53 protein-coding genes, 1 tRNA gene and 1 pseudogene (2 of these 55 running past the window's edge) are annotated in these 55,263 nt (G+C 65.2%); 32 read left to right on the top strand and 23 right to left on the bottom strand.

Features of this window, described 5'->3' with window-relative positions; translation table 11 throughout:
* The 8 genes from BRAGE_RS0115795 to BRAGE_RS0115760 form a co-directional block, all read left to right on the top strand.
* Positions 1–1,643: the 3' portion of a flotillin family protein gene (locus tag BRAGE_RS0115795; protein WP_027558023.1), read on the top strand. Its footprint begins 58 nt before the window's first position; only the last 1,643 of its 1,701 coding nucleotides appear in the window; its start codon lies beyond the left edge, outside the window; the stop codon is at positions 1,641–1,643.
* A gap of 207 nt (positions 1,644–1,850) precedes the next feature.
* Positions 1,851–2,219 (top strand): hypothetical protein, encoded by a 369-nt coding sequence (locus tag BRAGE_RS0115790; RefSeq protein ID WP_027558024.1) that lies wholly within the window; start codon positions 1,851–1,853, stop codon positions 2,217–2,219.
* A 133-nt stretch (positions 2,220–2,352) separates the two neighbouring features.
* Positions 2,353–2,427 (top strand) — tRNA-Asn (locus tag BRAGE_RS0115785).
* Between the two features lie 209 nt (positions 2,428–2,636).
* Positions 2,637–2,816 (top strand): hypothetical protein, encoded by a 180-nt coding sequence (locus BRAGE_RS0115780; protein WP_027558025.1) that lies wholly within the window; start codon positions 2,637–2,639, stop codon positions 2,814–2,816.
* A gap of 138 nt (positions 2,817–2,954) precedes the next feature.
* The gene (locus BRAGE_RS0115775; protein WP_027558026.1) at positions 2,955–3,611 is read left to right on the top strand and encodes a protein-L-isoaspartate O-methyltransferase family protein; all 657 of its coding nucleotides are present in this window, start codon (positions 2,955–2,957) and stop codon (positions 3,609–3,611) included.
* 205 nt (positions 3,612–3,816) lie between these two features.
* Positions 3,817–5,208 (top strand): TolC family outer membrane protein, encoded by a 1,392-nt coding sequence (locus BRAGE_RS0115770; protein ID WP_027558027.1) that lies wholly within the window; start codon positions 3,817–3,819, stop codon positions 5,206–5,208.
* A 303-nt stretch (positions 5,209–5,511) separates the two neighbouring features.
* Complete coding sequence (locus BRAGE_RS0115765; protein WP_027558028.1) at positions 5,512–6,282, top strand: PopZ family protein; 771 nt, start codon at positions 5,512–5,514, stop codon at positions 6,280–6,282.
* A gap of 172 nt (positions 6,283–6,454) precedes the next feature.
* A complete protein-coding gene (locus BRAGE_RS0115760; RefSeq protein WP_027558029.1) occupies positions 6,455–9,331 on the top strand; it encodes a valine--tRNA ligase in 2,877 nt (958 codons plus the stop codon).
* 57 nt (positions 9,332–9,388) lie between these two features.
* Here BRAGE_RS0115760 and BRAGE_RS0115755 read toward each other — a convergent pair whose 3' ends face one another.
* Positions 9,389–9,991: a DNA-3-methyladenine glycosylase gene (locus BRAGE_RS0115755; RefSeq protein ID WP_027558030.1), complete on the bottom strand. Its 603-nt coding sequence runs from the start codon at positions 9,989–9,991 to the stop codon at positions 9,389–9,391.
* A gap of 130 nt (positions 9,992–10,121) precedes the next feature.
* On the opposite strand from BRAGE_RS0115755, the gene lipA reads away from it, so the two are divergent.
* Both lipA and BRAGE_RS0115745 read left to right on the top strand, forming a co-directional pair.
* Positions 10,122–11,078 (top strand): lipoyl synthase, encoded by a 957-nt coding sequence (gene lipA, locus BRAGE_RS0115750; protein WP_027558031.1) that lies wholly within the window; start codon positions 10,122–10,124, stop codon positions 11,076–11,078.
* Between the two features lie 6 nt (positions 11,079–11,084).
* Complete coding sequence (locus BRAGE_RS0115745) at positions 11,085–11,567, top strand: type II toxin-antitoxin system RatA family toxin (RefSeq protein WP_027558032.1); 483 nt, start codon at positions 11,085–11,087, stop codon at positions 11,565–11,567.
* Here BRAGE_RS0115745 and BRAGE_RS0115740 read toward each other — a convergent pair whose 3' ends face one another.
* From BRAGE_RS0115740 to BRAGE_RS0115715, 6 genes are read right to left on the bottom strand one after another with little or no spacing between them, the layout of a single operon-like run.
* Positions 11,568–12,383, bottom strand: coding sequence for a c-type cytochrome (locus tag BRAGE_RS0115740; RefSeq protein ID WP_027558033.1), 816 nt, complete (start codon positions 12,381–12,383; stop codon positions 11,568–11,570).
* Positions 12,383–14,005 carry a b(o/a)3-type cytochrome-c oxidase subunit 1 gene (locus BRAGE_RS0115735; RefSeq protein WP_027558034.1) on the bottom strand — a complete coding sequence of 541 codons (1,623 nt, stop codon included), beginning with the start codon at positions 14,003–14,005 and terminating at the stop codon, positions 12,383–12,385. The genes BRAGE_RS0115740 and BRAGE_RS0115735 overlap by 1 nt, the downstream gene beginning before the upstream one ends.
* Positions 13,992–14,567 (bottom strand): cytochrome c oxidase subunit II, encoded by a 576-nt coding sequence (locus BRAGE_RS0115730; RefSeq protein WP_027558035.1) that lies wholly within the window; start codon positions 14,565–14,567, stop codon positions 13,992–13,994. Before BRAGE_RS0115730 ends, BRAGE_RS0115735 begins: the two co-directional genes overlap by 14 nt.
* Positions 14,564–14,740: a hypothetical protein gene (locus BRAGE_RS55860; protein ID WP_018641890.1), complete on the bottom strand. Its 177-nt coding sequence runs from the start codon at positions 14,738–14,740 to the stop codon at positions 14,564–14,566. Before BRAGE_RS55860 ends, BRAGE_RS0115730 begins: the two co-directional genes overlap by 4 nt.
* Positions 14,741–14,759: 19 nt before the next feature.
* A complete protein-coding gene (locus BRAGE_RS0115720) occupies positions 14,760–15,998 on the bottom strand; it encodes a cytochrome c (RefSeq protein WP_084334183.1) in 1,239 nt (412 codons plus the stop codon).
* An 11-nt stretch (positions 15,999–16,009) separates the two neighbouring features.
* Positions 16,010–16,717 carry a c-type cytochrome gene (locus tag BRAGE_RS0115715; RefSeq protein WP_027558037.1) on the bottom strand — a complete coding sequence of 236 codons (708 nt, stop codon included), beginning with the start codon at positions 16,715–16,717 and terminating at the stop codon, positions 16,010–16,012.
* A 527-nt stretch (positions 16,718–17,244) separates the two neighbouring features.
* Between BRAGE_RS0115715 and BRAGE_RS0115710 the strand changes: the two genes are divergently transcribed.
* Together BRAGE_RS0115710 and BRAGE_RS48695 are read left to right on the top strand one after the other, a co-directional pair.
* Positions 17,245–17,433, top strand: coding sequence for a hypothetical protein (locus BRAGE_RS0115710; protein WP_027558038.1), 189 nt, complete (start codon positions 17,245–17,247; stop codon positions 17,431–17,433).
* A 136-nt stretch (positions 17,434–17,569) separates the two neighbouring features.
* Positions 17,570–18,346 carry a mechanosensitive ion channel family protein gene (locus BRAGE_RS48695; RefSeq protein ID WP_027558039.1) on the top strand — a complete coding sequence of 259 codons (777 nt, stop codon included), beginning with the start codon at positions 17,570–17,572 and terminating at the stop codon, positions 18,344–18,346.
* Between the two features lie 6 nt (positions 18,347–18,352).
* Here the strand turns inward: BRAGE_RS48695 and BRAGE_RS0115700 are convergent, their stop codons facing one another.
* Positions 18,353–18,961: a CinA family protein gene (locus tag BRAGE_RS0115700; RefSeq protein ID WP_027558040.1), complete on the bottom strand. Its 609-nt coding sequence runs from the start codon at positions 18,959–18,961 to the stop codon at positions 18,353–18,355.
* A 3-nt stretch (positions 18,962–18,964) separates the two neighbouring features.
* Positions 18,965–20,146, bottom strand: coding sequence for a bifunctional 2-C-methyl-D-erythritol 4-phosphate cytidylyltransferase/2-C-methyl-D-erythritol 2,4-cyclodiphosphate synthase (locus tag BRAGE_RS0115695; protein WP_027558041.1), 1,182 nt, complete (start codon positions 20,144–20,146; stop codon positions 18,965–18,967).
* 280 nt (positions 20,147–20,426) lie between these two features.
* On the opposite strand from BRAGE_RS0115695, the gene dusB reads away from it, so the two are divergent.
* Genes dusB through ntrC form a run of 3 tightly spaced genes read left to right on the top strand, consistent with a single transcriptional unit; the run spans position 20,427 to position 24,049 of the window.
* A complete protein-coding gene (dusB, locus tag BRAGE_RS0115690) occupies positions 20,427–21,428 on the top strand; it encodes a tRNA dihydrouridine synthase DusB (RefSeq protein ID WP_181411719.1) in 1,002 nt (333 codons plus the stop codon).
* Positions 21,425–22,597 carry a two-component system sensor histidine kinase NtrB gene (locus BRAGE_RS0115685; RefSeq protein WP_027558043.1) on the top strand — a complete coding sequence of 391 codons (1,173 nt, stop codon included), beginning with the start codon at positions 21,425–21,427 and terminating at the stop codon, positions 22,595–22,597. Before dusB ends, BRAGE_RS0115685 begins: the two co-directional genes overlap by 4 nt.
* Positions 22,598–22,606: 9 nt before the next feature.
* Positions 22,607–24,049, top strand: coding sequence for a nitrogen regulation protein NR(I) (gene ntrC, locus BRAGE_RS0115680; protein ID WP_027558044.1), 1,443 nt, complete (start codon positions 22,607–22,609; stop codon positions 24,047–24,049).
* A gap of 186 nt (positions 24,050–24,235) precedes the next feature.
* Here ntrC and BRAGE_RS54565 read toward each other — a convergent pair whose 3' ends face one another.
* The gene (locus BRAGE_RS54565) at positions 24,236–24,382 is read right to left on the bottom strand and encodes a hypothetical protein (protein WP_167336466.1); all 147 of its coding nucleotides are present in this window, start codon (positions 24,380–24,382) and stop codon (positions 24,236–24,238) included.
* A 174-nt stretch (positions 24,383–24,556) separates the two neighbouring features.
* Between BRAGE_RS54565 and BRAGE_RS0115670 the strand changes: the two genes are divergently transcribed.
* From BRAGE_RS0115670 to hflX, 4 genes are all read left to right on the top strand, one after another.
* Positions 24,557–26,947 (top strand): sensor histidine kinase, encoded by a 2,391-nt coding sequence (locus BRAGE_RS0115670; protein ID WP_027558045.1) that lies wholly within the window; start codon positions 24,557–24,559, stop codon positions 26,945–26,947.
* Between the two features lie 17 nt (positions 26,948–26,964).
* On the top strand, positions 26,965–28,335 hold the full coding sequence (locus BRAGE_RS0115665) for a sigma-54-dependent transcriptional regulator (protein WP_027558046.1): 1,371 nt from the start codon (positions 26,965–26,967) through the stop codon (positions 28,333–28,335).
* 337 nt (positions 28,336–28,672) lie between these two features.
* The gene (gene hfq / locus BRAGE_RS0115660) at positions 28,673–28,921 is read left to right on the top strand and encodes an RNA chaperone Hfq (protein WP_007591126.1); all 249 of its coding nucleotides are present in this window, start codon (positions 28,673–28,675) and stop codon (positions 28,919–28,921) included.
* A gap of 11 nt (positions 28,922–28,932) precedes the next feature.
* The gene (gene hflX, locus BRAGE_RS0115655; RefSeq protein ID WP_027558047.1) at positions 28,933–30,315 is read left to right on the top strand and encodes a GTPase HflX; all 1,383 of its coding nucleotides are present in this window, start codon (positions 28,933–28,935) and stop codon (positions 30,313–30,315) included.
* A gap of 128 nt (positions 30,316–30,443) precedes the next feature.
* Here hflX and BRAGE_RS0115650 read toward each other — a convergent pair whose 3' ends face one another.
* Together BRAGE_RS0115650 and mazG are read right to left on the bottom strand one after the other, a co-directional pair.
* Positions 30,444–31,472: a DUF2278 family protein gene (locus BRAGE_RS0115650; RefSeq protein WP_027558048.1), complete on the bottom strand. Its 1,029-nt coding sequence runs from the start codon at positions 31,470–31,472 to the stop codon at positions 30,444–30,446.
* Positions 31,473–31,637: 165 nt separating this feature from the next.
* A complete protein-coding gene (gene mazG, locus BRAGE_RS0115645) occupies positions 31,638–32,486 on the bottom strand; it encodes a nucleoside triphosphate pyrophosphohydrolase (RefSeq protein WP_027558049.1) in 849 nt (282 codons plus the stop codon).
* 126 nt (positions 32,487–32,612) lie between these two features.
* Here mazG and queC point away from each other — a divergent pair, with 126 nt between their 5' ends.
* Positions 32,613–33,326 (top strand): 7-cyano-7-deazaguanine synthase QueC, encoded by a 714-nt coding sequence (queC, locus tag BRAGE_RS0115640; protein ID WP_027558050.1) that lies wholly within the window; start codon positions 32,613–32,615, stop codon positions 33,324–33,326.
* 159 nt (positions 33,327–33,485) lie between these two features.
* Here queC and BRAGE_RS0115635 read toward each other — a convergent pair whose 3' ends face one another.
* From BRAGE_RS0115635 to nthA, 3 genes are read right to left on the bottom strand one after another with little or no spacing between them, the layout of a single operon-like run.
* Positions 33,486–33,866, bottom strand: a complete 381-nt coding sequence (locus BRAGE_RS0115635) for a nitrile hydratase accessory protein (RefSeq protein ID WP_027558051.1) — start codon at positions 33,864–33,866, stop codon at positions 33,486–33,488.
* A complete protein-coding gene (gene nthB / locus BRAGE_RS0115630; protein WP_027558052.1) occupies positions 33,866–34,525 on the bottom strand; it encodes a nitrile hydratase subunit beta in 660 nt (219 codons plus the stop codon). Before nthB ends, BRAGE_RS0115635 begins: the two co-directional genes overlap by 1 nt.
* Positions 34,522–35,157: a nitrile hydratase subunit alpha gene (gene nthA, locus BRAGE_RS0115625; RefSeq protein ID WP_027558053.1), complete on the bottom strand. Its 636-nt coding sequence runs from the start codon at positions 35,155–35,157 to the stop codon at positions 34,522–34,524. Before nthA ends, nthB begins: the two co-directional genes overlap by 4 nt.
* 119 nt (positions 35,158–35,276) lie before the next feature.
* On the opposite strand from nthA, the gene BRAGE_RS0115620 reads away from it, so the two are divergent.
* The 4 genes from BRAGE_RS0115620 (at position 35,277) to BRAGE_RS0115605 (ending at position 39,700) form a co-directional block, all read left to right on the top strand.
* On the top strand, positions 35,277–36,083 hold the full coding sequence (locus tag BRAGE_RS0115620) for an enoyl-CoA hydratase/isomerase family protein (RefSeq protein WP_027558054.1): 807 nt from the start codon (positions 35,277–35,279) through the stop codon (positions 36,081–36,083).
* Between the two features lie 112 nt (positions 36,084–36,195).
* Positions 36,196–37,665, top strand: a complete 1,470-nt coding sequence (locus tag BRAGE_RS0115615; RefSeq protein WP_027558055.1) for a DASS family sodium-coupled anion symporter — start codon at positions 36,196–36,198, stop codon at positions 37,663–37,665.
* A 243-nt stretch (positions 37,666–37,908) separates the two neighbouring features.
* Complete coding sequence (locus BRAGE_RS0115610; protein ID WP_027558056.1) at positions 37,909–39,045, top strand: methionine ABC transporter ATP-binding protein; 1,137 nt, start codon at positions 37,909–37,911, stop codon at positions 39,043–39,045.
* Positions 39,035–39,700, top strand: coding sequence for a methionine ABC transporter permease (locus tag BRAGE_RS0115605; protein WP_027558057.1), 666 nt, complete (start codon positions 39,035–39,037; stop codon positions 39,698–39,700). The genes BRAGE_RS0115610 and BRAGE_RS0115605 overlap by 11 nt, the downstream gene beginning before the upstream one ends.
* 24 nt (positions 39,701–39,724) lie before the next feature.
* Here BRAGE_RS0115605 and BRAGE_RS0115600 read toward each other — a convergent pair whose 3' ends face one another.
* The 6 genes and pseudogenes from BRAGE_RS0115600 to BRAGE_RS0115580 form a co-directional block, all read right to left on the bottom strand.
* On the bottom strand, positions 39,725–40,117 hold the full coding sequence (locus BRAGE_RS0115600) for a cupin domain-containing protein (protein ID WP_027558058.1): 393 nt from the start codon (positions 40,115–40,117) through the stop codon (positions 39,725–39,727).
* Positions 40,118–40,299: 182 nt separating this feature from the next.
* Entirely contained in the window at positions 40,300–41,751 is a 1,452-nt protein-coding gene (locus BRAGE_RS0115595; protein WP_027558059.1) for an aldehyde dehydrogenase, read from the bottom strand.
* A 282-nt stretch (positions 41,752–42,033) separates the two neighbouring features.
* A pseudogene (locus BRAGE_RS56830) lies at positions 42,034–42,510 on the bottom strand (ABC transporter ATP-binding protein); the annotation flags it as partial.
* Entirely contained in the window at positions 42,503–44,179 is a 1,677-nt protein-coding gene (locus BRAGE_RS0115590) for a branched-chain amino acid ABC transporter ATP-binding protein/permease (RefSeq protein ID WP_027558060.1), read from the bottom strand. The gene BRAGE_RS0115590 and the pseudogene BRAGE_RS56830, both read right to left, overlap by 8 nt.
* The gene (locus BRAGE_RS0115585; RefSeq protein WP_027558061.1) at positions 44,176–45,051 is read right to left on the bottom strand and encodes a branched-chain amino acid ABC transporter permease; all 876 of its coding nucleotides are present in this window, start codon (positions 45,049–45,051) and stop codon (positions 44,176–44,178) included. The genes BRAGE_RS0115590 and BRAGE_RS0115585 overlap by 4 nt, the downstream gene beginning before the upstream one ends.
* A 63-nt stretch (positions 45,052–45,114) precedes the next feature.
* Positions 45,115–46,335 carry an amino acid ABC transporter substrate-binding protein gene (locus BRAGE_RS0115580; protein ID WP_027558062.1) on the bottom strand — a complete coding sequence of 407 codons (1,221 nt, stop codon included), beginning with the start codon at positions 46,333–46,335 and terminating at the stop codon, positions 45,115–45,117.
* A gap of 239 nt (positions 46,336–46,574) precedes the next feature.
* On the opposite strand from BRAGE_RS0115580, the gene BRAGE_RS0115575 reads away from it, so the two are divergent.
* Positions 46,575–47,468, top strand: coding sequence for a helix-turn-helix domain-containing protein (locus BRAGE_RS0115575; protein ID WP_231164022.1), 894 nt, complete (start codon positions 46,575–46,577; stop codon positions 47,466–47,468).
* Positions 47,469–47,627: 159 nt separating this feature from the next.
* Positions 47,628–48,920 carry a siderophore utilization protein FsrB gene (fsrB, locus tag BRAGE_RS0115570; RefSeq protein WP_027558064.1) on the top strand — a complete coding sequence of 431 codons (1,293 nt, stop codon included), beginning with the start codon at positions 47,628–47,630 and terminating at the stop codon, positions 48,918–48,920.
* 8 nt (positions 48,921–48,928) lie between these two features.
* Here the strand turns inward: fsrB and BRAGE_RS0115565 are convergent, their stop codons facing one another.
* Together BRAGE_RS0115565 and BRAGE_RS0115560 are read right to left on the bottom strand one after the other, a co-directional pair.
* Positions 48,929–49,813 (bottom strand): SMP-30/gluconolactonase/LRE family protein, encoded by an 885-nt coding sequence (locus tag BRAGE_RS0115565; protein ID WP_027558065.1) that lies wholly within the window; start codon positions 49,811–49,813, stop codon positions 48,929–48,931.
* 13 nt (positions 49,814–49,826) lie between these two features.
* Positions 49,827–50,486, bottom strand: coding sequence for a GntR family transcriptional regulator (locus tag BRAGE_RS0115560; RefSeq protein WP_027558066.1), 660 nt, complete (start codon positions 50,484–50,486; stop codon positions 49,827–49,829).
* Positions 50,487–50,714: 228 nt separating this feature from the next.
* Between BRAGE_RS0115560 and BRAGE_RS0115555 the strand changes: the two genes are divergently transcribed.
* The 6 genes from BRAGE_RS0115555 to BRAGE_RS0115530 form a co-directional block, all read left to right on the top strand.
* Positions 50,715–51,734, top strand: a complete 1,020-nt coding sequence (locus BRAGE_RS0115555; protein WP_027558067.1) for a TRAP transporter substrate-binding protein — start codon at positions 50,715–50,717, stop codon at positions 51,732–51,734.
* Between the two features lie 76 nt (positions 51,735–51,810).
* Positions 51,811–52,320 (top strand): TRAP transporter small permease, encoded by a 510-nt coding sequence (locus BRAGE_RS0115550; RefSeq protein ID WP_027558068.1) that lies wholly within the window; start codon positions 51,811–51,813, stop codon positions 52,318–52,320.
* A gap of 55 nt (positions 52,321–52,375) precedes the next feature.
* Positions 52,376–53,656, top strand: coding sequence for a TRAP transporter large permease (locus BRAGE_RS0115545; protein WP_027558069.1), 1,281 nt, complete (start codon positions 52,376–52,378; stop codon positions 53,654–53,656).
* Between the two features lie 31 nt (positions 53,657–53,687).
* Positions 53,688–54,182, top strand: coding sequence for a type II 3-dehydroquinate dehydratase (locus tag BRAGE_RS0115540; protein WP_027558070.1), 495 nt, complete (start codon positions 53,688–53,690; stop codon positions 54,180–54,182).
* 14 nt (positions 54,183–54,196) lie between these two features.
* A complete protein-coding gene (locus tag BRAGE_RS0115535) occupies positions 54,197–54,853 on the top strand; it encodes a hypothetical protein (RefSeq protein WP_027558071.1) in 657 nt (218 codons plus the stop codon).
* Positions 54,853–55,263, top strand: the 5' portion of a protein-coding gene (locus BRAGE_RS0115530; protein ID WP_028146292.1) for a sugar phosphate isomerase/epimerase family protein. Its footprint extends 408 nt past the window's final position; only the first 411 of its 819 coding nucleotides appear in the window; the start codon lies at positions 54,853–54,855; its stop codon lies beyond the right edge, outside the window. The genes BRAGE_RS0115535 and BRAGE_RS0115530 overlap by 1 nt, the downstream gene beginning before the upstream one ends.

Below are 55,263 nucleotides of genomic sequence, written 5' to 3'. Positions count from 1 at the left end.
TCGTCTTCACCATCCTCTACAAACGCGCCACCCGCGACGAGGCGTTCGTGCGCACCGGCCTCGGCGGCAAGAAGGTCGTGCTCGACGGCGGCGCCATGATCCTGCCGATCTTCCACTCCTATGCCAGCGTCAACCTCAAGACGCTGCGGCTCACCGTCGAACGCAAGGAGCGGGAGTCCCTGATCACCAAGGACCGCCTGCGCGTCGACATCGTCGCCGAATTCTACGTCCGCGTCCGTCCCGACGACGAGAGCATTGCGCTCGCGAGCCAGACGTTGGGCGCACTGACCAACGACGCCGAGGCGCTGCGCAACCAGGTCGAGGCAAAATTCGTCGACGGTCTGAGGTCGGTGGCAGCGACCATGACCATCCTTGAGCTCCAGGAAAAGCGCTCGGATTTCGTCAAGCACGTGCAGGCGACCGTGGAGTCCGACGTGAAATCGAACGGCCTCGAGTTGGAGTCGGTCTCACTCACCAAGCTCGACCAGACCGACGTCAAGTTCTTCAACCCGGAAAACTTCTTCGACGCCGAAGGCCTGACCCAGCTCAAGACCATCACCGAGACCCGCCGCCGCGACCGTAACGCCATCGTCCGCGACAACGAGGTGGCGATCGCACAGAAGGATCTCGAGGCGCGGCAGCAGACGCTCGGCATCGAGCGGACCAAGAAGGAGGCCGAGCTGTCGCAGGAGCGCGACATCGCCAACAAGACCGCGAGCACCCGCGCCGAGGTCGCGACCGCAACTCAGACCGCGCGCCTGACCGAGGAGAATGCCCGCATCGATACCGACCGGGCGGTTGCCGAGAAGGAGGCGGGCGCCAAGCAGGTCAAGGAAACCGCCGTGATCGAGTCCGATCTCGCCATCAACAAGCGCAAAACCGATGCCCAGCGCGAGATCCAGATCGCAACGCAGGAGAACGAGATCCAGATCGCGTCCAAGAGCAAGCAGACCTCGGAAGCCGTGGCAGAAGCCAAGGCGGCCGAAGCGTTGGCCGTCTCGGCTGAGGAAAAAGTCGTGACCGCGCGCGCCGTCGAGGTCGCCGATCGCGCCCGTCTGACGCAGGTGCTGGCCGCCCGCACCGAGGCCGAGCGCAAGTCGACCGAACTGATCGTCGCGGCTGAAGCCGAGAAGAAGGCCTCGCTCGACCGTGCCGAGGCCGTCAAGACGCTGGCGACGGCGGAAGCCGAGTCCAACAAGATCAAGGCGGTCGGCGTCCGCAACATCGGCGAGGCCGAGGCCGCCGTCATCACCATGAAGAACGAGGCGCAGAACAAGCTCGGCAGCAATGTCATCGATTTCGAGATCGCCAAGAAGCGGATCGAGACCATGCCGTCGGCGCTGGCCGAGATGGTGAAGCCGATCGCCAACCTCAAGGACGTCCGCATCCTGCATACCGGCGGTGCCTTCGGCGGCAATGGCAGCGGCGTAGGCGGCGGCAGCGTCGGCTTCGGCGAGGGGCTTGCCGGCGAGCTGCTCAAGGTGCACGCGCTGCGTCCGATGATCGACGAGATCCTGCGCCAGAGCGGCTTTGCGCCGGGCGACGATCCCGTGAAAGCGCTGGTCGGCGCGGTCACCGGAAAGAGCAACGGCGCCGCGGTGCCGGCGCCTGCACCGGAGCAAACAAACAACGCCGATCTATGAATGCCCATTCATTGCTGCGGAGAATTCCAAAAGATATGAACCCCCTTGCGCGTCTCGCGTCGCGCAACGTGCCGGAGTGCGGATCGATCGCGTGTTGAACCTTTCGATCGCACTCCGGACGATTTCTTGAGGCAACGCCATTGGTTGCCGTGGCGCCTGCGCCGATCGACGTAGGCACTGGAGCCTTTTTCGATCGGGGGATTTCATATGAAGTATTTTCTGTCTGGACTGATCGCCGCCGGCCTTATGCTTGCCACCACGACGGCCTTCGCGGCCGACGCCCGCAACGTCACTGTCGTCAACGAGACCGGCTATGCCATCAAATTCCTGGGCTTCAATGCGCCGGACGATGGCCTCGACGAATGGGACAACGAGCTCGACAAGGTTTTGCAGAACCAGGCGAGCACCTATGTCGAGTTCGACGACGATGATGAGGGATGTGTCTGGAACATCCGCGTCGACTGGCAGAATTATGACGAGTCGGTGCTGTGGAAGAACGTCAACCTCTGCAAGTTCACCGCGCTGCGGCTGCGCTACGACCCCGGCACCAAGACGACCTCGTTCGTCGCCGAGTAACCTGACATGCCGCGGAGGAGGGGCCGCCCGGCGGCCCTTCCTCAGGCGCGTTGCGGATGATGACGAATTCGTCCTTTGCAAGCGCAAGCGGCTTTGTTATACGCACCCCGCGCGAACGACTGGTTCGCCCTTTTCCTCGGTAGCTCAGCGGTAGAGCATCCGACTGTTAATCGGATGGTCGCTGGTTCGAATCCAGCCCGGGGAGCCAAATTTCATCGCATTTGCAATGATTTACATCCGCATCCTGATGCGGTGAGCAACATTGCTCAAGTGCTGTCCAGCAGCGATCGCCTCGATCCAGCGTAGAATCGCTCAAGCTTTTGTGTGAGCGCTCGCCGTCGCGCCACGGGGGCGGCGCCAAATCGACTTAATTCGAATCGAGTTTCCGTGGGCCGGACTCTTACGGAGCTGATTCCCATGCCCGACATCCAGATCGACCGTGCCCACATGGCCCCCTCGATTCTGCCGGCCGACCTTCCAGAGCTCAGCGACGATGAATGCCTCGCCCGCCTGGCGCGTGCAGTCGAGACGCCCGATTCGACCCGGCTCGACGAGGTCGCAGCCCTTATCGGCCGGCTCGCGGTCACGATCGAATAGTCCAGCGTCTGCTCAAGCCGTGACCGGCGCAGCTCCGGCTTTGCCCGGGCGCACGGACGTGTTGCGTTTTCGCGGAGCCTGTTCCAAAGATGCCGCCAACTTCCGTCCGCGGCATCGTCCGCATTGCAGGGTCCGCAAATGTCCGGTTTCTCGACCGCGCGCCTCAAAATGGTCGATGGCCAGGTGCGCACCAATGACGTCACCGATCGCCGCGTCCTCGACGCCATGCTCACGGTTCCGCGCGAGGCGTTCGTGCCGGCGGTGCGGCAGGCGTTGGCCTATCTCGACCTCGATCTCGACGTGAGCGAGGGTGGCGCCAAGCGCTTCCTGATCAAGCCGGCGCTGACCGGCAAGCTGCTCCAGGCCGCCGAGATCGGCGAGGACGACAACGTGCTGGTCGTCGGCTGCGCCACGGGATACCTCGCCGCGCTGGCCGCAAAGCTTGCCCGCCAGGTCACTGCGACGGAATGCGATTCGGCCCTGGCCGCGAAGGCCAAGGACGCCCTGGCCGGCATGGCCAATGTCACCTGCAAGGCTGCGGCCTGCACCGAAGGTGATGCGTCTGCCGCTCCCTATGACGTCATCATCCTCAATGGCGCCACCGAAGTGATCCCGGAAGGGCTGCTCGGGCAGCTGAAGGAGGGCGGGCGTCTACTCGGCGTTTCGGCCCAGTCCAGGCCGCCGCGGGCCATGATCGTGACCCATACCCACGGCGAATTCGGCCATCGGGCGCTGTTCGATGCCGCAGCCCCGGTGCTTCCCGGGCTGGAACGGGCCGCCAGCTTCGTCTTCTGACCGCCCAAAGCCCGTTAAAATACCATTCTGAATCAGAAGTGTGGCCGGGATGCTGCACGTGAAGAGTTTCCACCGGGAACTGCCTTCAGGTAGTTCCGTTGCGCAAATCCGCGTCCTATGTTGCGACGGGGCAACGACTCCACTCGGTAGACGTCACCCAGCTCGCGGGCACGAGTCGGGCGTTAAGATGAACGGAATTTTTGGGATGCATGGGGTGAAGCTCTTCACCGGAGCTGCGGTTTCGGTCCTGCTGCTGGCGCTTGCAGGGCCGGCGCCTGCCTTGGCGGACACGATCGAGGCCGCCTTGGTGCGCGCCTATCAGAACAATCCGCAGCTCAACGCACAACGCGCCCAGGTGCGCTCGACCGACGAAAACGTGCCGCAGGCCTTGTCGGGTTATCGCCCCAGGGTCGGGGTCAGCCTCAGCACCGGTTATCAGTATCAGGATATCCAACAAGTGCAGAGGGGCCCGGGGATCCACAGCGATCCGCCCCTTCAACCGAACAGCGCCAGCCTGACCGTCAACCAGACGCTCTACAACGGCAATCAGACCGCCAACAGGACGCGCGCGGCGGAGAGCCAGGTCTCGGGATCGCGCGAGGCATTGCGCGTGCTCGAGCAGTCGGTCCTGCTGCAGGCCGCCACGACCTACATGGACTATCTGCGTGATGCGGCAACGCTCGAGGTTCAGCGCAGCAACGTGCGCGTGCTCGAACAGACGCTCAAGCAAACGCGCGATCGCTTCAACGTCGGCGAGGTCACGCGCACCGACGTCGCGCAATCCGAAGCGCAGCTGGCAGCCGGCAGGACCCAGGCCCTGACCGCCGAATCGAATCTCACGACGACGCGCGCGAACTTCCGCCGCATCATCGGAAACGAACCGACGAACCTTGCCCCGGGCTCCCCGGTCGATCGTTTCCTGCCGTCGACGATCGCCTCGGCGGTCAATCTCAGCCTGGTGGAGAACCCCAACGTCACGGCCGCGATGTACGGCATCGACGTCAACTATCTCCAGGTCAAGATCAACGAAGGCGCGCTGCTGCCCACGGTCACGCTCCAGGCCGCCGTCAGCACGGCCTACCAGCAGAGCCTGACCGTCTTCCGGACCAATACGGCTTCCGCCATCGCGACCGCCTCCGTGCCGATCTACCAGGGCGGCGCGGAATATTCGCTGATCCGCCAGTCGAAAGAAAATCTGGCGCAGCAGCGCCTGAATCTCGAGACCACCCGCGATCAGACCCGCGCCAACGTCGTGCAGGCCTGGGGCCAGCTGGAAGCCGGCAAGGCGCAGGTGAAGTCCGCGCAGGCGCAGGTCACGGCCTCCGAGATCGCGCTGAACGGTGTGCGCGAAGAAGCAAAGGCGGGACAGCGCACCACGCTCGACGTGCTGAACGCGCAACAAGCGCTGGTGAACGCGCGCGTTGCGCTCGTCACGGCTCAGCACGACCGCGTCGTGGCGTCCTATTCGGTGCTCAATTCCGTCGGCCGTCTGGCGCCGCAGGTTCTCGGCCTTTCGACCACGGTCTATGATGCGAGCGTTCACTACCAGCAGGTCCGCGACAGCTGGGCCGGGGTGCGCACGCCTGACGGACGCTAAGTCCCGTAAGCATCCGGTCGGCCTCGCAAACAGTTGAGGCCGACCGGCGCTTTGCTTGCAATCATCAAAATCCCTGACATAGCCTTGCCAAGAAGATGCGGGTCGATTCGCCCCGCACCGATGTCGTGTGCGTAAAGCTTGAGTGCCGAGGGCAGGGGCGCACCGTCGCACGTTGAGCCGTGAACTGGGGACAAGTCGGGCTCTCGCGACGAAAATGTCGGGGCGTCCGTCCGGAACCGGCCAATCCTGTCGTGCTTGGTGTAAAACAACGCATGCGAGGGCGTTGATGATGTGGAGTCGGAGATGACGCAGCCTGCAAAGGTCACAGAACCCTCGATGGAGGAGATTCTGGCCTCGATCCGGCGCATCATTGCCGACGATGAGGCGAAGCCGCCGCCCGCAGAAGCTGCAAAGCCCGAGAAGGCCGCAGCGCCCGCCGCGCCGCCGAAGCCGCAGGCGATGAACGACATTCCGCCATCGAAGGTCGCGCCTGCAAAACCTGCAGCCGAGAACCCCGCGCCGCCGCCGGTTGCGAAGCCGGCTCCGGCGCCGCCGCCACCCGCGCCCGCTGCGGATGCCGGACCGAACAGCCAGGACGATATCGACGCGCTGCTGGCGGGGCTCGATGCGGCGACGCCTGCGCCCGAGGTTCGTGCTCCGGAGCCCGAGCCTGAGCCCGACGTGCTCGAATTGACCGACGAGATGGCGGTTGAGCCGACGCCGCCTCCACCGCCGCCGAGCTTCCGCAAGGTCGAGCCACGCGACGATCTCGAATTCGCCGAATCGCCGCCACCGCGCCCGACGCCGGCGCCGTCCTATGCGGCGGTGGACTTCGACGCGCCGCCGCTGCCGCCGCAGCAGCCGATCCTGGCGCAATCGACGGTCTCAGCGGTCGAATCCGCCTTCAACTCCCTGGCCCACACGGTGCTGAGCAGCAATGCGCGGACGCTGGAGGATCTGGTCAAGGAGATGCTGCGTCCGATGCTGAAATCCTGGCTCGATGACAATTTGCCGGGCCTGGTGGAACGCATCGTGAAGGCCGAAATCGAGCGGGTCTCGCGCGGCGGCCGCTAGCAGCCGGCCCGCAGCCCTCATAAAGCCCCGCTTGTGCGCCATGTTCGGCCTGCCGAGGGGGCGGGAAGCCCCGTTGCCGCCCGGCCTTCCCTGGACTTGTTTTCGTTGACCTTGTTTTCGTTGGCCTTGTTTTCGTTGACTTGGCCCCCGCGCGCGGCTTTCTAGCAGCCCCATGATCGAGAAAAATTACCAGCCCGCCGATATCGAAGCCCGCATGTCCGTGGTGTGGGAGGACAGCCGTGCCTTCAAGGCCGGCCGTCCCGACCGCCGCGACGCCGTGCCCTTCACCATCGTGATCCCGCCACCGAACGTGACGGGCTCGCTGCATATGGGCCATGCCCTCAACAACACGCTCCAGGACATCCTGTGCCGGTTCGAGCGCATGCGCGGCCGCGACGTGCTGTGGCAGCCCGGCACCGACCATGCCGGCATCGCCACCCAGATGGTGGTCGAGCGGCAGCTGATGGAGCGCCAGCAGCCCGGCCGCCGGGAGATGGGCCGCGAGAAGTTCCTGGAGCGGGTCTGGCAGTGGAAGGCCGAGAGCGGCGACACCATCATCAACCAGCTTAAGCGGCTCGGCGCCTCCTGCGACTGGTCGCGCGAGCGCTTCACCATGGACGAGGGCCTGTCGAAGGCCGTCATCAAGGTGTTCGTCGAATTGCACCGCGAGGGGCTGATCTACAAGGACAAGCGGCTGGTGAACTGGGACACCAAGCTGCTGACCGCGATCTCCGATCTCGAAGTGCAGCAGACCGAGGTGAAGGGCCACCTCTGGTATCTGCGCTATCCGATCGAGGGCAAGACGTTCAGCCCGGAGGATCCCTCGAGCTTCATCGTCGTCGCCACCACGCGGCCCGAGACCATGCTCGGCGACACCGGCGTGGCCGTGCATCCCGAGGATGAGCGCTACCAGAAGCTGGTCGGCAAGAACGTCGTCCTGCCGCTGGTCGGGCGCAAGATCAAGATCGTCGCCGACGAGTATTCCGATCCGGAAAAGGGCTCGGGCGCGGTGAAGGTGACACCGGCGCACGACTTCAACGACTTCGAGGTCGGCAACCGCCACGGCCTGCGCCGCATCAGCGTGCTCGACAAGGAAGGCTGCCTCGATCTCCTCGACAATGAGGATTATCTGAAGGGCCTGCCGGAAGGCGCTACGCAATTCGCCGAGGAGTTCAACAAGGTCGACCGTTTCGCCGCGCGCAAGCGCATCGTCGAGCGACTGGAATCGTTCGGCTTCGTCGAGCGGATCGAACCGCACACCCACATGGTGCCACATGGCGACCGCTCGAACAGCGTGATCGAGCCGTATCTGACCGACCAGTGGTACGTCGACGCCAAGACGTTGGCGAAGCCCGCGATGGCGGCTGTCCGCTCGGGCGAGACGACCTTCGTGCCGAAGAACTGGGAAAAGACCTATTTCGAGTGGATGGAGAACATCCAGCCCTGGTGCATCTCGCGCCAGCTCTGGTGGGGCCATCAGATCCCGGCCTGGTACGGTCCCGACGGCAAGGTGTTCGTCGCCGAGACCGAGGAGGAGGCAGTCAGCCACGCGCTCGGCTATTACGTCGAGCAGGAGGTCATCACGGCCGAGCAGGGCCGCGAGATGGCGCTCGATCGCAACAAGCGCGAGGGATTCATCACGCGCGACGAGGACGTGCTCGACACCTGGTTCTCCTCGGCGCTGTGGCCGTTCTCGACGCTCGGCTGGCCCGACGATGCGCCGGAGGTGAAGCGCTACTACCCGACCAATGCGCTCGTCACCGGCTTCGACATCATCTTCTTCTGGGTCGCCCGCATGATGATGATGGGCCTGCACTTTATGAAGGAGGTGCCGTTCTCGACGATCTACATCCACGCCCTCGTCCGCGACGAGAAGGGCGCCAAGATGTCGAAGTCGAAGGGCAACGTCATCGACCCGCTCAACCTGATCGACGAATACGGCGCCGACGCGCTGCGCTTCACGCTGGCCGCGATGGCGGCACAGGGACGCGACATCAAGCTCGCCACCAGCCGTGTCGAGGGCTACCGAAATTTCGCGACCAAGCTCTGGAATGCATCCCGCTTCGCGGAGATGAACCATTGCGCCGTGCCCGAAGGTTTCGAGCCGGCCAAGGCCAAGGAGACACTGAACCGCTGGATCGCGCATGAGAGCGCGCACACCACGCGCGAGGTGACCGAGGCGATCGAAGCCTACCGCTTCAACGATGCCGCAGGCAGCATCTATCGCTTCGTCTGGAACGTCTATTGCGACTGGTATGTCGAGCTCGCCAAGCCCGTGTTGCTCGGCCCCGACAGCCCCGCCAAGGACGAGACCCGCGCCATGGTCGCCTGGGCGCGCGACGAGATCCTGAAGCTGCTGCATCCCTTCATGCCCTTCATTACCGAAGAACTGTGGGAGGTGACGGCCAAGCGCGAGAGCCTGCTGGCGCTGGCCGCATGGCCACTGAAGCCGACCGGACCGACACCGGAGCAGCTCGCGATGCTTGCGGCTGCGGCAGGTCCTACCGATCCACTGATCTCGCCGGCCCTGGTCATGCCGATCTTCGACCATGCCGACTTCACCGATCCCAAGGCGGAAGCGGAGATCGGCTGGGTGATCGATCTCGTCACGCAGATCCGCTCGGTGCGTGCCGAGATGAACATCCCGCCGGCAACGCTGACTGCGCTCGTGCTCGCGGGCGCCTCGGCCGAGACCAGGGAACGCGCGCCGCGCTGGACCGACGTCATCAAGCGCATGGCACGCCTGTCGGACATCTCCTTCGCCGACCGCGCGCCTGATGGCGCGGTTCAGCTCCTCGTTCGCGGCGAAGTGGCCGCCCTGCCTCTGAAGGGCGTCATCGATGTCGCCGCCGAGCGCACGCGCCTCGACAAGGAGATCGGCAAGGCCGACGCCGACATCAAGCGCGCCGAGTCGAAGCTGGCGAACGAGAAGTTCGTCGCCAACGCGGCCGAGGAGGTCGTCGAGGAGGAGCGCGAAAAGCGCGAGGCGGCGCTGGCCCGCAAGGCCAAGCTGCTCGAGGCGCTGGAGCGGCTGAAGCAGGCGACGTGAGACGTACGTCATTCCGGGGCGGCTCGACGAGCCGAACCCGGAATCCCAGAATGACCTTCACTTCGGAAACGGCTTGCTCAAGAACTTCGAGCCCCTGATGCCATAGCGCCAGGGCAGCTCGACCGCCTTGGTGATGCCGATCCGGATGCCGGCGGCGACCTCCACGTCCTCCGTCCGCGCATGCAGCGCGATCGGCGGGCGGTCCAGCGGCAGGGTGTTGTGCGCGATGGTGATGCCGAGCGCCTCGGTCAGCTTGCCGGGGCCCGAGCACAGTGCGTGGACGTCCTGGAGATGGCGGCGGCGGCGCATCGCGGCGAGGCCATGGGTCGGCTCCAGCGCGCGGATCAGTACGGCGCTGGCCGAGCCTTCCTCCTCGCAGACGAAATTGACGCACCAATGGATGCCGTAGGAGCGGTAGACATAGGCAAAGCCGGGCGGGCCGAACATGATTTGGTTCCGCGGCGTTGGGCCGTTGTAGGAATGCGCCGCCGGCTCGGTATGATGATAGGCCTCGACCTCGACGATGATGCCGCCGACGCCGTCGACCAGCATGGTCGCGCCGATCAGGTCGGGCGCGACCTCGCGCACGTCGCGGTCGAAAAAGGTCCGCTTCAGGGCTTTGCCGAGCCGTGGGGTAGAGGTCTTCGAGACTGGAGCCATTCGAGGTGAGAATCGCCAGAGAACAGAGCAGGATATTGCCCATATCTGCCATGTTCCCTGAAGCAGGGCGAGCCGGGTTGCGGCAGGCAGCCAGACCGACTAGGTAGGACCTGAACAGACCGGACAGCCCATGGTCGTTATTGTCGACACTATCTCGAACCCGTTGCGCCCACGTCACCCCGAAAAGGTGAATCGCCCTGATTCCGCTTCGCCGCCGAAGCCGGACTGGATCCGCGTGCGCGCGCCCAACACCCGCGGCTATGCCGACACCCGCAACATCGTGCGCGCCAACGGCCTGCACACGGTGTGCGAGGAGGCGGGCTGCCCGAATATCGGCGAGTGCTGGGACAAGAAGCACGCGACCTTCATGATCATGGGTGACACCTGCACCCGGGCCTGCGCCTTCTGCAACGTCAAGACCGGCCTGCCCAACGCGCTGGATGCGGCCGAGCCGCAGAACGTTGCCGAGGCCGTCGCCAAGCTGGGCCTCGCCCACGTCGTCATCACCTCGGTCGACCGCGATGATCTCGCGGACGGCGGCGCCGAGCACTTCGCCCAGACCATCGGCGCGATTCGCGCCGCGTGCCCCTCGACCACGATCGAGATCCTGACGCCGGATTTCCTGCGCAAGGAGGGCGCGCTGGAGGTGGTCGTCGCGGCGAAGCCCGACGTGTTCAACCACAATCTCGAGACCGTGCCGTCGCGCTATCTCACGGTGCGCCCGGGCGCGCGCTATTTCCACTCGATCCGGCTGCTGCAGCGGGTCAAGGAGCTCGATCCCACCATCTTCACCAAGTCAGGCATCATGGTCGGCCTTGGCGAGGAGCGCCACGAGGTGCAGCAGGTGATGGACGATCTGCGTTCCGCCGACGTCGACTTCCTGACCATCGGGCAATATCTTCAGCCGACCCGCAAGCACCATGCCGTGATGCGCTACGTGCCGCCGGATGAGTTCGCGTCCTACGAGAAGGTCGCCTACACCAAAGGCTTCCTGATGGTGTCGGCGAGCCCGCTCACCCGCTCGTCCCATCACGCCGGCGAGGACTTTGCGAAACTGAAGGCCGCACGGGCAGCTAGCGCCCGCTGAACCGCCATGCCTAAATTTTCGAGCAAGCGCCGTGTCAATCACAGCGCGTCCGAGATGTTCGATCTGGTCGCCGACGTCGAGCGCTACCCGGAATTCGTGCCGCTGTGCAGCGCGCTGAAAGTGCGCCAGCGCATGGCCAAGCCCGATGGCACCGAGGTGCTGATTGCGGACATGACGGTGTCGTTCAAGCTGGTCAAGGAGTCCTTCACCAGCCGCGTCACGCTCGACCGCGCGAACCTGAAGATCCTGGTCGAATATCTGCAAGGCCCGTTCAGCAATCTGGAAAACCGCTGGACGTTCGAGCCGAAGGGCCAGCAGGATGGCAAAGACGTCTGCGACGTCGGCTTCTTCCTGTCCTACGAGTTCAGGAGTCGCATGCTGGCGATGCTGATGGGCTCGATGTTCGACGCGGCGTTTGCGCGGTTTTCGATGGCGTTCGAAAAGCGCGCCGATGCGATCTACGGCCGGCCGAAGCTGGCGCCGTCCTGATCAATCCACCGCCTTCACCACATCCGGCGGCTGCGAGGCGTAATACGCCGCGGCCTGGTCGATCTCCTGCGGCGTCATCGCGCGGGCGATGTTGCGCATCTGCTGGCTGATGTCGTTGCGGCGCTCGCCGGAGGCAAAGGCCTGCAGCTGCGCCTTCATGTAGGCCTCGGACTGGCCCTCGAGCCACGGGCTGCCGGTCTTGTTGTCGAGGCTGCCATGACACGAGCCGCAGGGCGCGATGCCGCGCATCGGCGCGCCGTAGATGACGATGTTCGGCTTTGGCAGTTGCGGCGTCGGGTGATAGGCCGGCAGCCGCGGCAGATAGGCGTAATAGTTGGAGAGATCGGCGATCTCCTGGTCCGTCAGGTTGACGGCGAACGGCGACATCACTGCATTGGTGCGCGCGCCCGAGCGGAAATCATGCAACTCCTTGTAGATCACGGCGGCATACTGGCCGGCGAGGTTCGGGGAGTCCGCGCGGCTGATGCCGGTCGGGCCATGGCAGATCGCGCAGCGCTGCGCCAGCGTCGCGCCGCGACCGATCGCCTCCTGGCTCGGACGCGCCAGCGTGTGCGAGGTGAGCACGACCTCCGACAGGCGCTTTGTCTGCTCGGGCGCTGCGACGTTCGCCGCGCGTTGCGGCACGCCGGCGGCGCTGCAGATCGCGTCCCAGACATTGGCGAACTGGACCCAGGGTTGCGCGAAAGGCAGCACGATGAAGCCCACAATCACCGTCACGACGAGAATTGCGGCGGTGATGCCGACGCTTCTTGTGAAATGCCAGTTGCTGAAGGTGAAGAGGTCGCGCGCGCTCATCACTGCGCTCCCACATAGACGGCCGGCACTGACGTGCCCTCGGTCAGCGCCAGCGTCAGGATCGGATAGCCGTAATTGGTGAGCGTGAGGCCGATCATCAGCGCCACCCAGAGCGCATGCGTGTTGAGCGCGATCGGCACGGTCGCCGGCTGGTGCACGGCAATGGCGAAGCGATAGGGACCCGCATCGGCCTGCGGTGCGCGCATGCCGCGCGCCAGGACCACCAGGAACAGGATGCCTGACGTGAGCAGGATGAAGCCGCCGATCGCGGAGAACGTCACCGAGAGCGCCTGCGGCGCAATCGCGGGATCGCCGAAGTCGAAATAGGCCATGCGCCGCGGCATGCCCAAAATGCCGACCCAGTGCCACGGGAAGGTGGTGACGATCATGCCGATGAACCACAGCCAGAGCTGGGTGCGGATCAGGCGGACATCGAACAGCTCGCGCCCGGTCAGATGCGGCCACAGATCATAGGCGATCGCGAAATACATGATCACGATGGCGCCGCCGAAGATCAGGTGGAAATGGCCTGTGATCCACTGCGTGTTGTGGATGGAGGCATCGAGCTGATAGCTCATGTTGATGAGCCCGCCGGCGCCGCCGAAGCCGAGCATGACGAAGGAGAAGGCCAGTGCCAGCAGCATTGGATTGTCCCAGGGCAGGGCCCTGATCCAGCCGAACATCCCGCGGCCGCCGCGCAGGCGTGCTGCGATCTCGACCGAGGCGCAGATCGTGAACACCGTCAGCAGCGTCGGCAGCGCGACCAGCGCGGTGAAGGCCGAATGGATGAACTTGAAGCCGGCGCCGACTTGCGGATCGGCGAAGGTGTGGTGCATGCCGATCGGCATTGCCACCACCAGGAACAGGATGAACGAGATCCGCGCCATGGTGTCGGAATAGATCCGGCCGCCGATCGCGCGCGGCACGAGGGTGTAATAGGCGATGTAGGTCGGCACCAGCCAGAAATAGACGATGGCGTGCAGCGTCCAGGAGAAGAAGACGCGGGCAAGGCCTGCATCGATGGTGTTCTTCAGCCCCGCCGCGACCGGAATGATCTGGAGCAGCAGCTCGAGCGCGGCGCCGACCGCGGTCCATGCCCACAAATAGGAGCCTGCGACGTTTGCGAACATCGCCAGCGGCACCGGCGCACCGGGATGGGCCTTGCGCCAGACGCGCAAGTTGATCGACATCAGCGCGACCCAGATCCAGGAGCCGACCACGACCAGTACGACGCCGAGATAGTAGAAGACGTTGCCGATCAGCGGTGGATAAAACGTGTAGAGCACCGAGGCGCGCCCCATTGCGATCGGGATCACCGCCATGATGCTGCCGATGACGATCAGCCAGAAGCCGGTCCAGGCCCAGCGCACGCCGACAAGGCGCTGCTCCAGCGCGGATTCGCTGATGGCATAGCCAAAGCCCATCGCGACCAGCGTGGGGAACACATAGCCCATCACCGTGCCATGCGCGGTCAGCGAGCGGTAATAGAGCTCGGGATTGGACAGCCAGGTGCCGATCGGGCTGCGGATGAACATCTGCCAGGCGCCGAGCGTGAGCGCTATGCCGAACACGCCGAAGGCCAGCCAGAAATGGGCGAGAATGAGCTTCCTATTGGCCAACACAGCTCAGCCTCCCGCCACCCTTCGCACGATCAGCGAATTCGGTCTTGTCGATTACCCTGACCTTGCCCCACATGCCCTCGTGACCGAAGGAGCAAAACTCCTGGCAGGGCATCAGATAGTCGCCGGTCCTCGTAAAACGCATCAGCTGCTCGGAGACGTAGCCCGGCACCAGCATGGTGTTGATGTTGGTGCCCTGGACCAGGATGCCGTGGACGACGTCGGCGCTGGTGGCGCGCAGGGTGATCGGCGTGTCCACGGGCACCACGATGCAGGCCGGCGTGAAGGAATATTGCTGGCCGATCGCGCGCACGGTGACATTGCCATTGGCTTCCAGCACGCTGCCGAGATTGCTCTCGACGAATTCTCCGGACAGATGGATCCGTGAGGGATCGGTGGTCTCGACGCGCGGCTGTGGCATGGTCGCGCGATGGATGCCGGCGAAGGCCGCGAGCAGCGCCATCGCCACGATGATGATCACCGCAATGGTGGCCCAGCGCCGCTCGACGCGGGCCGCAACCTCGGCGCTGGCGCTACCGTTACCGTGGGTTTCCTCGGCACTCATTGCAGTGGCCCGCGCGGCAGGAACACGAACAGATAGAAGGCGAGCCACATCGCGACCACGCAGGCCGTGGCAATGCCGGCGAGCACGATCGCACCTGATGGGCCCTGGGCAACGACCTCCTCGACGGCCTGGTCGGCGGCGGCTGGGCTGGTCGGCGGATCGGAGTTGATCATGACGGATCTCTGGCGCCTCTCAGTTCAGCGGTGCGGAGCGCAGCTCGTTGGCCTCGCGTGCCGAGACCGGCGTGCCGCGATTGCCCCAGGCGGTGCGGATGTAGGAGACGACGGCGGCGACCTCGTTGTCGGAGAGGAGGCCCGCGAAGGGCGGCATGCCGTAGGGCATCGGGTTGCCCTTGGTGCCCGGCGGATAGCCGCCATTGAGCACCATGCGGATCGGATTGACCGCGGACTGCATCTCGATCGATTGGTTGTTGGCGAGTGGCGGCCAGTGCGGCGGCTTGCCTTCGCCCTGCGTGCCGTGACAGCTCGCGCAATTCTTGTCGTAGACGGTCTTGCCGAGGCTGATCAACAGGCTGCTCTCGGTCGTCGGCAGCGCCGAGCTTGCCGGCGGGGACGAGGAGCCTTCCGCGATGCCCTTGAGGTAGACCGCCATCGCCCGGGTGTCGGCGTCGTCAAGATACTGCAGGCTGTTGTGCACGACCTCGGCCATCGGCCCGTAGACCACGCCGCGCGCGGAGACGCCGGTCTGGAGCAGGTCGGTGATGTCCTTGATGCTCCAGTCGCCGAGGCCGGCCTCTCGGTTGGAGGTGAGCGAGGGCGCGTACCAGTTCTGCATCGGGATCAGGCCGCCCTTGAAGGCGTCCGATTGCGAGGTGCCGCCGAGCGCGTTGATCGGCGAATGGCACATGCCGCAATGGCCGAGGCCTTCGACGAGGTACGCGCCGCGATTCCATTCCGCCGATTTGGTCGGGTCGGGCTTGAATTCGCCCTCACGGAAGAACAGCGTGCGCCAGCCGAGGATGAGCTGGCGGTTGTCGTAGGGAAAACGCAAATCGTGCGGCTTGTTCTTCTGGTTCACCGGCGGGACCGACTTCAGGTAGGCGAAGATCGCGTCGCTGTCGGCGCGCGTGACCTTTGTGTAGGAGGGGAACGGCATTGCCGGGTAGATCAGCCCGCCGTCCGGGAAGCGGCCACTGTGCATGGTCTTGTAGAAATCGTCGGCGCTCCATTTGCCGATCCCGGTATCGGGGTCCGGCGTGATGTTGGAGGTGTAGAGTGTGCCGAACGGCGTCGGCATGGCGCGGCCGCCGGCGAACAGGCGTCCTTCAGGCGCAGTGTGGCAGGCGGTGCAGTCGCCGGCACGGGCAAGATATTCGCCGCGCGCGATGATGTCGCTGCTCTTGTCCTGCGCCTGCGCGACAGTCGTGAGCGCAGCGAGGGCGAGGAATGCGATCGACAGTTTCGAGCCCATCATCCGCCTCGTCAGTTGGGCTGGCTGCCGCAGCCGAACGGCAGCGCGTAGGTGCCTTTCGGCACGGGAGCCGGGTTGGCGGGCGCGGGACGCGTCGCGAGCCAGGCTGCGACGGCGGTAACATCTGCTTCCGTCAAGTGTCCGGCGACGAGCTGCATGCAGTCGGGCGACTTCGCTGTGCGCGTGCCATAGCGCCAGGCGCCGAGCTGCGCGCTGATATAGGCGGCGCGCAGGCCGAGCAGGCCGGGGATGCCGGGCTGCATGCCCGTGAGGCCGGGACCGTGACAGCTCACGCACGCCGGTATGTTACGACCGGCATCGCCGCTGGTCGCCAGCAGCTCGCCCTGCGCCAAGACGTCCTTGCTGACTTCGCTCGGCGCAGGCGGCGGCAGCGGCGGATGCTCGCTGGCAAAATATTCCGCCATCGCTTCCAGATACGGATCGGGCAGGAATTCCAAGAGATAGTTCATCGGCGGGTATTTGCGCCGGCCGCTGCGGAAGGCGAGCAGCTGGTTGTAGAGATAACCGGCCGGCTTGCCGGCAAGGCGCGGAAAATAGACGTCGCTGGTGCCTTCGCCCTTGTTGCCGTGACAGGGCGTGCAAGCCTCCACCCGCGCCGCCATTGTATCCGGCGGCTGGTTGGTCGTTTGTGCGGCCGCACCATCAATGGCGACCAAGGTGATGATCACGGCGGCCGAGGCCGCGGCGCGAGCGAACACTTTCGTCGCCCTCCACAATGCTGGTCCGGTTGATTCCGGATCACAGCGTAGAGCGGCATTATTGCGCCAATATTTTCCGGCGCAAGATCGGACACGAGTGACGACGTTTGGTCGCGCCTGCACATTTGCGATCCTGATCGGATTCGACAAAGTTTGCGTGCTTTTTGAAAACCGGACATCACGCTGTGACGATCGCGATACGTCCTTCTGACAGGGATGCGCTGGGTGGAAGACGCGACAATTCCGAAATTCGGTAAAGCGAAAGATTTTTGCGCGCGGCAATTGACCCTGGTCTGTTGTGCCGGTCGGGTAACACCTGTGCTTGTACCGAGGCGCTCCGGTCCGGCGCACAACCCACAATCCAAACTCCGCACACCAGAGGTGACAAGTGCAGTTTGTGCCAGAACGCTTCGAGCTGACGGAACACCCCTTGCTGTCCGCGGCACACCTTATTCAGCTGCATTCCGGAATGGACTCAACCAAAATGAGAGCCGGGCGTGGGGGCTTTTGTAGTTGGACCCGGGGACATGGCACGCTGGAAGCAATCGTGGAGTGAGCAAGACCTTAGCAGGCTGAAGACACTGGCAGGTACCAAGCCGATCACCGTGATCGCGAAGGAGCTCGGCCGGACCACAGGGACGGTGCTGGCGAAGGCGATCGAGCAGAAACTCCCCGTCATTCATCGGACCGAGCACCCGGCGCAGGAAACCTCGTAGCCCACATGGAGCCGACGGGTCGGCGCAGCGCGCCGCCCGATGTCTGGGTCCGCGGAATCCGGGACCTTTGTGACTGCCGCCGGGATCATTTCGCAGCGCCGCGAGTTCTCTCCCGATTGTTCGGGTTGGAGCCGCCATGACCATCAATTTCGACACGCTGAAAGCGTCGCTCGTGCTCTATGGGCTGAACGCGATCTACGCGATCCTGCTGCTGGCGCTCGGCTGGTATCTGTCCGGCGCGATGCAGCGTTTCGTCACGCGCGTCCTCAGCGTCACGCACCGGGTCGATCCGCTGGTGACCTTGTTCGTCGGCAGCCTCGCACGTTATGGCGTGCTCGCGGTGGTTGGCATCGCCGTGCTGCAGCTGTTCGGCATCCAGACCGCGAGCCTTGTCGCCGTACTGGGCGCGACGTCACTCGCTATTGGCTTGGCACTACAGGGCACGCTGTCCAATCTTGCCGCCGGCGTGATGCTGCTGCTGTTTCGGCCGTTCCACATCGGCGACGACGTCGAAATTGCCGGCAAGGCGGGGAAGGTGAGGTCGCTGTCGCTGTTCATCACCGAGCTTGTCGCGGCCGACAACACGCAGATCCTGCTGCCGAACGGGCAGGTGTGGGGCGCTGCGATCATCAACCACAGCGCCTATCCCGGGACGGGTGAGGTCAAGGTGGCGTTTCCGGTCAGGGCTGGCTCGGCCAATGCGCTGGCCGACCGGATATTGAAAGAGCTGCGTGAAGATCCGCGCGTCGACGATCACGCCGCGCCGTCGGTCAATGTGTCGAAGGTGATCGCCGCCGATCCAGCTGCACCCATCGTGGAATTGACGGTGAGTGCGAAGGTGAGGCCGTCGGATGCCGATGCGGTGAAGCAGCGCGTGCTCGATCATGCGAGCGCGCTGCTGGCCGCGGCGTGAGGTGCTTCAGCCCCTTGGCGAGCGCGGCGACCTGCGCTTCACGGCATGGCGGCGCGGCGAGCGGGTCACACGGGGGCGCAGGCGGCTTGCGGCCGCCCGTTGCGGCTTGGCCTGGACCTGCGGGCCGCGGGCGAGATCCGTCAGCATGCGAAGGGCCTCGACCACGGAGCGGGCGCGCACCGCGCTGCGGCCGATCGCACCGAAACGATGCTCCCGGTGGATGATGCGGCCGTCGCGGGCGGCCGCGGCGAAGTGCACGAGGCCGACCGGCTTGCCAGGCGTGGCGCCGCCCGGGCCGGCAATGCCGGTGATGGCGACCGCGAGATCGACGTCGGCGCGCTCCAGCGCGCCGACTGCCATCGCGATTGCGGTCTCCTTGCTGACAGCACCGAAATTCGTCAGCGTGCCGGCTTCCACACCCAGCATCGCGCGCTTGGCGTCGTTGGAATAGGTGACGAAGCCGCGATCGATCACGTCAGAGGAGCCGGGAATGTCGGTCAGCGCGCCGGCGACGAGGCCGCCGGTGCAGGACTCGGCCGTTGCGATCGTGAGCTTGCGCATCCGGCACAGATCGAGCAGCGAGCGGGAGAGGGCGCGTGCGTCGCTGCCGGCCATGGCCTAGATGCTCCAGGGCAGGCGGATGGTGGCGCTCGCGGTGGCCGCGATGCCTTCCTCGCGGCCGGTGAAGCCGAGCCGCTCGCTGGTCGTCGCCTTCACCGCGACGCGCGAGATGTCGACGCCTGAGATCTCCGCGATGCGCGCACGCATCGCGTCGCGAAGCGGACCGATCTTCGGCCGCTCGCAGATCATCGTGACCTCGAGATTGGCGATGCGGCCGCCACGCGCCGTAACGCGCTCGATGGCGTATTTCAGGAACTGGTCGGAGGAGGCGCCCTTCCACTTGGCATCGCTCGGCGGGAAGTGGGAGCCGATGTCGCCGTCGGCGAGCGCGCCGAGGATGGCATCCACCAGTGCATGCAGGCCGACATCGCCGTCGGAATGCGCCAGGAAGCCCTTGCTGTGCGGCACGCGCACGCCGCAGAGCATGACATGGTCGCCTTCGCCGAAGGCGTGCACGTCGTAGCCGGTGCCGGTCCTGATGTCGCCGAGCAGGCTGGCCAGGCGCGCTTCCTCGCGCACGAAATCCTCGGGGGTCGTGAGCTTCATATTGGCAACATCGCCTTCAAAGGTTGCAACCGTCAATCCCGCCCATTCGGCAATCGCGGCATCGTCGGTGAAATCGCTGCGTCCGTCCTTTGCCGCGCGACGATGCGCTTCGAGGATGACATCGAAACGAAAGGATTGCGGCGTCTGCGCGATTCGCAAGGCGGAGCGGTCCGGCGTGTCCTCGACATCGCCGCTCGCACTGGTGAGCTTGATGGTGTCGGTAACAGGAACGACGGGGATCGCAGCACCGGTGCGGCTCGCCGCCTCGATCGCGCGCGAGATCACGCCTGCCGAAACGAAGGGTCGCGCGGCGTCGTGGATCAGGACGATGTCCGGCTCGTGCTTTGCCAGCGCTTCGAGACCTGCGAGCACTGAGGCCTGCCGCGTCGCGCCGCCATTGGTCGGGGCTTCGTGCTTGAGACCTGCGACTGCCGCCGTGAACATGGCGCTGTCGTCGGGGTTCACGACCGGCTGCACCACAAACACATCAGGGTGGCGGCTGAAGGCTTCCATGGCGCGATGGATCACGGGCACGCCGCCGATCGTCCGATACTGCTTCGGCCCGCCGGCGCCTGCGCGCAGGCCACGTCCGGCCGCGACGAGGACAACTGCGGTGCGCTGTGGTTTCGCCATAGGACTCAAATACTCAGTTGCTAATGAATGGAGTCGGGGAGGGTGATTGTTGGAATGCCTCTAGCACGGCAGGCCCGCAATAAAAGGGGGTTTCCCTGGATTGTGGGAAACAGCATTTTGCTGCACTGCACTTGAAAGATTTGCAGAACTGTCTAAACTGTAGGCATGACGCTTGACTGCACAAGAATTGTGCGCAAGATAGGTCTTGGCAGGTGCGATGAGGCCCTGCCCAGTCAACGAGACTCCAGTGACCGGCTCGGCAGAATCAGGCTCTAAGCCGTTGAAAATAGGCGATATCGATGTCGCCACCCCGGTCTTCCTGGCGCCGATGTCGGGGGTGACTGACTCGCCCGTCCGTAAGCTCGCCGCCGAGCTGGGGGCCGGTCTCGTCGTCTCCGAAATGACCGCCAGCGATGAGCTGGCCAACGGCCACCGGATGTCCCGTTTGCGCTGCGAAGCGACCGGAATCGGCCCGCATGTGGTCCAGCTCGCCGGCTGCAAGGCGCACTGGATGGCGGAAGGCGCCCGCATTGCCGAAGCCGAAGGCGCCGACATCATCGACATCAACATGGGCTGCCCGGCCCGTCACGTGACCGGCGGCCAGTCCGGCTCGGCCCTGATGCGCGATCTCGACCACGCCGTCAGCCTGATCGACGCGACCATCGCCGCGGTGAAGGTGCCGGTGACGCTGAAGATGCGGCTCGGCTGGGACGACAGCACCCGCAACGCGCCCGAATTGGCGCGCCGCGCGGAGGCCGCCGGCGTCAAGCTCGTCACGGTGCATGGCCGCACCCGCTGCCAGTTCTACAAGGGCGAGGCTGATTGGGATGCGATCCGCGCCGTGCGCGAGGCCATCTCCATTCCGCTCGTCGTCAATGGCGACATCACGACCTACGAGACAGCGCTCGCGGCGCTCGATGCTTCCGGCGCCGATGCCGTAATGATTGGCCGCGGCGCGAACGGCCAGCCCTGGCTGCCGGGCCAGATCGGCCGCCGGCTGAAGGGCGGGGCAGCCGAAGCCGCGCCGTCGCTCGAAACGCAGCTGCATTATGTCCGCACACTCTATGAAGGCGTGTGCGCGCTCTACGGCCTGCGCATCGGCCTCAGGCACGCGCGCAAACATCTCGGCTGGGCGCTCGATGTTGCGGCGCAGGCGAGCCGCGCCCCGGCGGAGAAGCTGAAGGCCTGGCGCCAGACAATCCTCACCTCAGAGGATCCGCGCCTCGTCCACCAGTCGCTGCAAGATGCCTTCGACGACTTCGCATGGAGCGCTGCTGCATGAGCTCAGCCGCTGAACATCGCCGGCCGTCCGACAGCGACGCGATCCTCGACGCCTTGCCCAATCCCGTGCTGCTGATCGGGCCGGACGGCAAGATCGTCGGCGCCAATATCGCGACCGAGGCCTTCTTCGAGATCTCGACGCAGTTCCTGAAGAGGCAGTCGCTGAAAGAGCTGGTGCCGTTCGGCAGCCCCTTGCTGGCGCTGATCGACCAGGTGCGCTCCTCGAACTCGCCGGTCAACGAATACAAGGTGGATCTTGGCACACCGCGCATGGGCGGCGGCGACCGCCAGGTCGACCTGCATGTCGCGCCGCTCACGGAACGGCCCGGCCATATCGTGGTGATGCTCCAGGAGCGCACCATCGCCGACAAGATGGACCGCCAGCTCACCCATCGCAGCGCCGCGCGCTCGGTGATCGCACTGGCCGCGATGCTGGCGCATGAGATCAAGAATCCGCTCTCCGGGATCCGCGGCGCGGCGCAGCTCCTGGAGCAGCAGGCGTCCTCTGAAGACCGCATGCTGACGCGCCTGATCTGCGACGAGGCCGACCGCATCGTGACGCTGGTCGACCGCATGGAGGTGTTCGGCGACGAGCGCCCCGTGGTGCGCGGCCCCGTCAACATCCATTCCGTGCTCGACCACGTGAAGCGGCTGGCGCAGTCCGGCTTTGCCCGCAACATCCGCTTCATCGAGGATTACGATCCCTCGCTGCCACCAGTGCTGGCGAACCAGGACCAGCTGATCCAGGTGTTCCTCAATCTCGTGAAGAACGCCGCCGAAGCCCTGATCGACGTGCCCGACGCCGAGATCCAGCTCACCACCGCATTCCGTCCCGGCGTGCGCCTGTCAGTCCCCGGTCAAAAATCCCGGGTATCCCTTCCACTCGAATTCTGCGTGAGGGACAATGGACCAGGCGTGCCGGACGATCTTCTGCCCAACCTGTTCGATCCCTTCGTGACCACCAAGCAGACCGGCTCTGGCCTCGGTCTTGCTCTGGTTGCCAAGATCGTCGGCGATCACGGGGGCATCATCGAATGCGAATCTCAGCCGCGCAAGACCACCTTCCGCGTGCTGATGCCGATGTATTCCACATCGGTGAAACATGCCGATCAAAGCAGTCGCGCCGACTCTGCCGGGAAGCCGTCGCCTGCGTCACAGGGGGCGAAATGAGGATTAACGATGCCCGCAGGTAGCATTCTCGTTGCTGATGACGACACCGCCATCCGCACGGTTCTCAATCAGGCACTTTCCCGCGCCGGCTATGAAGTCAGGCTCACCGGCAACGCCGCAACGCTGTGGCGCTGGGTCAGCCAGGGGGAGGGCGATCTCGTCATCACCGACGTGGTGATGCCGGATGAAAACGCCTTCGACCTGTTGCCGCGAATCAAGAAGATGCGGCCCAATCTGCCGGTCATCGTCATGAGCGCGCAAAACACGTTCATGACGGCGATCCGCGCCTCCGAGCGCGGCGCCTATGAATATCTGCCAAAGCCCTTCGACCTGAAGGAGCTCATCGCCATCGTCGGCCGCGCGCTGGCCGAACCGAAGGAGCGGGTCTCGACGCCGGACGAGGACGCCGAGATGGAGGCGATCCCGCTGGTCGGACGCTCCCCGGCGATGCAGGAAATCTACCGCGTGCTGGCGCGGTTGATGCAAACCGATCTCACCGTGATGATCACCGGCGAATCCGGCACCGGCAAGGAGCTGGTGGCGCGCGCGCTGCACGATTACGGCAAGCGCCGCAACGGTCCGTTCGTCGCGGTCAACATGGCCGCGATCCCGCGCGACCTCATCGAGTCCGAGCTGTTCGGCCACGAGCGCGGCGCCTTCACCGGTGCCAACACCCGCGCCTCCGGCCGCTTCGAGCAGGCCGAGGGCGGCACGCTGTTCCTCGACGAGATCGGCGACATGCCGATGGAGGCGCAGACCCGATTGCTGCGTGTGCTGCAGCAGGGCGAATACACCACCGTTGGCGGCCGCACGCCGATCAAGACCGACGTGCGGATCGTCGCGGCCTCCAACAAGGATCTGCGCGTCCTGATCCAGCAGGGGCTGTTCCGCGAAGATCTGTTCTTCCGCCTCAACGTCGTGCCGCTGCGGCTGCCGCCCTTGCGCGAGCGCATCGAGGACCTGCCGGACCTCGTGCGGCACTTCTTCACGCTGGCCGAAAAAGATGGCCTGCCGCCGAAGAAGCTCGACGCCCTGGCGCTGGAGCGGCTGAAGCAGCACCGCTGGCCCGGCAACGTGCGCGAGCTCGAAAACCTCGCCCGGCGCCTCGCCGCGCTCTATCCGCAGGACGTCATCACCGCTTCCGTCATCGACGGCGAGCTGGCGCCGCCCGCGGTCAGTCCGGGTGCGGCGGTCCAGCAGGGCGTCGACAATCTCGGCGGCGCTGTGGAGGCGTATCTCTCCTCGCACTTCCAGGGCTTTCCGAACGGCATGCCGCCGCCGGGCCTCTATCACCGCATTCTCAAGGAGATCGAGGTCCCGCTGCTCACGGCCGCGCTCGCCGCGACCCGCGGCAACCAGATCCGCGCCGCGGACCTGCTCGGCCTCAACCGCAACACGCTGCGCAAGAAGATCCGGGATCTCGATATCCAGGTCTACCGCAGCGGGGGCTAGTCTTCGCGACAAACGCTAGAGGCGTTTGCGCGGAGGTGGCTCAGCTCCCCCTACCAGAGCGGAGCTGAGCCTGTCCGGATCGCGTTGGCCGTTGTGGCTGACGCGGTGAGCAGAAGTCCGGACCGGGCTGGAATGTTCCTCAGGAACATTCGAATAGTCATGCGACCGCTGAGCGCAGTGTCGGCGCTATCTGATCAAGCGCGCCACGACCGGCTGCATGTTGGCCATCTGCGCCGTCTGGTCCTGTCTGCTCGGGCCATTGACCAGCAGGTCGGAAGCTACGATCAGCAGCAGTACGGCCGAAACCATCATTGCGAGAAAGAACCTGTCCATGCCGGTCAAGCCGGAAGGGCGGCAATCCGTTCCGGCCGGCCGGACATAGGCCTGTGGATGCGCCGGTCCGCCGCGGGACAGACGCCGCGGAATTGTCGCAATTCGGCAACAATGTGGTACGAATACATCAGTATCCGCCCGCCGCGGACCCTCGTTTTCAGCACCATTGCCGGAATGACCAGCGCAGATACCTCGGCCGCACACTTCGACACGGCCCCACCGGAAGAGCCGCGCCGTTGGTCGGTGCGGCGCTGGCTGGCTCCGCTGGCCGTGGCCATGGCGCTGCTGTCGGCGCTCCTGACGTTCCTGGTCCTGACTGGCCTGACCCAGATCGAGCCGACGCCGGAGGTGGTCCGCTCGTTCTACCTGATCAACGCCGCCACCATCCTGCTCCTCGTCGGCATCATCGTTCGGGAACTCTGGCAGCTGATCCTGGCCCGCCGCCGCGGACGGGCGGCGGCGCGCCTTCATGTCCAGATCGTCAGCCTGTTCTCGATCGTGGCGGTGCTGCCGGCGGTGCTGGTCGCCGTCGTCGCCAACGTCACGATCGAGCGCGGTCTCGACCGGCTGTTCTCGGGCCCAACCAAGGAAGTGATCCAGAATTCGCTGACGATCGCGCGGGCCTACATGCAGGACCACGCGCAACTGATCCGCGGCGACATTCTCGGCATGGCCAACGACATCGCCCATGCGAGGCCGCTCTACGACCAGGATCGCCGCTCGTTCCGCGAGCTGCTGACCGCGAGCGCCGGCTCCCGCAATCTGCCGGGCGCGATGATCATCGACAAGAACACCAACATCCTGGAATCCGCCGACACCGGCATGCGGCTGGCCTATTCGCCGCCGGCCCCGGACTTCCTCAGCAACGTCAACGAATCCGAGCCCGAAATCGCGGTGCTACCGGATGCGAGCTTCGTCGCGGCGGTGATCCGCCTGCGCGCCTTCAACGACACCTTCCTCTACGTCGCGCGGCCGCTTGATCCCAACGTGGTCGCCCAGCTCAAGCAGACCGAGGTCAGCGTCGCCGAATACGCCCAGATCGAGTCACGGCGGCTCGGCATCCAGGTCGCCTTTGCGCTGATGTTCGCAGTGATCGCGCTGACGATTTTGATGGCCTCGGTGCTGATCGGCCTCAACTTCGCCAACTCGCTGGTCTCGCCGATCCGGCGGCTGATGAACGCGGCGCACACGGTCTCGACCGGCGATCTGCATGTCCAGGTGCCCGTGCACCAGTCCGAGGGCGATCTCGCGCAGCTGGGCGAGACCTTCAACAAGATGACGCAGGAATTGCGCAGCCAGCGCGACGAGCTCGTCAACGCCAGCGATCTCATCGACAGCCGCCGCCGCTTCATCGAGGCCGTGCTGTCCTCGGCGAGCGCCGGCATCATCGGCGTCGATACTTCGGGTAGCGTCGGCATCCTCAACCGCTCCGCCGAAAAGCTGATCGGGCACTCCGAAGCGGAGACGCTCGGCCATCCGCTGTCCGACGTGCTGCCCGAGCTCGACGAGATGATGAAGACGGCGCGGGAAGGGACCCAGCGCCTGGTGCAGGGCCAGATCACGATCACCCGCGACGGCGCCGAGCGCAATCTGTCGGTCCGCGTCAGCGCCGAGAAGAACCAGCCGCACGACAGCTACATCATCACGCTCGACGATATCACCGAGCTGGTCTCGGCGCAGCGCACCTCAGCCTGGGGCGACGTGGCGCGCCGCATCGCCCACGAGATCAAGAACCCGCTGACGCCGATCCAGCTGTCGGCCGAGCGCATCCGCCGCAAGTTCGGCAAGACCATCACCGAGGACAAGGACAAGCAGATCTTCGACCAGTGCACCGACACCATCGTGCGCCAGGTCGACGACATCAGGCGCATGGTCGACGAGTTCTCGCGCTTTGCGCGGATGCCGAAGCCGGTGATGGAAGGCGAGGACGTCGCCGACACCGTGCGGCAGGCCGTGTTCCTGATGAAGGTCGCCCATCCCGAGCTCGATATCGAGGCCGAGTTCAAGGAAGACCCGCTGCGCGCCCAGTTCGACCGGCGGCTGATCTCGCAGGCGGTCACCAATATCGTCAAGAACGCCACCGAGGCGATCGAGCAGGTCCCGCCCGAGGAGCTCGGCAAGGACGGCGGCAAGGGGCGTATCGACGTCGTGGTCTCGCGCGAAGGCACGGACGTGCTGATCGACGTCATCGACAACGGCATCGGCCTGCCCAAGGTCGCGCGCTCGCGGCTGCTTGAACCCTACGTGACCACGCGCGCCAAGGGCACCGGGCTTGGCCTTGCCATCGTCGGCCGCGTGCTGGAGGACCATGGCGGGCGCATCGAATTGAAGGACGCCTCCGACTTCCGCGAGGGCCAGCGTGGCGCCTGGATGCGCCTGCGCTTTGCGATCTCCGGCCAGCCCGCGAAGTCCGAGGTAGCCGATGCAGCACCGCCGGCCAAGGACGCGGCCAGCGCCGCTGTCAAGGACCAGGCGCAAGAAACAAAACGACCGTCGGCCGAAACCAAAGAGCCGGCAGAAAAGACCAATGATTCAACGAAAATCGAAGCCTCAACAGGCAGCTGAGAAGACAGGCGCGACCCATGGCTAGTGAAATTCTGATTGTCGATGATGAGGCCGATATTCGGGATCTCGTTGCGGGCATTCTCGAAGACGAGGGCTTTGTCACAAGGACTGCACGCGACAGCGATACGGCACTCGCCGAGATCGCCAACCGCAGGCCGCATCTGGTGTTTCTCGACATCTGGCTGCAGGGCTCCAAGCTCGACGGCTTGCAGCTGCTGGAGCAGGTCAAGAAGGACAATGCCGATCTGCCGGTCGTGATGATTTCCGGCCACGGCAACATCGAGACCGCGGTCGCCGCGATCAAGCGCGGCGCCTACGACTTCATCGAGAAGCCGTTCAAGGCCGACCGGCTGATCCTGGTCGCAACCCGAGCGTTGGAAAACTCGCGGCTCAAGCGCGAGGTCAAGGAGCTGAAGCAGCTGGCGCCGAGCGCAAGCCAGCTCGTCGGCCGCTCGCCGAGCATGAACCAGCTGCGCCAGACCATCGAGCGCGCGGCCAAGGCCAATAGCCGCATCCTGATCGTCGGCCCCGCCGGTGCCGGCAAGGAGCTGACCGCGCGCACGCTGCACACGGCTTCGGGCCGCGCCGACGGCCCCTTCGTCGTCATCAACGCCGCCGCGATCACGCCCGAGCGCATGGAGCACGAGCTGTTCGGCGTCGAGCAGTCCAATGGCGAGCAGCCGCGCAAGCCCGGCGCGCTGGAAGAGGCGCATGGCGGCACGCTGTTCATCGACGAGATCGCGGACATGCCGCGCGAGACCCAGAACAAGATCCTGCGCGTCCTGGTCGAGCAGTCGTTCCAGCGCGTCGGCGGCACCGCCAAGGTGCAGGTCGACGTGCGCATCATCTCCTCGACTGCACGCAATCTCGAGGAGGAGATCGCGGCCGGCCATTTCCGCGAGGACCTCTATCATCGCCTCTCGGTGGTGCCGATCCGCGTGCCCGCGCTGTCGGAGCGGCGCGAGGACATCCCGGAATTGATCGACTATTTCATGGAGCAGATCTCGGCCGGCAGTGGCCTGCCCAAGCGGCAGATCGGGCAGGACGCGATGGCGGTTCTGCAATCGCATGTCTGGCCCGGCAATGTGCGCCAGCTCCGCAACAACGTTGAGAGGGTCATGATTCTGGCAGCGGGCGGCCCGGAGGTGATCATCACCGCCGACATGCTGCCGCAGGACGTCGGCTCGATGGTGCCGGCGATGCCGACCAGCAACAATGGCGAGCACATCATGGGCCTGCCGCTGCGCGAGGCGCGCGAAGTGTTCGAGCGCGACTATTTGATTGCACAGATCAGCCGTTTTTCAGGAAATATTTCTCGTACGGCCGAGTTCGTTGGCATGGAACGGTCGGCCTTGCACCGGAAGTTGAAGGCGCTCGGGGTCGGGTGACGATGCGGGATACTGGTCAGCATACAGAGGACGCGTCAAAAGCGGGAATCCAGAGCCTCCGTACAGTTACCGTCGGAAATGGCTCTGGCGCCGCGACGTTGCGGCCACACCTTTAGGGATTGGCGAGGAAAATCATCTATTTCCGTAGTTTTTCGGAGAAAACGGACGTGGTCTGCCGTGTGAAGCGGCTTGCCTAATAACCCGTCCTGCCCTCTAATCGAACTGCTGTTCCTCCGAGGGGGATCTCATGAGGAGCGGCAACCGGATGAGACCCCATATTTTGAAAAGCGGGGCGCAACCGGCGCAATAAAAAGAAACTCAAAGCGAGAAAAAAACAATGGCGGCAGACCGCGCACAAAACCTACAGGACACCTTCCTTAATCACGTTCGCAAAACCAAGACGCCACTGACGATCTTTCTGGTCAACGGAGTGAAGCTCCAGGGCATCGTGACCTGGTTCGACAATTTCTGTTTGCTGCTTCGGCGCGACGGTCATTCGCAGCTCGTCTACAAGCATGCGATCTCGACCATCATGCCGGGCGCTCCGATCCAGTTGTTCGAAGGCGGCGAGGATCAGCCGGCTTGAGAGTGATCTGATTGGAACCCCGGAATTTCGACGGGGATGCCGACCGTCCGCGGTCGGCTGGGGCTAAGCAGACGGGGCGGGTGCTTGTCATCGGCCCCTACTTGCGAGCGCGCGCGGGAAGTGCCGACGCGCAATCGGAGAGCCATGTTCGGCGTGACGCCGAGGCCCGGCTCGACGAAGCCGCTGGCCTCGCGCGCGCGATCGACCTCGTCATTGCCGACGCCATCATCGCGCCGATCAGCCAGATCCGGCCCGCGACCTATATCGGCAAGGGCAAGGTCGAGGAGATCGCCGCGCTGGCCAAGAGCCTCGACGTCGAGCTCGTGGTGATGGATTGCGCGCTGGCGCCGATCCAGCAGCGCAATCTCGAAAAGGAATTGCACGCCAAGGTGCTCGACCGCACCGGCCTCATCCTCGAAATCTTCGGCCGCCGCGCCAAGACCAAGGAGGGCTCGCTCCAGGTCGAGCTGGCGCATCTCAACTACCAGCGTTCGCGCCTGGTGCGGTCCTGGACCCATCTGGAGCGCCAGCGCGGCGGTTTCGGATTCATGGGCGGTCCCGGCGAGACCCAGATCGAGGCCGACCGCCGCCTGATCCAGGAGCGCATCACCAAGCTCGAGGGCGAGCTGAAGAAGGTGCAGGCGACGCGGCGGCTGCATCGCGCCGGCCGCCAGCGCGTGCCGTACCGCGTGGTCGCGCTGGTCGGCTACACCAACGCCGGCAAGTCGACGCTGTTCAACCGCCTGACCCGCGCCGACGTGCAGGCCGCCGACATGCTGTTCGCAACGCTCGACCCGACCTTGCGCGCGCTCAACCTGCCGCATGGCGGCAAGGCGATGCTGTCCGACACCGTCGGCTTCATCTCGAACCTGCCGACGCAGCTGGTCGCCGCCTTCCGCGCCACGCTGGAGGAGGTGCTGGAGGCCGACGTCATCCTGCACGTCCGTGACATCTCGCATGAGGACGCCGAGGCCCAGCAGAGCGACGTCGACGCCGTGCTGCGCCAGCTCGGCATCAACCCCGATGACTCTGGCCGCATCATCGAGGTCTGGAACAAGATCGATCGTTACGATCCCGAGCAGCGCGAAGAGCTCTTGAACATCGCCGCGCGCAGGCCGGAGGATCATCCGGCGATGCTGGTCTCCGCCGTGTCGGGCGAGGGGATCGACGCACTGCTCGCCGCGATCGAAGAGCGGTTAGCGGCCAAGCGCACCACGCTCGATCTCTCCATCGACGCCGCCGACGGCGCCGGCATCAGCTGGCTGCATCGCAATTCCGAGGTGCTGGCGAAAGAGCTGCACGACGGCCGCTTCGACATGACCGTGCGGGTCGACGAGACCAAGCGGGATATCGTGGTGAACAGGTTCGACGCCGTGCCGCGTCTGTCGGCGTAATCCAGCCCCACTTTGTAGCCCGGATGGAGCGAAGCGAAATCCGGGATGTCACAACGCGACGCGCCCCGGATTGCGCTTCGCTCCATCCGGGCTACGGACTTTCTGCGTAAGCCTTGTGACTCAGGACACTAGAACGGAATGGTCAGGCCCGGAGTTTTCGCTTGCGCCCTGGTATAGGCGACGCCGTGGATCTTGATCCCATGATCGTCCAGCAGCGAAATGATGCCGCCTTGGTTCGACAGTTCCATCGGCTTCTGAACGACAACGGCCAGCGTGCCGCCGGCCGCGATCGTCCCTGACAGCACCATCTTGTTCTTCTGCTTGTCGGCCAGCATCCAGCCGGTGAGATCGATGTCGCGATCGGCCGTGTTGAGCAGCGTCACGACTTCCCGCTCGGGCGTCTTCACAGCGTTGACGAGTGCCGCAATGATGCGCACGAGGCCGTCGGGCATCTGCCCGGTCGGAGGGATCGTCGGATCCGGCCGCGGTGTCGGCGTGCCGCCGCCGAGATCGATGGGATCACCGGTCTTGTCGTCGGTGTGCCAGGCCTGCGTCTGGAATTTGAGGAAGATCGCGGTCCATAGGTTCTGATCCGGGAATTCGAACACCAGCCCTCCGTCCTGCCACGGTCCGTTGTCGCCGGAGAATTTTCCGCTCGGATTTCCCTGATTCATATGGATATCGTGAATGCCGCGTCCGGGGCGGAAACCGAAATAATTGTCCGCTTTCGGCTCGGGTCCCCATGTCTCGCCGAACGCGTACATCATCGCGTTTTCGTTCGAGAGAGCACGCTGGACGAACTGGTCGAGTTTCTCGTTGAGGTCATTGTCCGGTCCGGGCAAGGACAGCGGGAGCGGCACCATCTCCTGCGGCTGCATCAGATTTCCACGAATGAAGTCGAGCGCGAGACCGCCCGGTCTCGGCGGTTGCGCGTGCAGTCCCGGCGGCAGCGCCGCGAGCTGGTCCGTGATCGGATGGACAAAGCGCGATCGCACCAGGAACTCGACTTCGCTGCCGTCGGCCGACTGCACATTGACGGCGATGCGGAAATCCGCGTTGTCGGCCACGATATGGACTTGATAGTGCGGCGATTGGCCAGTGCCGAAACGCATCGCGATCGGGCGTCCCTTGAGGACCGAATAGTGCTTCAGTGGCATCGCACTCACCTGTGTTTCGGCTGCGCGGGCTTCGTTATTCAACTTTAGACTGCGGGTCGTGACGGTTTCATGGCTTCATCGTCTCGGCCGCATTCAGGAAAAACTGCTGACCTATCCGGAAATCACGTCAGCCCGCCGATGCCACATCAGGGCAATGCCGTAAGGCTAGCGGCGAGCCTCCTGGCGAGTCTCCGGTTTCTCCACGACCTTCGCTGCATTCCACAGCGCGTCCATCTCTTCCAGCGACGCCTGGTCCAGCGTGCGGCCCTGCGCCTCCAGCGTACGCTCGATGAACGCAAAGCGCCGCTCGAACTTCGCATTGGTCGCGCGCAGTGCGGCTTCCGGATCGGCATCGACGTGACGGGCGAGGTTGACGAGGGCGAACATCAAATCGCCGGTCTCTTCGGCAATCTCCTGCCTGTCGTTGCGGTCGAGCGCGGCCTCGATCTCGTCGGCTTCCTCGCGGATCTTTTGCAGGACCGCGCGCGGGTCGTTCCAGTCGAAGCCGACGGTGGAAGCCTTGCGCTGCAGCTCCATCGCGCGCGTCAGCGCCGGCTGGCCGGCCTTCACGCCGGACAGCAACGATTTGTGCGCGGGCATTTGCTCCGGCGGCCGGCGCGCGGCACGCTCGGCCTTCTCCTCGGCCTTGATGCGGTCCCAGACTTCCTTGACGTGGTGGGAGGCGAGATTGCCGTCCTTGTCGGCGAAGACATGCGGATGGCGCCGGATCATCTTTCGCGTGATGGCCTCAACGACATCACCGAACGCAAAGGCGTTCTGCTCCGACGCCATCTGGGCGTGGAACACGACCTGGAGCAGGAGATCGCCAAGCTCCTCTCTGAGATCGTCGAGATCGCCGCGGGTGATGGCATCGACCACCTCGTAGGCCTCCTCGATCGTGTAGGGCGCGATCGTCGAAAAGTCCTGCTCGAGGTCCCAGGGGCAGCCGGTCACCGGCGTGCGCAGCGCCGCCATGATCTCGATCAGGCGGGAAATGTCGCGGGAAGGGGTCATTGCGGGGCCGTCTCCTGGGTCCAGAGACTTATGCCAAAAGCGGGCCGCCGTTCCCAGCGCGGCGCGGCGGAACGGACCGATTTCCACCGATTGGCGGGCCGCGCCCGCAATGCTAAAGCGCGGGCCATGAGTGACGCATTTTCATCACAAACCGCGCTCGTGCTGTTTTCGGGCGGCCAGGATTCCACCACCTGTCTCGCCTGGGCGCTGAGCCGCTTCGCGCGCGTGGAGACGCTGGGGTTCGAGTATGGCCAGCGCCATGCCATTGAGCTCGCCTGCCGCGACCGTCTGCTCGACGGCATCAAGGGCCTGCGCGAGGACTGGGCTCTAAGGCTCGGCGAGAGCCATACGCTGTCGATCCCGACGCTGGCCGCCGTGTCCGAGACGGCGCTGACGCGCGACGTCGCGATCGCCATGGGCGCCGACGGCCTGCCCAATACGTTCGTGCCCGGCCGCAACCTGGTGTTCCTGACCTTTGCAGCAGCGCTGGCCTATCGGCGCGGTATCACGGACATCGTCGGCGGCATGTGCGAGACCGACTATTCCGGCTATCCCGATTGCCGCGACGACACCATCCGCGCCATGCAGGCCGCACTGTCTCTGGGCATGGCCCGCAAATTCGAGCTGCACACGCCACTGATGTGGATCGACAAGGCCGCGACCTGGAAGCTGGCGCATGATCTCGGTGGCGACGGGCTAGTCGACCTCATCCGCGAGCAGTCCCACACCTGCTATCTCGGCGAACGCGGCGCGCAGCACGACTGGGGCTACGGCTGTGGCGAGTGTCCGGCGTGCAGCCTGCGGGCGAAGGGGTGGCGGGAGTTCGTGGCGGGGCGCTGAGCCCACATTTTCGGTGTCATCACCCGCGAAAGCGGGTGATCCAGTATCCCAGAGGCCGTGTTTGGGCCGAGGGACCGCGGCGTACTGGATTCCCCGCCTTCGCGGGGAATGACAGTATTGGTTGGAGCAACAGCGTCCGCAACACGACGCGGCGCTAGACTACCCCGCAAAATCCTCGTCCCGCAGCTCGATCGGCTTGCCATGCGGCGTACGATCCGCAGCATGGTCCCAAGCGTCGCGGTAGCGGTGCAGGGTCTCCATCGAGGCGACGCCTTTCCGCGCGACGAGGCCTTCCAGTGTGGCGAGCCAGTGCAAATAATACGTCTCGCCCGTATCAGGATCGCCGGCGGCCTGTGCGCGCTTGATCTCGTCGGCCAGCGCCGCCGCCCATTCGGGCCAAGTGAACACGCCGCGCTCGTGCAGGCTCAAGGCCATCGCGAAGGCATGCGCCTCCCAGGGCGCGCGGAACACCGGGCCGTCGTCATCGCGCGGAATGCTCGGGATGGCCGCCGTCGCGGCCGCGGCAGCCGTGCTGCTCATCAAGCCGGGTCCAGATAGGGCTCGAACGCGTCGATCGAGACCTTCAGCGTCGGATCGCCATCTTCGCCCCAGAGATCGCTGCCTTCGAACACCACGGTGTAGAGCCATTGCGGATTCTCGCCGAGCTCCATCGCCGCCGAGTCCGGAAACACGTGGCAGCCGTGGTTGAGCTCGACGACACCGACATGGCCGCGGACATAGCGCGGCAGCCGTGTGTGCGTGGTCGGATGGATGTTCTTGGCGCGGACGCGATCGCCGATCTTGAATCTTGCCGGCGCCGGAGCAGGGCGGGCAAACTTGCCGCGCACCATCACGCGCTCGACATTGGCGAGATCGAACTTGCCGTGCTTGAGCGCCTTTCCGGGCTGCATGGCGTGGCCGGCCGCGACTTCCTCACGCGTGAGGTAGCCCTTCTCGATCAGCATCTCCTCGAGCCCGAGGAACCATTTCTTGTAGTAGGAGCTCGACAGATACACATGCGGCGGCAGCGTCTCGCGGTAGAAGCGCGAGGTGTCGATGTTGAAGGCGCCGGCCGCGCCCATCGCGCGCACCATGGCCAGCACGCGCGACTCCCACTCCTCATGAAACATCGGCTCGTTCGGCTCGGGCTCGACCTTGCCGAAGCCGTCCATGCCGCCCATGTCGTGGACGCCGTTCACGACGGCGCTCCAGGCTTGGCCGGAAAGCCGGTGCCGATCATGGAGTCGCGCGTGACGAGCTCGGCGAGCTGCTCCTCGCTCCAGCCTTCGGTGCCTTCGGGGCGCATCGGCAGCACCAGGAAGCGCGTCTCGGCAGTGGAGTCCCAGACACGGAGCTCGATGTCCTTCGGCAGGCTGACACCGAAATCGGCGAGCACGCCGCGCGGATCCTTCACCGCGCGCGAGCGATAGGGCGCGGCCTTGTACCAGACCGGCGGCAGCCCCAGCATTTCCCAGGGGTAGCAGGAGCACAGCGTGCACACGACCATGTTGTGGCGCACGGGCGTGTTCTCGACCACGACGAGATGGTCGCCGACGCGGCTGACATGGCCGAGCGTGCCGATCGCCTTGCTACCGTCCTCCAGCAGCGCCTGCTTGAACGCCGGATCGGTCCAGGCCTTGGCGACGACGCGCGCGCCATTATGCGGGCCAATCTTGGTCTCATAGGCCTGGATGATCGCATCGAGCGCAGCCGGCTCGACATAGCCTTTTTCGGTCAGGATCGTCTCGAGCGCGCGCACGCGCAGCTCGGTCTCGGACAGCTCCGAATGATCGTGATCGTGGTGATGATGATGGTCGTGATCGTGGCTCATGGGACGAAGGATAGGCGCAATGGTCCCCGCCTGTCGAGTATGCGTTGCGGTGCAGCCGGGTCCCATATTCGTGAGGCCCGAGGTAGGCTAGCATCGCCGGAAGCAGACTGGAGGCGCCGGTGACGAATTACGTGAAAATCGAGAAAGGCCTCGGCCCCGAGGGGCGGATCGCGGTCGTGCGATTCGACCGTAGCGACGGCATCAACGCGCTCTCGCCCGAGGCGCTGCGCCAGCTCACCGCGGCCGCACGCAGCTTCGAGGACGATGCTGCGACGTCCGTCGTGGTGCTGACCGGCAGCACGGGCGCCTTCAGTGCGGGCTTCGACCTGAAGGACGCCGAAGGACGCGCACGCAAGGACATGGACCTCGGCACGCTGCGCCGGCACCTCAAGCTCGGGCCGCGCCTGACCCATGCCTGGCAGGAGATGGAGCAGATCACGATCGCGGCGATCGAGGGCTTCTGTGTCGGCGGCGGCGTGGCGCTTGCCGTAGCGCTCGACTTCCGCATCATGGGCCGTGATGCACATCTGCGCGTGCCCGAGATCGGGCTCGGCATGAACATGAGCTGGCAGAGCATCCCGCGCATGCTGCATCTCATGGGCCCGGCCCGTACCAAGCAGGCGGTGATTTTGGCAGATGAGCGCATCAGCGCGGATGAGGCCTATGAATGGGGCCTGGTGGAGCAGGTGGTCGATCCCGGCCATGCGTTCGACGCCGCCATGGAGCTCGCCCGCAAGGTCGCCGCGCAGCCGCCGCTCTCGGTCGCGATGACAAAGCTGACGGTCAACCGGCTCGCGCATGCGCTTGACGACCTCGCCAGCCACATGGACGTCGACCAGTTCGCACTGGCAAGCCTCAGCGAGGACCACAGGGAGGGCGTCGAGGCGTTCCTGACGCGGCGCAAGCCGCGGTTCAAGGGGCGGTAGAACCAAGCCAGGCCATTGCTAGCGTGGCGGACAGTCCGTATACGCCGAACTGGGACAAAAGCAGGCCCGGCCAACGGGCTGCACGATGCAACGACAATCGAGGGGAGGGCCCATGGCCGCTGGTTCGCAGGCGCCTGAGGCAAAAGGGTTTCGCTGGAGGCTGGTCGCGCCGCTGGCGGTGTGGCTGGCGATCTATCTGTGGCCGGTGCCGCCAGGGCTCAACGCCAATCAGTGGCATTATTTCGCCGTGTTCGCGGCTGTGATCACCGGGCTCATCCTGGAATCGATGCCGGTCGGCGCAGTCGGCTTCATCGGTCTCACGGTGGCAGGCGTTGCAGGCTATATCGATCCCGATCCCGGCAAGTCGCTGCGCTGGATGCTGGCGGGCTTCGCCGAGAGCACGGTGTGGCTGATCGTCGGCGCCTTCGTATTCTCGATCGGCTATCGCAAGAGCCAGCTCGGCCGGCGCATCGCGCTGGTGCTGGTGCAGAAGCTCGGCCGCAACACGCTGGGCCTCGGCTACGCGGTCGCGATGTCGGACTTCCTGCTCGCGCCGGCGACGCCGTCGAATACCGCGCGCAGCGGCGGCATCGTCTATCCCATCATCAGCAACATCCCGCGCATCTATGGCTCCGAGCCCGGGCCGACCGCCGGCAAGATCGGCACCTATGTGATGTGGACCGCGTTCGCGGCAACCGCGATCACCAGCTCGCTGTTCTTCACCGCGCTCGCGCCCAATGCGGCCGCGCTCGCCATCGCCAGGAAAACCGCCGGGGTCGAGGTGAGCTGGGCGCAGTGGTTCATGGGCTTTGCGCCGCTCGGCCTCCTGCTGATGATCGTGGTGCCGCTGCTCAGCTACGTGGTGTGCCGTCCCGAAGTGAAGCGCAGCCCGGAGATTTCCGAATGGGCGGCGAAGGAGCTCGCCGAGATGGGCCCGATGTCGCGCAACGAATGGATCATGCTGGCGCTGATCGTGCTCGCGATGTTCCTGTGGATCGCAGGCTCGAGCCCCGACATCCACGTTCCCGGGATCGGCTCGAATTTCGTCAACGCCACCACCGTCGTGTTCATCGTGATCTCCCTGATGCTGGTGACGGGCGTGATCGAGTTTGCCGACATCGTCAGCGAGAAGAGCGCCTGGGAGGTGTTTTTCTACTTCACCTCGCTCTTGACGCTCGCCTCGGGGCTCAACGAGATCGGCTTCATAAAATGGTTCGCGACCGAATACGCAAAACCGCTCGCCGGGCTCTCGCCGTCGACCGCAATGCTCCTGCTGGTCGCGCTGTTCTTCTGGATCCACTATTTCTTCTCGAGCATCACCTCGCATGCGGCGGCCGTGCTGCCGGTGGTGCTCGCGGTCGGCTCCGGCATTCCCGGCCTGCCGGTCGTGACGCTCGCCATGCTCTGCATGTATTCGCTCGGCCTGATGGGCGTGATCTCGCCTTATGCGACCGGGCCGGCGCCGATGTATTTCGGCAGCGGCTATATCGGGAAGGGCCAGTTCTGGGGCTTTGGCCTGATCTTCGGGCTGCTCTATTTCGCAGGCCTCCTGCTGATCGTGCTGCCGTGGTTGCAGGTCTGACGAGCCGGGCTGGAGGCCGCGGCCCCGGCAGATGAATTTTCTCCTCCGGGGAGGGTTTTGGAAAACTTCCTCCAATTCCCCGCAAATATCTGACATTGCAAGCAGGAGGCGAACGGGCGATGGTGCGTGCTGCGGCGCAGCGCGTTCCATCCCAGCGCTCGCTCGCGGTTCCATTTCTCGTCGCTCGCTGAGATCCGGCTTGCCGCACATCTGAACGGCATGCGGGCAAGCGAATTATTGTGCATGAAGGCCGCTTCCATGAACGCCCACCAATCGCTTGCGATCGGACAACCGATCGCGCCGCCTGAAGCGATTTCATCCGCCGCCGAGCCGGACGCGATGGTCCGCTTCGAAGGCATCTCGAAGACCTATCCGGCCTATCGCGGCAAGCCCGGCGTCAACGCGCTGCAGAACATCGATTTCGCGATCCCGCGCGGCTCCATCACCGGCGTGATCGGCCGCTCCGGTGCGGGCAAGTCGAGCCTGGTCCGGTTGATCAACGGGCTGGAGAAGCCGACCACGGGCCGCGTGATCGTGGACGGCCGCGATATCTCCGCGCTGGCCGGCCGCGAGCTGCGGCTGGCGCAGCGCTCGATCGGCATGATCTTCCAGCACTTCAACCTGCTGTCCTCGCGCACCGCGGCCGACAACATCGCGCTGCCGCTCGAGATCGCCGGCTGGGCCAAGGCCGACATCAAGGCCCGCGTCACTGAATTGCTTGCCCTCGTCGGCATCGCCGACAAGCACGACCGCTATCCGTCAGAGCTTTCCGGCGGCCAGAAGCAGCGCGTCGGCATCGCCCGCGCGCTGGCGACGCGGCCGAGCGTGCTCTTGTCGGACGAGGCGACCTCGGCGCTCGATCCGCAGACCACGCGCGCGATCCTCGACCTGCTTGCGAACATCAACCGCGAGCTGGGCGTGACCATCGTGCTCATCACTCACGAGATGTCGGTGGTGCGCCAGCTCGCCAAGGAAGTCGTGGTGCTCGATGCCGGCCATGTCGTCGAGCGCGGCCATGTCGCCGACATCTTCACCCATCCCAAACATCCGATCACGCAGTCCTTCTTGGCCGAGGTGATCGGCGACAGCCTGCCGGTCTCGCTGGCGAGCCGGATCGTGGCTGAGCCGTCTGCCGGCGGGCAGGCTGTGATCCGCGTCCAGGTGCGCGGGGCAGGGGCCGGCGACACGCTGGTGGCGCGGCTTGCGCGCGAGCTCGGTCTCGACGTCGCGCTGCTCTCGGCCCGCATCGACGAGATCGGCGGCCAGCATGTGGGCGCGCTGACATTAGGAATTCCCGGCAGCGAGGACGCGGTGACGCGGACGCTCGCCTGGCTCTCTCAACACCAATTCGCAGCGGAGCGTCTCGGCTATGTCGCCTGAACTCCTCAACCTGATCCTCCAGGCCACCTTCGAAAGCCTGTACATGGTCGGCATCGCGGCGCTGCTCGGCACCGTCTTCGGCCTGCCGCTCGGCGTGTTTCTCGCGACCAGCCGGAAAGGCGAGCTGTTCGCCGCCCCGCTCGTCAACCGCGTGCTGGGCATCATCGTCAATGCCACGCGCTCGACGCCCTTCATCATCCTGGTCGTCGCCATCATCCCGTTCACACGCCTCGTTGCCGGCACCTCGATCGGCTCGACCGCGGCCATCGTGCCGCTGACGATTGCCTCGGCGCCGTTCATCGCGCGCCTCGTGGAAGGCGCGATCCGCGAGGTCGATGGCGGCCTGATCGAGACCGCAGCCTCGTTCGGCGCATCGCCGCTGCAGATCGTGTTCAAGGTGCTGATCCCCGAAGCGCTGCCGGGCCTGCTGCTGGCGCTGACCCTGGCTGTGGTCAGCCTGCTCGGCTACTCCGCCATGGTCGGCGCGGTCGGCGGCGGCGGACTTGGCGATCTCGGCATCCGCTACGGCTACCAGCGCTTCATGCCGGAGATGATGCTCGCCGTCGTCGTTGTGCTGATCGCGTTGGTGCAGCTCGTGCAGAGCGCGGGCGATTATCTCGCGCGCCGGGTCAACCGCCGGCTGCGGCATCGCTGACGCGTTCGATTATCGGGCCGACTGCTAGACCGCGGGCGGATAGTAGAGAAACTCGATCATCAGGCAGCCATCGCGGGTAAAGAACGGCCCATGCTCGACATGGGCCGGCCGCACGGCATAGGTGCCGGCCTCCAGCAGCTGCGTCTCCTCCGACACAGTGCCGATCGACAGCGTGCCCGAAACCAGAAACACCTCCTCACACCAATCGTGCGAGACCGGATGCTCCACGGACGCGCCCGCCGCCCAGCGCGACAGCCGCGTCACCGCGCCCGTCTTGTTCGGATGATCGAAGCGGCCGGACAGGATCTTCTCCTCGACACCGACATAGCCGGGGACGGCGCGCCAGCCATCCGCGGCCAGCGCGTTGAAAAACTCCCGGTGGTCCTTCATGAACCGACCGAAGCCGGGCTCCGCCATTCCATACCTCCCAAGCTGACTCGGGATCGAGTCTATAGCAGGGGGGCGGCGTTTCCCATCCGATCCCGCTCAGAACGCAGCGCAGTCGCATATGAGGTTCACGGCAGTCTCCACATCGTCATGGCCGGGCTTGTCCCGGGCATGACGACCTCTTGTGAATGATCAGATGCGATCACCCACGCTCAGAACGGATAGTGCCTTGGCCCGGTCTGCACGGTGATCCAGCGCAGCTCGGTGAACTCGTCGATCGCGGCCTTGCCGCCGAAGCGGCCGTAGCCTGAGGCCTTGGTGCCGCCGAACGGCATCTGCGGCTCGTCATGCACGGTCGGCGCGTTGACGTGGCAGATGCCGGCCTCGATCCGCTTGGCAACGCCGAGGGCGCGCGCGATATCGCGGCCGAACACGGCGGAGGAGAGTCCATATTCGGTGTCGTTGGCGACGCGCACGGCCTCGTCGACACCACTGACACGAACCACGGTTACGACCGGGCCAAAGCTCTCCTCGCCATAGATGCGCATCGCCGGCGTGACGTGGTCGACGATCGTGGCCGGCATGATGGTGCCGCTGCCGTGGCCGCCCGCCGCGAGCACGGCTCCCTTGGCGACGGCATCGTCGATCAGACCCCTGACGCGGTCGCAGGCCGCGCCGCTGACCAGCGATCCCAGCACGACATTGCCCTTGCGGGGATCACCGAAGGGAAGGCCCTTCGCCTTGGCGGCGAACTTTTCGATGAAGGCGTCGGCAACCTTGTCATCCACCACGATCCGCTCCGTCGACATGCAGATCTGGCCCTGGTTCATGAAGGCGCCGAAGGCAGCCGCATTCACGGCGGCGTCGAGATCGGCGTCGTCGAGGATGACGAGCGGCGCCTTGCCGCCGAGCTCCAGCAGCGCGCGCTTGAGGTGTTTTGCGCAGGCCAGCGCAATGAGGCGGCCGACCCGGGTCGAGCCGGTGAAGTTGACGCGGCGAATGGCGGGATGGGCGATCAGCGCCTCGACCACGGCCTGTGCATCCTCGGGAGCATTGGTCACGACGTTGACGACGCCATCGCCGAGGCCAGCTTCCGTCAGGCAGCTTCCGATCAGCCGGTGCACGCCCGGGCTCATCTCGGAGGCTTTCAGCACCACCGTGTTGCCGCAGGCCAGCGGCATCGCAACCGAGCGCACGCCCAGGATCACCGGCGCGTTCCACGGCGCGATGCCGAGCACGACACCGACCGGCTGGCGGAACGCCATGGCGAGATTGTCGGGCTTGTCGGTCGGAATGACCTCGCCGGAAATCTGCGTGGTCATGGCGGCGGCTTCACGCAGCATGCCTTCGGCAAGATGCACGTTGAAGCCAGCCCAGCCGGCCGTGGCGCCGGTCTCGGCGACCATCAGCGCAGTGAACTCCGGCGCGCGGCGCGCGAGGATGTCGGCGGCGGCGCTGAGCCGCTTGCGGCGCTCGGACGGGCCGAGCTGCGACCAGGCCGGAAAGGCGGCGGCCGCTGCGTCGGCAGCGCGCATCGCATCGTCGATCGAGGCCGCGGCGACGATGGTCGCCACCTCACCGGAGATCGGGTTGTGGCGCTGGAAGGTGCGCTGGTTGCTGGCCGACTGGTCCTTGCCGCCGATGAGAAGGTCGATGGCGTTCATGGGGCTCTCCTTGGAATGCGAGGGGGACGTTGGTGGAGGTGAGGCTTTGCGCGCCTTGCCGAGATAAGCGCGCTGGATCTCGGGGTCGTTCTTCATCGCATCGGCTGGTCCGCTGCCGGCATTGCGGCCGGACTCGATCAGATAGACACGGTCGGCGATGTCGAGGCTGGCGCGCGCATTTTGCTCGACCAGCAGCACGCCGACGCCACTGCTGCGGATCTGGGTCAGCGCACGAAACACTTCGCGGCTGAGCAGAGGCGACAGGCCGAGCGAGGGCTCGTCGAGCAGGAGCAGCAGCGGGTTCGACATCAGCGCGCGGCCAATCGCGACCATCTGCTGCTCGCCGCCGCTCATGGTGCGGACGGCCTGACTCATGCGCTCAGCAAGGCGCGGGAACAGTTGCAGGATTTTTGCGAGCCGGTTCGCTTCGCCCGCGCGCGCCCGGGCGGGATAGGCGCCGAGCTGCAAATTCTCGGCAACGGTGAGATCGCCGAACACGCCCCGTCCTTCCGGCACCAGGGCGATGCCGCGTTCCACGATCAGATGGGGCGGCAGCTCGCCGATGCTTTGTCCTTCGAACGTGATGCGCGCACCCGGCGCGGGCCTGACGAGACCAGCGATGCTCTTGAGCAGGGTCGACTTGCCGGCGCCGTTGGCGCCGAGGATCGCGACGATCTCGCCCTGCTTGATGCCGAGCGCGATTTCAGCCAGCGCCTGGTGCTTGCCGTAGAAGTGGGAGAGGGCGGCGACCTCAAGCATCGTCGCCTCCGAGATAGGCGGCGATGACCTTCGGATCGGCCAATACCTCGTCCGGCGCACCGCGGGCGATCACGCTGCCGGCGTTCATCACGATGCAATGGCCGCACAGTGCGCGGATTGCGTCCATGACATGCTCGACCATGATGATGGTGAGGCCGCGGTCGCGCAGGGTCGCGATCAACGCAATGCCGGTCTCTAGCTCGCTGGGATTGAGCCCCGCCAGCCATTCGTCGAGCAGCACGAGGCGCGGCTCAAGCGCCAGCGCGCGCGCCAGCTCGAGCCGCTTCTGGTCGATATAGGTCAGATCGCCCGCCGGCGCCTCCTGCATGGCGCCGAGGCCAACGAGATCGAGTAAATCGCCGGCAGACTCGGCAGAACCAGGCATCGAGGCAGGCGCACCCCGGAACAGCCGCGCCGCCGCGACATTCTCGGCGACCGTCAAATCCGGCATCACTCGCACCAGCTGGAAGGTCCGCGCCAGGCCAAGGCGCGCGATCTGGTAGGGGCGGAGGCCGTTGAGGACGGTATCGCCGAGCCGGATCGTGCCCGACGACGGCGCCAGGGCGCCGGACAGCGTGTTCAGCAATGTCGTCTTGCCGGAGCCGTTGGGGCCGATGATGCCGAGGATCTCGCCCGGCGTGACCGCAAAACTCACGCCATCGACCGCGCGGAGCCCGCTGAACAACTTGCTGACGCCTTCGGCGGCGAGGAGCGGCGTGTCCACCTTGCGGATCGTGGCGGCGCTCCCTGCGGGAATGTGACGTCGCGCCGTCCCGATCAGTCCGATCACGCCATTCGGCAGCACCATGACGATGAGGATGAAGATGATGCCGAGCACGATGCTGAAATGGTTGGGCAGCGTCGCAGTCAGGACCTCGAACAGCAGCACAAGTGGAATGACCCCCAGCACGGGACCGAACAAGGAGCCGGCGCCGCCCAGCAAGGCCATGATCACGACCTGGAACGAGATCGTCGGATTGAAGGCGATCGCCGGATCGATATAGGTCCAGCGCGGCGCCATCACCGCGCCCGTCACCGCCATGAAGGTCGCGCTAAGAATGAACACGCCGAGCTTGACCCGCGTCGCATCGATGCCGGAATGGCTGGCCGCGGTCTCATCGGCGCCGATGGCACGCAGCGCGAGCCCGTAGCGCGAGCGCCCGAGCAGCCAGCCAGTCAGGAAGACCAGCGCGGCAAGGGCAAGGAGCTGCCAGTAGAGAATGTCCTGCGTCACCGCGCTGAAGAGATAGCGGCCGACCGATTTGTGGATGTTGACTTCGTACCAGATCACGAGCTGCCGGATCAGCTCGGCGAGCCCGAACGAGAAGATCACGAAATAGATGCCGGACAGCCGCAGCGTCGAAAGCCCGGTGATAGCGGCGGTGAGTGCGCCGACGCCGGCCGCGGCCAGCAGCACGACCGGCCAGGGCATGGTCTCGCCAAGAGCCGCGGCGGTGTAGGCGCCGAGGCCGAAGAAGGCGACCGTTGCCAGCGAAATGTAGCGCGTCGGCCCCGAGAACATCGCCCAGGCGGTCGCCAGGATCGTGAAATAGAGAACGCTGATGCCGAGCGCGAGATGGTAGCCGTTGGCATACAGCGGATAGGCGACGATCGCCGCAGCCAGCGCAGCGCCGGCACACCACAACAATGCGCGCATGGCCGCGGTCATGGCGCGGCTCTCCCGAACAGGCCGGTGGGCTTGATCAGGAGCACGCCGAGAAATAGCGCGTAGGTCGCAGCCAGCGTCAGGCCGGGATCGACCAGCCGCGCTACGGCCGTCTCGACGACGCCGAGCAGCAGGCCCGCAACCAGCGCGCCCATCACATTGCCGACGCCGCCCATGATGACGACGACCAGCGCCTTCATGGTGAAGACCACGCCCATCGCGGCATTGAAGGTCAGAAACATGCTGACAAGCACGCCGCCGACGGCGACGAGGCCACCACCGAAGGCAAACGCCAGGCCCGATAGCGCGGCCACATCGATCCCGACAGGGCGCGCGGCATTGGCATCCACCGCGATGGCGCGGACGGCGGTGCCGATCCGCGTCCGCGTCAGGGCCAGATAAACTGCGCCCCCCACCAGGGCTGCGAACAGCAGCGCGACAAGCCGATTGACGGCGAGCGTCGATCCCAGCACGACGACGGGAATGGAAAGATAGCTGTAGCTGTAATACTGGCCGCCGAAAGCGACCAGCATGGCGCCCTGGATCACGAACAGGATGCCGAAGGTGACGAGGATGCTGTCGATCTCCTGCGCGCCGCGGTCCTTGCCCCGCCGCATCAGCCGTTCGAGCAGGAAGCGATAGAGCAGCCAGTTCAGCAGCATTGCCACCGGGACCGCCAGCAACAGCGCGGCGAGCGGGCTGAGGCCGAGACCGCTGTAAAGCGAGAACGCGCCGAACGCGGCCGCAACCAGCGACTCGCCATAGGACAGGTTCATGATCCGCGCCACGCCATATTGCAGCGTCAGCCCAAGCGCGATCAGCGCGTACATGCCGCCGAGCACGAGGCCCGGCAGGATGATGTCGACAAGCAGCATCAAACGGAGTCCCTTAGAGCGGACGGATGGCAGGCCTCACCAGGCGAGACCTGCCAGCCAGCGTTATTGCCACTGCGCTTTAGGCACGACCGGCGCACGGGCGCCTGGAAGCGAGGCGGGGGCGAGGGCGTAGAACTCGCCGTTCTGCCACTGGCCGACGCTCCAGACCTCCTGGAGCAGCCCGTCCTTCAGCTTGATCTTGCCGATGATGGTGTCGAACGTGCCGGAACGGATTTCGGCGGCGACCGCGGCGCGATCGAGCTTGCCGACCTTCTCGATGGCCTGCTGGAGCACCTGGAGGCTTGCATAGGTGATCGAGCTCGCCCAGCGATCCGGCTCCTTGCCGGTCGCCGCCTTGTGGCGCGCGAGATAGTCCTTCAGCTGCGGCGAGTCCGCGTTCCAGCCGCCGATCCCCATCACGCCGTCGCTGCCCGCGCCGAACTTGCCCTTGTAGAGCGGGAAGGCGGTGCCGACGCCGACATAGAAGATCTTTGGGTTGAACTTGAGCAGCTGCGCCTGCTCGGTCAGCGCGATCGTATCCGGCGGATAGCTGAAGGCGATGAACGCATCCGGGTTGGAGGCGATCGCATCCTTCAGCAGCGGCTGAAGATCCTGCGCGCCCATCGGATAGGTCTTGTCATAGGTCAGTGTAAAGCCGTGCTTCTTGAAGGCTTCGCGCCCCGCGGCGGAGAGCTCGATGCCGAACTGATCGGCAATGCTGACCATCGCGATGTTCGGACCGATCTTGCCCTCGCTCTTCAGCTTGCCCATCAGATCGGCCAGCGCTTCGGAGATCTGCGCGGAGGTGCCGAGCCAGAACGTCGCGTTCGACCAGCGCTTTGCAAGGTCCGGCGCCTTGTCGGTTACCGAGGTCACCGCGAGGTGGGGATAGCCGAGACGGTTCAGCGTAGGCCCGACCGCAAGGTTGAGGCCCGTGCTCCAGGGCGGCAGGATGAAATCGACCTTGTCCTGGTTGGCGAGGCGCTCGATCGCCTTGACGGCTTCCTCCGAGCTGCTGCGGTCGTCGTATTCGACGATCTCGATCGGCAGTTTCTTGTCGCCGAGCTTGATGCCGCCGGCGGCGTTCACGTCCTTCACCCACAGCTCGTAATTGGGCAGGGTGGTGATGCCGGCGCCGCCGGCATAGGGACCGGTCTTGGAGATGGCATAGCCGATCCGGATCTTCTCCTGCGCATCGGCTGGCGACGCAAAGGTCCCCAGCGCTGTAGCCAAAGCGGCAAAGCCAGTGACGCGCAGCAACGTTCGACGGTTCGCCGAAATCATGTCGAGCCTCCCTCGTGTTTCACTCAAGCGATCGTTCGCAAGTGATGTGACTGGATCGTTTCCTGTGCGTCCCGGCTCTTTTCCGGTGGCGTCGTGCGCCGCCGCGGCTGGGACTTGACCTAGCAAGCACCTTCGGCTTTTTTCCCTCAATGGATAAATCCGGCGAAAGATTGCACGTTTCTGGTCGCCCCCATGACCTGCGTCGAGGGGTCGCGGACCCGGCCGCAGCCCCCGCCATCATGGCCGCGGCGGGGACGGCGACGATCAGCGCCGAGCTGATCGGCTCGCATTACGTTGCACGCCGCTGGATGCTGGGCTCCATGGCCGCCGGGCCCTTCATCCATCTGCTCAGCCTCCAGGGCGGCGGCCGCGCTGCCGTGCTGAGCGAAGGGGAGACGCTCGAACTGCACGGTCCGGGCCTCATCTGGCTGCCCGCGGGATGTGCCGAGCATCTGGAGATATCGGCCGGCACGGCCGCCGGCCTGCTGCGGCTGCGGTCGGGCATGTGGCATCGTTACCTGCCACCCTCGGCGGAGGCGGCCTATCTCGCGCTCGACGGCGCCGGCGGCATCATGGCGTTGCCGGTCGAGCCAGATCTCGTCACGACGGTCTCACGCTCGATCGAGGCGATCGCGGCCGAGATCGCCGCACCCGCGCGCAGCGGCGCGGCCTCGATCATGTCGGCGGAGCTAACGCTGTGCGTGCTGCGATTCTGGCGCCTCTTTGCGGCCGACCGCGGCCCGGACGAGGAGGGCAGCAGCGCCGACATCCTCGGCCGTTTTCGCAGGCTGCTCGAGGAGCGCTATCATCAGCAATTGCGCGTGGCCGATTATGCCAAACTGCTCGGCATGACTCCGGATCGCCTGCACGCGCTGTGCAGCCGCGAACTGCAGCGATCGCCGAGCGCGCTGATCCAGCAGCGCGTGGTCAGGGAGGCCGCGACCCGGCTCGAGGCGGGCACGGGCACGGTGAAGCAGATCGCCTTCGCGCTGGGCTTCAAGGATACCGCCTATTTCAGCCGCTTCTTCCGCAAGCACACCGGCGAGGCGCCCGGCGCCTGGCGGCGACGCCTCGCCGCGCGCGCAAGATCCGGCCGCGCAAGGCCGGCCCTGAACTTTGCCGACTGGCCGTGAGCGAAACCCGCCATCTCTGACGGATGGGCGCTTTCGCCGCACATGCCGTGCACGCGTCTGGAGGGATTCTACGATCGTTCCTATCGCGCTCCGAAAACGCTTGGGTTAGGGCGAGGCATCAAAAATCGTACCGGTGAAGCCGGCAACTGTGAAACCTCGATGAGAGCGATATTCGGCCGATTGCATCGGTGGGCGGGACTGCTCACAGCCGGCTTCCTGTTCTTCTCCGGCATCACCGGCGCGATCATCTCCTGGGACCACGAGATCGACGACGTCCTCAACAGCCATCTGTTCGACGTCACCAGCAAGGGTCCGGCGATTCCCTCGATCGAGCTCGCCAGGATGATCGAGCAGCGCGATCCCCGGTCGCGCGTGGTCTATCTCTTCATGACGCCGGAGGAGGGGCACTCACTCTGGTTCTTCATCATGCCGCGGATCGATCCTTCGACCGGCAAGCGCTACGTGCTCGATTACAACCAGGTTTTCCTCGACCCCAACACGGGGGTCGAGCTCGGCCGCCGCTATTGGGGCGCGGTGTGGCCGGTGACGCGGGAGAACTTCGTCTCGTTCCTCTACAAGCTGCACTACACCATGCACATCCCGGAATTCTGGGGCAGCGATCGCTGGGGCATGCGCGTGCTCGGCGTGATCGCCATCATCTGGACCATCGACTGTTTCGTCGGCTTCTATCTGACGCTGCCCTCGCGGCGACGCGCCAAGGCCGCGCGGGCGCCGCAGGTAGCGCGTCAGCTCGAACGCGGCTTCTGGGCGCGCTGGGCGCCGGCCTGGATGATCAAGACATCAGGCAGCGCCTACCGGATCAATTTCGACATCCACCGCGCCTTCAGCCTGTGGACCTGGGGCGTGCTGTTCATCATCGCCTTCACGGCGTTCTCGCTGAACCTTTATTTCGAGGTGTTCTCGCCGCTGATGAAGATGGTGTCGAACTATACGCCGACGCCCTATGAGCAGCGGCCGTACCGCGGTCTCGACGATCCCATCGAGCCCAAGATGACGTTCGCCCAGATCGCCGCGCGCGCGGCCGCCGACGGCAAGGCGCGCGGCTGGACCGTCCCGGTCGGCTCGCTAAGCTACGGCCCCGCCCACGGCGTCTATGCCGCCGCCTTCTTCCATCCCGGCGACGATCACGGCGCCGGCGGCGTCGGCCCGGCGCAGCTCTATTACGACAGCGAGGACGGCCGTCCGATCGGCGAGCGGCTGCCCTGGGTCGGCACCGCCGCCGACGTCTTCGTGCAGGCGCAGTTTCCGCTGCATTCGGGCCGCATCGTCGGACTGTTCGGCCGCATCCTGATCTCGATCATGGGCTTGGTCGTGGCCGCGCTCTCGGTCACCGGCGTCGTGATCTGGTGGCGCAAGCGCCGCGCCCGCATTCGCGTGCGGGAGACGGCAGCGATACGCCAGAGCCGGGAGCAGCTCGCGCCGGCGGAGTAGGGCCCGAACTATCCGAACCGATGCTCGGGCAGCCCCTGCGCGAGGCCATGAATGGCAAGCACGTGCCCGGCCTGTGGCTCGACGCGCAGCTGCTGCCGATCCAAGAACTTCCTGGCCGTCGTCACGAACAGCGTTTTGAGATCGCTGCCTCCAAAGCACAGGCAGGTCGGATTGGTCACCGGCAACGGGACGACGGTGTCGATCTGCCCGTCCGGCCGATAGCGCACCAGGCGGCCGCCCGAGAAGAAGGCCGTCCAGAGCCCGCCCGCGACATCGACGCAGGCGCCATCAGGTCTTTCCTGCGAGGCGCTGTAGTCCGCGAACAGGCGCCGGTTGCGGACGACGCCGTCGTCGAGATCGAAGTCGAACATCCAGGTGCAATATCGCCGCGTGTCCGTGAAATAGAGCGTGCGATTGTCCGGCGAGAACGCGATCCCGTTGGTCACGATGACGTCGCCGAAGATGCGCGTGACCTCACCGTCCGCGGTCACGCGATACAGCGAGCCGTTCGGACGATGCAGCTGATTGTCCATGGTGCCGATCCACAGCCGGCCGCGCGCGTCCACGCGGCCGTCGTTGAGGCGGTTGTCGAGGCCGCTTTCGACCTTGATGACCGGCCCCTCAGCATCGGCCGAGCGGCGGTGGAGGGTCAGATCTTGCGCGAGCAGATGCGAGCCGTCCGCCGTCAGGGCCTGACTGCCGAGGAATTGGCAATCGTAGGAGGAAACCTGATGCGCGCCCGTCGCCGGATCGAAGGATTGATGCAGGCGGCCGTCGATATCGACCCACCACAGCTTGCCGGTCCGGTCGCACCACAGCGGCGTCTCGCCGAGAATATCCGCGCTGGCGACCGCGGTCTCGACCCTGGCAGGGGAAATGGAAGTCACGGTCATGCCGGAAGCGCCGTCAGCTGCCCTTCCAGGAGGACAGCGCATGCGCGACGCAGCCGTTGATGTGCTCGCTGAGAACGGTGCGGGCGCGCTTGATGTCCCGCTTCAGGGCGCAATCCAGCAAGGCCTTGTGCTGGTTGATGGTCTCGGTGCCGCGATAGCGCAGCGCATAGCGAAAGTATTTGTCGAACACGATCGAATGGGTATGCATCAGTTCGCGCGACCCGCAAGCCGAGATCAGCGCCTGGTGAAATTCGCCGTCATAGCGCTTGCGCAGCTCGGGATCGTCGCCCTCCTTGAGGACAGTGCGCTCGGTGGCCGCCAGCTTGTGATGTGCTGACACCACGCGGGCTTCCCACTCGACGTCGCCGGCCCGAAACGACTCGGCCATCGCATGATGCTCCAGGAGGATGCGCAGCTCGGCGAGCTCGCGCAGATTCTGGATCGAGACCGGCGCCACCTCGAAGCCGCGCTGGCCTTCGGCGACCACGAAACCTTCCGATGTCAGGCGATTGAGGATCTCGCGCAGGGTCGAGATGCTGACGCCGTAATCCTCCTTCATGGCATCGAGCTTGAGGCGCCCGGATGGCGTAAGCACGCCGAAAATGATGTCGGACCGGATGCGCTGATAGCCGCTGTCGCCCGCCGACAAGGCCCGTTCCTCGAGTGCCGTCATGCCGTCTGATCCCGCTTGTCCGGCTCGTTCGCCCTCCCGCAAGGCACCGAACCATCAATGTTCCCAGCACTATAGCAGAAGTTCGATGTCTGACGTCTACAGGAATATCATATGAAATGTATAATCTCCTTTGACATCGAAATATATGTATGATGTGTAAATGAGCTGAGGGTGCGGGAAATAAGCGCGTAAGCCGCCGGTCGTGCCCGAGAGAACAGGGAGGACACGATGAGCTTGTTGGTACGGGCGCTGTCTGCGACGGCGATCTGCGTGGCGCTGACGGTCGGCGCATCCGCCGCCGATGACATCCAGGAGCGGACGATCCGGTGGGGGCACCTCAACAACACCGATCACCCCGTCAGCTTCGGCGTGCAGAAGTTTGCCGAGATCCTGCTGGCCAAGAGCGGGGGCAAGATGAAGGTCCGCGAGTTCGCGGCCTCACAGCTCGGCAACGAGTTGCAGCAACAATCCGCGCTGCGCGGCGGCACCCAGGAGATGCTGTCGGCCTCGACGACGTCGCTTGCGACCGTCGTTCCGGAGTTCGGCCTGATCGATTTCCCGTTCCTGTTCAACACCACCGAGCAGGCCGACGCGCTCGCGACCGGCAAATTCGGCAAGGCGATGCTCGAGACCTTGCCGTCCAAGAATCTGATCGGTCTCGGCTATTGGGGCCTGGGCTTTCGCAACGTCACCAACAGCACGCGACCCATCACCAAGGTCGAGGACTTCAGCGGCCTCAAGCTTCGCGTGATTCCGAACCCGGTCTATCTCGAAAGCTTCAGCGCCTTTAAGGCCAATCCGGTTCCGATGGCCTTCGGCGAATTGTATTCGGCGCTGGAGACCCGCACCGTCGACGGCCAGGAGAATCCGTACACGGTCATCCTCTCCAACAAGTTCTACGAAGTGCAGAAATACGTTTCCGCCACCAACCACACCTTCACCCTCAACATCATCCTGGTGAGCAAGGCGTTCTGGGACAAGCTGTCGCCGACCGAGCAGCGCCTGATGCGCGAGGCCTATGAGGAAAGCCGCGGCTACCAGAAGGAGCAGACGCGGCTGCAGACCGAAAAGGCGCTGGCGGAATTGCAGGCCAAGGGCATGCAGTACAACGCGATCGCCCCAGAGGAGACCGACCGCATGCGCAAGACGGTACAGCCGGTCGTGGACAAGATTTCCGCCAATCTTCGCGCCGAGACGGTGAAGCTCTTCAACGACGAAGTCGAGCGCATCCGCAAGGACGTGAAGTAACAGGTCGCTCCATCGCGGAAGGCGGCGGAGCCGGCCGTCGGGCGGCTCACATCTCCCATTTGCCTGGACGTCACGCATGGCGCGCTTTCTCGACCTCTATTGCTCGTTCCTCAAGGCCGTCATTGCGGCGTGTCTTGCGGTCATGGTGGTGCTGGTGTTCGGCAATGTGGTGCTGCGTTACGGCTTCAACTCCGGCATCACCCTCTCCGAGGAGCTGTCGCGCTGGCTGCTGGTGTGGCTGACCTTCCTCGGCGCCATCGTCGCACTGCGCGAGCACGCCCATCTCGGCGTCGACACCCTGGTCCGGATGCTGCCGGCCGCGGGCAAGCGGATCTGCTTCGTCATCAATTATGGCCTGATGCTGTTTGCCGACTGGCTGCTGCTCTCCGGCAGCTGGCGCCAGACCCTCATCAACATCGACGACCGCGCGCCGGCCACCGGCCTGTCGATGGCGATCTTCTACGCCGTCGGCGTGATCTTCGGCGTGTCGGCCGCGGTGATCCTTCTCTACGACCTCTACCGGGTGATCAGCGGGCAGGCGAGCGAGGAGGACATGGTGGCCGTCCGGGAATCGGAGGAGCAGTGATGTCATCCATTGCCCTCGCATTCGCTCATCCCGTTCGCGTCACTGGGATCATGCCATGACGATCGCCATCTTCACCATCTCGCTGCTCGGCGCCATGGCGCTGGGGATGCCGATCGCGTTTGCGCTCCTCATCTGCGGCGTCGCGCTGATGAGCACGATCGACATGTTCGATTCCCAGATCGTGGCGCAGAACGTCATCAACGGCGCGGACAGCTTTCCGCTGATGGCGATCCCGTTCTTCATGCTCGCCGGCGAGATCATGAACAAGGGCGGGCTGGCCAAGCGCATCGTCAATGTCGCCCTCGTTGCGGTCGGGCACTTCAGGGGCGGCCTCGGCTACGTTACGATTCTGGCGGCCTGCATCCTGTCGTCGCTCTCGGGGTCCGCCGCCGCCGACGCTGCTGCGCTCGCGGCGCTGCTGGTGCCGATGATGGTGGCGGCAGGACACAAGAAGACCTACGCGGCCGGTCTCGTGGCCGCCGGCGGCGTCATCGGCCCGGTCATTCCGCCCAGCATCGGCTTCGTGATCTTCGGCGTTGCCGCCAACGTCTCGATCTCAAAGCTGTTTCTCGCCGGCATCGTGCCCGGGCTGCTGCTGGGATTGGGCCTCTGCGCCGCCTGGTACTGGGTCGTGCGCAAGGAGAACCTGTCACCGCCGCCGCGGGCCTCGCTGCGCGAGATCCTGCACGCCATCATCGACGGCTTCTGGGCGCTGATGCTGCCCGGCATCATCATCGTCGGCCTGCGCTTCGGCATCTTCACGCCGACCGAGGCCGGCGTTGTCGTCGCGGTCTATTCGCTGTTCGTCGCGACCTGCGTCTATCGCGAGCTGAAATGGTCGGAGGTCTACGCGGTCCTGGTCTCGTCAGCCGTGACCACGAGTGTCGTCATGTTCCTGGTCGCCGCGGCTTTGGTGTCGTCCTGGCTCATCACGGTGTCCGAGATCTCCGCCCAGGTCGTCGATCTTCTGAAGCCGTTCATGGGCAACAACACGATCCTGATGCTGGCGATCATGGTGGTCGTGGTGATCGTAGGCACCGCGCTCGACATGACGCCGACGATCCTGATCCTGACGCCGATCCTGATGCCGATCATCAAGGCGGCGCATATCGACCCCGTCTATTTCGGCGTGCTGTTCATCATCAACAATTCCATCGGCCTGATCACGCCGCCGGTCGGCATCGTGCTCAACGTCGTCTGCGGCGTCTCCAGGATCAGCATGGAGGACATCATCAAGGGCGTCTGGCCGTTCATGATCGCGCAGCTGATCGTCCTGTTCGCGATGGTGCTGTTCCCGGGACTGGTGACGGTTCCGGCGAAATGGTTCGGCGGCTAATCGGGCAGCGTTGGCAAAGGAGGCAAGGAAGATGGCCGCACGGATCATGATCCTCAATGGACCGAATCTCAATTTCCTCGGCATCCGCGAGCCCCATATCTACGGCTCGACGACGCTGAAGGAGATCGAGGACAGCTGCCAGGCGCTGGCCGGCCAGCTCGGCGTGTCGATCTCGTTCCACCAGTCCAACATGGAAGGCGAGCTCGTCGGCCTGATCCAGTCCGCCCATGGCAAGGCGGATGCGATCATCATGAACCCGGCGGGCTATTCCTTCACGTCGATCGCGCTGATCGATGCGCTGAAGATCTTCGAGGGCGTCAAGATCGAGGTTCACATCTCGAACATCCATGCGCGCGACGAGCTGCACCGCCATTCGATCACCTCGAGTGCCTCCACGGCGGTCATTTGCGGCCTTGGCCCATACGGCTATCTCGCCGCGATGCTGGCGGTCGTGCAGCGGCTTGGGCAATTGCCCGAAACGATCCCGCCGGCCCTGCATGGGCTTGCGGCGGCCGGCAAGGCGTAAGCAGGGAGCGGGCTATGCGCGGAGCGGGATTTCTCGCGATCTGGAGCGACGTCGAGGCGCACGATCTGACCGATTACCGGCACTGGCTGACGCGCGAGCACACCACCGAGCGAGTGACAACCAAGGGCTTTCTGGCGTCGCGCGTCTTCCGCGCCGCGCGGGACGACATCAACCGCTTCTTCATCCTGTACGAGCTCGAAGCGCCCGAGGTCCTCGACGGCGAGGCTTATCTCGCGCGCCTCAACGCACCGAGCCCGTGGTCGCAGCGCATCATGCCGAAGCTCGGCAACTTCATCCGCGGCGGCGGCGTCATGGTCGCGCGGGCAGGGCGAGGCGAGGGGGCCACGATCACGGCGCTGCGGATCGAGGCGTTGCCTGAAAACCCGCAGAAGCTGGCCGAGGCGCTCGTCGCCTGCGACGGAATTGCCGCCGTGCAGATCGGCGCAACCGACGAGGCGCGGACGTCGGTTCAGACAACGGAGAAAGGCATGCGGAAGGACGAGGGCTTCTTCGCGGGGCTGTTGCTGATCGAGGCGCTCGACGAGGCCTCGCTCGACGCTACATTGCAGCAGGCGCGCAGGATTGCGCCCGAGGTCATGGACCGCGCCAGCGAGGCGGAGGTATATCAGGCCATGTTCGCGCTCGACGCCCGCATCGCGGATTTCGGCTGATGGCCAGTTTCTCGCTCGCCGCGCTCACCGTGCTCGAGCTCGCGCCGCCGGAGATGATCACCCTGGCAGCCCGCTGCGGCTACGACCAAGTCGGCCTGAGGCTGTTGCCTGCCACGCCGGACGGGATCGCCTATCGCCTGATGGACGACGCGCCGCTCCTGCGGGAGACCTTGCGGCGATTGGAGTCGACCGGCGTGACCGTGGCGGATCTCGAGGTCGTTGCGTTCAGGCCGGAGACGGACGTTGCGTCCTTCACGCCCTTCTTCGAGGCCGGCGCCCGCCTCGGCGCCAGGCACATTCTTGTCGCTGCCTACGACCCGGATCTGGCACGGTTCTCCGATCGCTATCGGCAGTTTTGCGAAGTGGCGGCAAAGTACGGCCTGACGTCCGATCTCGAATTCATGCCCTGG

The organism is Bradyrhizobium genosp. SA-4 str. CB756, assembly GCF_000473125.1.
GTDB classification, from domain to species: domain Bacteria; phylum Pseudomonadota; class Alphaproteobacteria; order Rhizobiales; family Xanthobacteraceae; genus Bradyrhizobium; species Bradyrhizobium arachidis.
This window is presented reverse-complemented; position numbering and strand designations above follow the sequence as displayed.

What these genes read in the sequence shown, in the direction of transcription:
- BRAGE_RS0115790 (WP_027558024.1), top strand. Translation starts at nt 1,851, where the DNA reads ATGAAGTATTTTCTGTCTGGACTGATCGCCGCCGGCCTTATGCTTGCC.
- BRAGE_RS0115780 (WP_027558025.1), top strand. Translation starts at nt 2,637, where the DNA reads ATGCCCGACATCCAGATCGACCGTGCCCACATGGCCCCCTCGATTCTG.
- BRAGE_RS0115775 (WP_027558026.1), top strand. Translation starts at nt 2,955, where the DNA reads ATGTCCGGTTTCTCGACCGCGCGCCTCAAAATGGTCGATGGCCAGGTG.
- BRAGE_RS0115770 (WP_027558027.1), top strand. Translation starts at nt 3,817, where the DNA reads ATGCATGGGGTGAAGCTCTTCACCGGAGCTGCGGTTTCGGTCCTGCTG.
- BRAGE_RS0115765 (WP_027558028.1), top strand. Translation starts at nt 5,512, where the DNA reads ATGACGCAGCCTGCAAAGGTCACAGAACCCTCGATGGAGGAGATTCTG.
- BRAGE_RS0115760 (WP_027558029.1), top strand. Translation starts at nt 6,455, where the DNA reads ATGATCGAGAAAAATTACCAGCCCGCCGATATCGAAGCCCGCATGTCC.
- BRAGE_RS0115755 (WP_027558030.1), bottom strand. Translation starts at nt 9,991, where the DNA reads ATGGCTCCAGTCTCGAAGACCTCTACCCCACGGCTCGGCAAAGCCCTG.
- lipA (WP_027558031.1), top strand. Translation starts at nt 10,122, where the DNA reads ATGGTCGTTATTGTCGACACTATCTCGAACCCGTTGCGCCCACGTCAC.
- BRAGE_RS0115745 (WP_027558032.1), top strand. Translation starts at nt 11,085, where the DNA reads ATGCCTAAATTTTCGAGCAAGCGCCGTGTCAATCACAGCGCGTCCGAG.
- BRAGE_RS0115740 (WP_027558033.1), bottom strand. Translation starts at nt 12,383, where the DNA reads ATGAGCGCGCGCGACCTCTTCACCTTCAGCAACTGGCATTTCACAAGA.
- BRAGE_RS0115730 (WP_027558035.1), bottom strand. Translation starts at nt 14,567, where the DNA reads ATGAGTGCCGAGGAAACCCACGGTAACGGTAGCGCCAGCGCCGAGGTT.
- BRAGE_RS55860 (WP_018641890.1), bottom strand. Translation starts at nt 14,740, where the DNA reads ATGATCAACTCCGATCCGCCGACCAGCCCAGCCGCCGCCGACCAGGCC.
- BRAGE_RS0115720 (WP_084334183.1), bottom strand. Translation starts at nt 15,998, where the DNA reads ATGGGCTCGAAACTGTCGATCGCATTCCTCGCCCTCGCTGCGCTCACG.
- BRAGE_RS0115710 (WP_027558038.1), top strand. Translation starts at nt 17,245, where the DNA reads ATGGCACGCTGGAAGCAATCGTGGAGTGAGCAAGACCTTAGCAGGCTG.
- BRAGE_RS48695 (WP_027558039.1), top strand. Translation starts at nt 17,570, where the DNA reads ATGACCATCAATTTCGACACGCTGAAAGCGTCGCTCGTGCTCTATGGG.
- BRAGE_RS0115700 (WP_027558040.1), bottom strand. Translation starts at nt 18,961, where the DNA reads ATGGCCGGCAGCGACGCACGCGCCCTCTCCCGCTCGCTGCTCGATCTG.
- BRAGE_RS0115695 (WP_027558041.1), bottom strand. Translation starts at nt 20,146, where the DNA reads ATGGCGAAACCACAGCGCACCGCAGTTGTCCTCGTCGCGGCCGGACGT.
- BRAGE_RS0115685 (WP_027558043.1), top strand. Translation starts at nt 21,425, where the DNA reads ATGAGCTCAGCCGCTGAACATCGCCGGCCGTCCGACAGCGACGCGATC.
- ntrC (WP_027558044.1), top strand. Translation starts at nt 22,607, where the DNA reads ATGCCCGCAGGTAGCATTCTCGTTGCTGATGACGACACCGCCATCCGC.
- BRAGE_RS54565 (WP_167336466.1), bottom strand. Translation starts at nt 24,382, where the DNA reads ATGGACAGGTTCTTTCTCGCAATGATGGTTTCGGCCGTACTGCTGCTG.
- BRAGE_RS0115670 (WP_027558045.1), top strand. Translation starts at nt 24,557, where the DNA reads ATGACCAGCGCAGATACCTCGGCCGCACACTTCGACACGGCCCCACCG.
- BRAGE_RS0115665 (WP_027558046.1), top strand. Translation starts at nt 26,965, where the DNA reads ATGGCTAGTGAAATTCTGATTGTCGATGATGAGGCCGATATTCGGGAT.
- hfq (WP_007591126.1), top strand. Translation starts at nt 28,673, where the DNA reads ATGGCGGCAGACCGCGCACAAAACCTACAGGACACCTTCCTTAATCAC.
- BRAGE_RS0115650 (WP_027558048.1), bottom strand. Translation starts at nt 31,472, where the DNA reads ATGCCACTGAAGCACTATTCGGTCCTCAAGGGACGCCCGATCGCGATG.
- mazG (WP_027558049.1), bottom strand. Translation starts at nt 32,486, where the DNA reads ATGACCCCTTCCCGCGACATTTCCCGCCTGATCGAGATCATGGCGGCG.
- queC (WP_027558050.1), top strand. Translation starts at nt 32,613, where the DNA reads ATGAGTGACGCATTTTCATCACAAACCGCGCTCGTGCTGTTTTCGGGC.
- BRAGE_RS0115635 (WP_027558051.1), bottom strand. Translation starts at nt 33,866, where the DNA reads ATGAGCAGCACGGCTGCCGCGGCCGCGACGGCGGCCATCCCGAGCATT.
- nthA (WP_027558053.1), bottom strand. Translation starts at nt 35,157, where the DNA reads ATGAGCCACGATCACGACCATCATCATCACCACGATCACGATCATTCG.
- BRAGE_RS0115615 (WP_027558055.1), top strand. Translation starts at nt 36,196, where the DNA reads ATGGCCGCTGGTTCGCAGGCGCCTGAGGCAAAAGGGTTTCGCTGGAGG.
- BRAGE_RS0115610 (WP_027558056.1), top strand. Translation starts at nt 37,909, where the DNA reads ATGAAGGCCGCTTCCATGAACGCCCACCAATCGCTTGCGATCGGACAA.
- BRAGE_RS0115605 (WP_027558057.1), top strand. Translation starts at nt 39,035, where the DNA reads ATGTCGCCTGAACTCCTCAACCTGATCCTCCAGGCCACCTTCGAAAGC.
- BRAGE_RS0115600 (WP_027558058.1), bottom strand. Translation starts at nt 40,117, where the DNA reads ATGGCGGAGCCCGGCTTCGGTCGGTTCATGAAGGACCACCGGGAGTTT.
- BRAGE_RS0115595 (WP_027558059.1), bottom strand. Translation starts at nt 41,751, where the DNA reads ATGAACGCCATCGACCTTCTCATCGGCGGCAAGGACCAGTCGGCCAGC.
- BRAGE_RS0115590 (WP_027558060.1), bottom strand. Translation starts at nt 44,179, where the DNA reads ATGACCGCGGCCATGCGCGCATTGTTGTGGTGTGCCGGCGCTGCGCTG.
- BRAGE_RS0115585 (WP_027558061.1), bottom strand. Translation starts at nt 45,051, where the DNA reads ATGCTGCTTGTCGACATCATCCTGCCGGGCCTCGTGCTCGGCGGCATG.
- BRAGE_RS0115580 (WP_027558062.1), bottom strand. Translation starts at nt 46,335, where the DNA reads ATGATTTCGGCGAACCGTCGAACGTTGCTGCGCGTCACTGGCTTTGCC.
- BRAGE_RS0115575 (WP_231164022.1), top strand. Translation starts at nt 46,575, where the DNA reads ATGGCCGCGGCGGGGACGGCGACGATCAGCGCCGAGCTGATCGGCTCG.
- fsrB (WP_027558064.1), top strand. Translation starts at nt 47,628, where the DNA reads ATGAGAGCGATATTCGGCCGATTGCATCGGTGGGCGGGACTGCTCACA.
- BRAGE_RS0115565 (WP_027558065.1), bottom strand. Translation starts at nt 49,813, where the DNA reads ATGACCGTGACTTCCATTTCCCCTGCCAGGGTCGAGACCGCGGTCGCC.
- BRAGE_RS0115560 (WP_027558066.1), bottom strand. Translation starts at nt 50,486, where the DNA reads ATGACGGCACTCGAGGAACGGGCCTTGTCGGCGGGCGACAGCGGCTAT.
- BRAGE_RS0115555 (WP_027558067.1), top strand. Translation starts at nt 50,715, where the DNA reads ATGAGCTTGTTGGTACGGGCGCTGTCTGCGACGGCGATCTGCGTGGCG.
- BRAGE_RS0115550 (WP_027558068.1), top strand. Translation starts at nt 51,811, where the DNA reads ATGGCGCGCTTTCTCGACCTCTATTGCTCGTTCCTCAAGGCCGTCATT.
- BRAGE_RS0115545 (WP_027558069.1), top strand. Translation starts at nt 52,376, where the DNA reads ATGACGATCGCCATCTTCACCATCTCGCTGCTCGGCGCCATGGCGCTG.
- BRAGE_RS0115540 (WP_027558070.1), top strand. Translation starts at nt 53,688, where the DNA reads ATGGCCGCACGGATCATGATCCTCAATGGACCGAATCTCAATTTCCTC.
- BRAGE_RS0115535 (WP_027558071.1), top strand. Translation starts at nt 54,197, where the DNA reads ATGCGCGGAGCGGGATTTCTCGCGATCTGGAGCGACGTCGAGGCGCAC.